This window comes from Sphingorhabdus sp. (genome assembly GCF_023910635.1).
Taxonomy (GTDB): Bacteria; Pseudomonadota; Alphaproteobacteria; order Sphingomonadales; family Sphingomonadaceae; genus Sphingorhabdus_B.
This window is the reverse complement of sequence record NZ_JAAVVZ010000008.1, coordinates 1-57,671: the sequence shown is the minus strand read 5'-3', so window position 1 is coordinate 57,671 and position 57,671 is coordinate 1. Positions and strand designations below refer to the sequence as shown.

Below are 57,671 nucleotides of genomic sequence, written 5' to 3'. Positions count from 1 at the left end.
CATGTCGCAGGTGCGGCCTCGTCATTTCAGACCTTCGTGCGCACGGCGCTTGCGGCATCGCTTGGTGCATTTATCGGGCAGCAGTTTGACGGCACGGTATATCCGGTGGCGCTAGGTTTCCTGTGCTGCGGGCTGGTCGCACTTGGCCTTGTGTTGTGGTGTGAAAAGGGGAAGCTGTTTACCCGGCCTGGAACCACATTGCCCCTGCCCGTCACCCCGCGCAATTAAGGCAAAGAAAAGGGGCACCGAAGCGCCCCTGTCCTATTGTTATTTGGCAACCCATTTACGAAATTGGCGGTACCGAAGTGGGCGGCAAATCGCTGTCCAGTTCATGGACTTCAAACAACCCTTGGCCGACATGGCTCCGGCGGCGGCTGTATAGGAAATAAACGACCAGCCCAATCAACGTCCATCCAAGGAACATAAGCTCCGTATATCCCGAAAGTTGGAAAAACAGGAATACGCAACCTGCTGCGGCCAATGGGCACACCAAAAAGTATACGGGTGTACGAAACGGCCGTTTGCGATCAGGGTTTGTGCGGCGCAAAATCATGACACCCACCGCAACGGTGAAGAATGCGAACAAGGTGCCAGAGTTTGAAATGTCGGCCAACTTGCCCACAGGGAAAAGCGCCGCAAACAATGCCACGAATACACCCGTGCACATAGTTACGACATGCGGCGTTCCGAACTTGGGATGAAGTTTGGAAAAAACGTCCGGCAGCAAGCCGTCACGCGCCATCACAAAAAAGATGCGGGTTTGGCCAAACATCATCATCAAGATAACCGAGGGCAATGCAATGGCGGCTGAAATAGCGACGAGCTTTCCTGCCCAGCCGTGACCAATTTCGTTGAGCACGAAGGCCAAAGCTTCTTTCGATTGTGACAGCTCACCACCCGGTTGCGCCCCAACAGCGCCCGTAGCACCAGCTGCAACCAGCATGTAGATGATGGTGCAAATCGCCAGCGAACCGATCAAGCCGATCGGGATATTCCGCTGCGGATTGATTGTTTCTTCTGCTGCTGTCGAAACGGCGTCGAAACCAACATAGGCGAAGAAAATAGAGGCTGCCGCAGCCGCAACGCCGACTGTGACCATGTTATTCGTAATCGGATCGACCACTTCCTTCGCAAAAAAACCGTTCGGGCTAAATGGCTGGAAGTTTTCTGCGTTCATTGCGGGCAGTGCCAACACCAAAAAGAGTATGAGGGCCGCTACCTTGATGGCTACCAAGATCGCGTTAAAGCGCGCACTTTCTTTGGTTCCAATCAACAATAACGCCATGCACAATAAAGCGATGAGCATAGCGGGAACATTGATAATGCCAGGGTTCGCGTCGAATGGCCCAGCAACAAAGTTATTGCCGACCTCTATCGCAAAGATGTTTTCGACCAGCCCAACCATATATCCGGACCAGCCAACCGACACAGCAGAAGCTGCGATGGCATATTCAAGTACAAGCGCCCAGCCGACAATCCATGCAATGATTTCGCCAAAAGTAGCGTAGCTATACGTATATGCAGACCCCGAAACCGGCACCATCGATGCCAATTCGGAATAGCACAACGCTGCAAGTCCGCAAACCACTGCGGCAATGACAAAACTGACCATCATAGCCGGGCCAGCTTTATTTGCAGCCTCAGCCGTTAAAACAAAAATGCCGGTGCCAATGATGGCACCGATGCCTAGCATGGTAAGCTGAAAAGCCCCCAGCGTTCGCGTGAGCGATTTCTTCTCAGCCGTAGCCAAGATCGCATCAAGCGGCTTTACGCGCCCGAATATCATATTCGTCTCCCCAAAAAAAACTCTAACGTTGACCTAAACACTCCGTGCGTCAGCGCAACATAATTTCACCGCATAAGCATGGGTCCGAGCGGTTTTCCACCAAAAATATGGACATGCAGGTGCGGAACTTCCTGATGCGCGTCCATTCCGATGTTGGCGAGCAAGCGATATCCGGGTTCCAACAGCCCCAATTCGCGCGAAAGTTGGCCGACGGCGCGGACAAATCCGGCTATTTCCGCGTCGCTGGCTTTGGCGCTGAAATCGTCCCAACTGACATAGCGACCTTTGGGAATCACCAGCACATGGACGGGTGCTTGCGGGTTGATGTCGTCAAAGGCCAGGGCCCATTCATCCTCAAACACCTTGCGGCACGGTATCTCGCCACGCAGGATTTTCGCGAAGATATTCTGGTCGTCATATTCCAAAGTCGGATCAATCGGCATGTCTCACTCCTTAGGGTCAGGACCACTTAAATCCACCTTCGCGGTTTGAGGCCATACTGTTCAGTGCAAGGCGGCAAGCGCAGGGCTTAGTGGTTCTAAGTCCAAGCTTGCCAACGCGGCAATGGACAATATGGGTCAATCCGAAGGACGTCTTGACGCCGCGAAGGTGCATTTAAGTGGTCCTGACCCTAGCTTATGTCCGCGCTGCTTTCTCGACCAAGCCGGACACGCCTTCCCTGCGGTCCAGTTCAGCGAGAACATCGTCCAGCGATACGCCCACATCACGCAGCAAAATCATTAAGTGAAAAATAAGGTCCGCCGCTTCCGCCGTCACATGCTGTGCATCGCCCGACAGCGCTGCGATAATTGTCTCAGTCGCTTCTTCGCCCACCTTTTGCGCGATTTTGCCGCGGCCTTTGGCGAATAAAGATGCGACATAGCTGCTGTCAGGGGCGGCGTCCGCGCGCTGGGCAATGGTGTGTTCGAGCCGTATGAGTGTATCGCGCATCAAATATCTTTCTGTAAGGCGACGACCATGGCCTTGTCCTCAGCAGGGATCAAGCCTTCGAGGACGCGCCAAAAGCCTGTGACGGATTCCTGACCCGCCGCAGCATAAGCGGACGCCAGGCTGTTACGCAACGCATCAAACAATTGCGCTTCGAACTGAATGCCCTCGGGCGTGAGTCGCAAGAGTTTCTGACGCCGGTCGACATTCCCCACACGCGTTTCCACAAGCCCCCTGTCCCCCAAATCGGTAAGGACGCGGCCAAGCGATTGTTTAGTGATAGCGAGGATTTTAAGTAACGCGCTGATCGGCAGGTCGGGCTGGCGCGCAATGAAATATAGCGCCCGATGGTGCGCGCGGCCAAGGCCATGTTCCGCCAGCCCTTCGTCAATTGCGCGGGTAAGCCGCGTATATCCAAAGAACAAAAGCTCAACCCCGCGCCGCACTTCATTTTCACGAAGGAACAAAGGTGACGCGGTCGGGGTGACAGACATAGAAGATGGGACAGCCATATTGACGTATCTTGGCCTAGCCCATAGGACAGTGCAAGACCCTAATGAATGAGAGCATCGATGAACGCTGGCGCATTTCCTTTTGAGGCAAACCCGAATCCTGTTGATCCTACCGAACGCGCGGCTCGGCTGGTCGACCCCGCTTTTGGCCGGGTGTTCACCGACCATATGGTGACGATTCGGTATTCGGACGACAAGGGCTGGCATGACGCAAAGGTCGGGCCACGCGGTCCGCTGACGCTCGACCCTGCGACAGCCGTTTTACATTATGCGCAAGAGATTTTTGAAGGGCTTAAGGCCTATCGCCTTGCCGACGGCGGGATGGCCTTGTTCCGCCCCGAACAAAATGCCCGCCGTTTTCAACGCTCGGCAAAGCGCTTGGCCATGCCTGAATTGCCCGAAGAGATGTTCCTGCAAGCATGCAAGCAATTGGTTGATGTCGATAAGGACTGGTTTCCACCTGTTGACGGCGGCTCCATTTATCTGCGCCCATTCATGATCGCGAGCGAAGTGTTTCTGGGCGTGAAGCCATCCGCAGAATATCTGTTCATGGTCATTGCGTCTGCGGCAGGCAATTATTTCAAAAGCGGCGCGCCCGCAATTTCGATCTGGGTATCCGAACAATATACGCGCGCGGCACCCGGCGGCACGGGCGCGGCAAAATGCGGGGGCAATTATGCCGCCAGCCTCGTCGCACAATCCGAAGCCATTAAGCAAGGTTGCGACCAAGTCGTGTTTCTCGACGCAGCCGAACATCGCTGGGTGGAGGAACTGGGCGGCATGAACCTGTTTTTCCTGTTCGATGACGGGTCGATAATCACACCGCCAGCCGACGGTACAATATTGGAAGGCATCACCCGCGATTCCGTGATGACTTTGGCGCGCGCGCAAGGGTTGAACGTGCGTGAGGAACGCTACGCCATCGACCAATGGCGGGCCGATGCGGAATCGGGGCGCTTGGTCGAAACCTTCGCCTGCGGAACGGCTGCGGTCGTCACGCCAGTTGGAAAAGTGCAGTCCGCAAAGGGCAGTTTTACCATCGGCGCAGGCGGTGCGGGGCAGATGACCCAGCAAATCCGGTCAAAACTTGTGGATATCCAACGCGGAATTGCCGCAGATGCCCATGGCTGGGTGCAGCGCATTGATTAAGAAGTTGCGCAATAAGATTCCCGCGATATAAGCCGCCCGACTTGGCCAGATTACTGGCTTGCTGGGGCGTCGCCAAGCGGTAAGGCAGCGGCTTTTGATGCCGCCATTCGCAGGTTCGATCCCTGCCGCCCCAGCCATTTATGCACATACTGCGCATCTAGGGTCAGGACCTATTAAATCCACCTTCGCGGCGTCAAAATGGCAAAGATATCGAAGGAAAATGTCCGCCGCAGGCAGTCATTCTGCCTGCAAGGGCATTTTGTTTCGAGATCGAAGCCATTTTGGCGTCCTTCGGATTTGACCCATACTGTCCATTGCCACGTTGACAAAGCTAGACTTAGACCCACTAAGTCCTGCGCTTGCCGCCTCGCACTGAACAGTATGGCCTCAAACCGCGAAGGTGGATTTAATAGGTCCTGACCCTAACACTTCCAGAATTTTTGTAAAATTGTGTAAATTTTTGTAAAACTTTTTACACTATCTAGTAACTTAGTAATATATCGTTAGATACATCCCATCGCCGTGATACCGGCGGGCTACTGAGGGGTGGTGCTGGGATGAAAGTGTTTATTGCCGACTATGGCGTGGATGTTGTCGATTATCTTAAACAGATAGTCGAAGACTTAGGATATGTTGCCGTCGGTTGCACCGACAAGAATAGTTTTACGGAGATTTTGTCGCGGGAAGTATTTGACCTCGTCATCTTGGATTGGAATGTTCGCGCCGGGGACAATATGTCCCTGCTTGCTTGGATGAATAAGTCTTTGTCCACACGACCTCCGGTTATCATGATGGCGAAACGGTCTGCCAAGCGCGATATTACAGAAGCCTTACATGCCGGCGCTGAGGATTACATCACTAAGCCAGAAAGCCGTAATGTTATTGCTGCACGGATCAACGCTTTGCTGCGCGGCAATGCGGCAGGGGGCGCATTTGATACTGAAGTCATATACGGCGCCTACAAAATGGACCGGCTCGAGCAGAGCGTTACAATCCATGGACAGACCGTCGTTTTGACCGCCAAGGAATTTGAATTGGCGGAAATGTTTTTCAAAAACACAGACCGGACCTTGTCGCGGCATTATATTATGCAAACCATTTGGCGGACGACGGCATCGCTCGCGACACGCACGTTAGACATGCACATTTCGAGGGTGCGGGCGAAGTTGGCTTTGCGTCCCGAAAACGGCTTCCGGATTTCCACGGTTTTCGGGTACGGATACCGTCTTGAATCTGCGCATTAAGAAGTAAGCAGTAAAACGGGAGCGTTACAAAAAGGCCGCTTTAGGCGGCCTTTTTCGCGCGCTCCGCCATTTCCTGATTCAGCATTTCGGCCAAAAGAAACGCCAGTTCAAGCGACTGCGCCGCGTTCAGGCGTGGGTCGCAATGTGTGTGATACCGATCTGCCAGACCTTCATCAGTCACGGCAACTGCCCCGCCAGTACACTCGGTGACATTCTGCCCCGTCATTTCGATATGGATACCGCCGCCAAAGCTTCCCTCGGCGCGGTGCACAGCAAAGAAGCCGCGCACTTCAGCTAAGATACGTTCAAACGGGCGCGTTTTATATCCGCTAGCTGATTTGACGACGTTGCCATGCATCGGGTCACAGGACCAGATGACGGGATGTCCTTCACGTTGCACGGCGCGCACCAAATTCGGGAGCCCAGTTTCTACCTTGTCATAGCCGTAACGCGAGATCAAAGTGATCCGCCCTGCCTCACGCGCTGGGTTCAGCGTATCGAGCATCCGCAACAATGCATCGGGTTCAAGGCTTGGGCCACATTTCACGCCAATGGGGTTGCCGATACCGCGCAAAAATTCGACATGGGCCGACCCCTCGAACCGCGTCCGATCACCAATCCACAAGAAATGCGCTGACGTATCATACCAGCCGCCGGTCAGGCTGTCCTGACGAGTCATCGCTTGCTCATAAGGCAGCAACAAGGCTTCATGGCTGGTGTAAAAGCTCGTTCCCTTAATTTGCGGCACTGTCTCGGGCGTAATGCCGCACGCTTCCATAAAGGCCAGCGCCTCGCTGATACGATCTGCGGTTTCTTTATATTTCTGTGCCCATGGCGAACGGCCCATATAATCATGCGTCCAGGCGTTGACCTGCTGCAGATTGGCGTAACCACCGCTGGAAAAGGCGCGCAGCAGGTTCAATGTTGATGCCGCCTGGCTATAGGCGCGGATCATACGCGCCGGGTCTGGCTCACGTCCCTCGGCAACAAATTCAATATCATTGATGATGTCCCCGAAATAGCTTGGCAGCTCAACGCCGTTTATTGTTTCGGTTGGTGTCGAGCGCGGCTTGGCAAATTGTCCCGCCATGCGCCCAAGTTTGACCACAGGTAACTTGCCCGCGAAGGTCAGCACGACCGCCATTTGCAAGATCACGCGGAAAGTATCGCGGATGTTATTCGGATGAAATTCGGCAAAGCTTTCGGCGCAGTCGCCGCCTTGAAGCAGAAACGCCTTACCTTCCGCTACTTTCGCAAGATCGGTAGTAAGGTTTCGCGCTTCGCCTGCAAAAACCAGCGGCGGATAATTACGCAGCGTGTTTTCGGTGGCCGACAACGCGGCAGCATCCTTGTAAACAGGCATGTGAATGCCCGTTGCGTCTCTCCAGCTTTCAGGCGTCCAATTCGTCGCCATGGGTCATACTCCAACAATAATCGAATAAAATTTGCGCCCTTTAGGCGTAACATGTTGTCGGTAGCAAGTGTTAGCGCCTAATTTCCGCTGGTTTCGCAAAATGCAACCAAGCTGGCGTCGTTTGCTACATTGGTACCCAAATTGCCTGTTGGCAATTGATTGGAAAGACGTCTATGTGGCCGCTGAATCGCCCCTGCCGTGCGCCATTTTGGTGGACGCGGCCGGAGTGAAAAGATTTCGTCGGTATTGCGGGGTCCAGTTCCGCGACGCAAAAAGGGCAGATTATGTCGACAGTCAAAAAAACAAATGGCACCGGGGAAAAACCGGTAAAAGCGCCAAAAACCGCCGTTGCAGCCGCTTTGAATGCGGATAGTACGACGTCGGGCAATATTCCTGCGGAAGACCTGCGCGATGACAACAACGATCAGGCGCCAGGCGTTCGCCGCCGCGACTTCATCCACATCGCAACCGTTAGCTTCGCTGGCGTAGGCGCTGCCGCCGTTGCAATGCCGATCATATCGCAGATGAGCGCAAGCGCTGACGTGCGGGCCTTGGCCTCTATCGATTACGACACCTCTGAAATTGACCCCGGCATGGCGGTCAAGATCAGCTGGCGCAAACAGCCTGTATTTATCCGCAACCTCACGCCTGCTGAAATCGAAGCGGCTAACAAGGTCGATGTCGGTGCATTGCGCGATCCGCAGACGCTTGCCGACCGTACGAAACCGGGCAAGGAAAACTGGCTCATCACGCTTGGCGTTTGCACCCATTTGGGCTGCGTGCCTTTGGGTGCCGCCGCTGGCGAAGTTAAAGGTGAATATGGCGGCTATTTCTGCCCTTGCCATGGTTCGCATTATGACACCGCCGCACGTATCCGGAAGGGCCCAGCCCCGACAAACCTCGTCGTTCCGGAATTCGCATTCATTTCTGACACAGTCGTTAAAATCGGTTGAGGAGCTAGAACGTAATGAGCTTCCCTTGGGCACAAGAGTATAAGCCGCAAGGCACAGTAAGTAAGTGGGTCGATGAACGCCTGCCCTTGCCGCGTCTGGTTTATAACGCAGTCGGCGCAGGTTATCCCGTGCCACGTAACCTGAATTATTTCTGGAACTTCGGTGTCCTTGCGGGCGTCGCTTTGGTTATCCAGATTGTAACCGGCATCGTCCTTGCCATGCATTATTATGCAAGCATCGACGGCGCATTCAACAGCGTTGAGCACATCATGCGCGACGTAAACGCCGGCTGGTTCTTGCGTTATGCGCATATGAACGGCGCCAGCTTCTTCTTCATCGTCGTCTACATTCACATTTTCCGGGGACTTTTCTACGGATCGTATAAAGCGCCGCGTGAAATGATCTGGCTGCTGGGCGTCACTATCTTCCTTTTGATGATGGCTACTGCGTTCATGGGCTATGTGCTTCCATGGGGCCAAATGAGCTTCTGGGGGGCGCAGGTTATCACTGGCTTCTTCTCGGCGATTCCGTTGGTAGGTGAACCATTGCGTCAATGGCTCCTCGGCGGCTTTGCGCCAGACCAAGCGGCTCTGAACCGCTTCTTCTCGCTGCACTATCTGATGCCATTCGTTATTGCTGGCGTCATCATCCTGCACATTTGGGCATTGCACATTCCAGGATCATCGAACCCGACGGGTGTTAGCATCAAGGGCGAACAGGACACAGTCCCGTTCCACCCCTATTACACCGCAAAGGACGGCTTCGGGCTTGGCATCTTCTTGATCTTCTTTGTTGCAGTGACATTCTTTGCACCAAATATGTTGGGTCACCCAGATAACTATATTCCGGCTAACCCGCTTTCGACGCCAGCGCACATCGTGCCTGAATGGTATTTCTTACCCTTCTACGCGATTTTGAAGGCGTTCACCGTCGATTTTGGTATTCCGTTCACAGGTATCATCATCGTTCCGGCCAAGCTGATGGGCGTTTTGGCGATGTTTGGTTCGATCTTGCTGTTGTTCTTCCTGCCTTGGCTGGACACATCACCAGTACGTTCGGGTCACTATCGCCCGTTGTTCCGTAAGTTCTTCTGGTTTGGCTTGATCCCGAGCTTGATTGTCCTGACCTATTGCGGTGGTAAGCCTCCGTACACACAGTGGGTCGTGCTCAGCCAGATTGCAGCGGCATATTATTTCGCCCACTTCTTGATCATCTTGCCGATAGTCTCACGCATTGAACGGCCGCTCCCGCTGCCTAATTCAATCACCGAAGCCGTCACCGGCAAACCGCTTGAAACAGCGGCTGCGTAAAACAGGGAAAGCAGTATCATGGTTCGTTTAGTTGCTTTTTTAGTAGGCCTGTTTTTCAGCGGCATGCTTTTGATTGGCCTTGGGGATACGGTTATCAAGGCCATTCAGGAACCTGCACAGCCCTCGGCTGAGTATGAGTTTCACGAAACGCCACTTGCCGTCAGCTTTGCGCATGACGGTCCGTTCGGCAAGTATGACCGTGGCCAGCTACAGCGTGGATTGAAGGTATATTCCGAAGTATGCGCGGCGTGCCACAGCCTAAAACTTGTCGCCTTCCGTGATTTCGCGGCATTGGGTTACAATGAAGACCAGGTGAAGGCACTTGCCAAGGCTTGGAAAACCGAAGTGCCGAGCATCAACCCTGAAACGGGTGAGCCGGCCTCGCGCCCTGCCATTCCTGCCGATAAAATTCCTTCGCCATTTGCGAACGAAACTGCCGCACGTGCGGCCAACAATAATGCGCTTCCGCCCGATCTTTCGCTGATCACCAAGGCGCGCGCCGATGGCACGGCCTATGTATATTCATTGTTGATGGGCTACCGCGATCAAGCGGGTTATAAGAATACAGAAGGCAAAGAGCTGCTGAAGGAATTCCCTGACGCGGCAACACCTCCTGGCCTGCACTTCAACCCATGGTTTGCAAATCTGAACATCGCTATGGCCAGCCCGATTGTGGGTGATGATCAGGTTACCTATGATGATGGCACGAAGGCCACCAAAGAGCAGATGGCGAGAGACGTTTCTGCATTCTTGGCATGGACAGCAGAGCCAAAGATGGAAAACCGCAAGAGCGCAGGTTGGGCGGCGCTCGGCTTCCTGATCATCTTCACCGTGCTTGCGTGGATGTCCTACAAAACTATCTGGGCAGACAAAAAGCATTGATAGGGTGAAACCGATTTTGGAAGGGGCCGCTTTTGCGGCCCTTTCTTTTTCAATGAGGACGTTGACGCTGTGGCCGGATAATGGCAATAGCGGCGCTCCAAACGGCCAATTGGTCCGTCGCGGGTATAGCATAGTGGTAATGCACTAGCCTTCCAAGCTAGCTAGAGGGGTTCGATTCCCCTTACCCGCTCCAATTTTCTTGCCTTACAAGCTCATTATGCCGATACGCACGGTTGCCTGTGCCATATGTTGCGCGCTAATCGGACCCTATAAGTTTTCAGCGGGGAAGTTCGTTATGCGCATTGCGCTGTATCAGCCGGATATGGCCGGAAATGTCGGAGCGGTTTTGCGCACGTCGGCCTGCTTTGGCGTCATATGCGATATCATCGAGCCTTGCGGCTTTGCCTTTTCAGAACGCGCATTGAAACGTTCAGGCATGGATTATATGGAACATGTCCAGCTTCAACGTCATGCCGACTGGTCGGCCTTTCTCGAAACTTTGGACGGCGCGCGGATCGTCTTGATGTCCAGCAAGGCGTCTACCCCGCTTCCACAATTCGCATTTCGTCCCGATGACATCATTCTCATGGGGTCGGAAAGCAAGGGGGCGCCAGCGCATGTGCATGCACGTGCCGACACGCGCGTGTACATTCCGATGGCCGCAGGATTTCGATCCTTGAACATTTCGGTATCGGCTGGCATCGCTTTGGCAGAAGGTCTTAGGCAGACCCATTCATTCCCGAAAGGCGAGAGATGACCCTGATATTAGATCAACGCCAACAGGCCGCGCGGACATGGTTCGAATCGCTTCGCGACAGCATTTGCGCGTCATTTGAAGCGATTGAGCGTGAGGCAGGGTCCGACGCGTCGTTTGAATATACCCCATGGGACCGCAACGACCATGATGGCTCCCCCGGTGGCGGCGGTGTCCGCGGGGTGATGAAGGGCAAGGTTTTCGAGAAAGTCGGCGTGAATGTGTCGACCGTCGGCGGCAGCTTCAACCCCGAATTTGCCAAAACCATTCATGGTGCTGCCGAAGACCCCAGTTTTTTCGCGACGGGTATCAGCCTCGTCGCGCACATGGCAAACCCGCATGTGCCAGCGGTGCATATGAATACGCGTTACCTGGTTACAACGAAAAGCTGGTTTGGTGGCGGTGCCGATCTTAACCCGCCTATTCCCTATGCGGAAGACACGGACGACTTCCACGCGCACCTCCGTGCGGCCTGCGCGCCTTTTGGCCCCGATGTGTATGAACGTTATCACAAATGGGCGGACGAATATTTCTGGATTCCGCACCGCAACGTCCATCGCGGCGTCGGCGGGATATTTTACGATCATCTCGAAAACACGAGCGACGCATTGTTTGAACAGAATTTCGCGTTCACCCGCGATGTCGGCAATGCCTTTCTCGACATCTTTCCAAAGCTCGTCCGCCGCCGCATGAACCAACCTTTCAGTGCCGAAGAAAAGCAGACGCAATTGCGCTGGCGTGGCCTCTATGCCGAGTTTAACTTGGTATATGACCGTGGCACGGCCTTTGGATTGAAGACCGGTGGCAATGTCGACGCGATATTGATGAGCCTGCCACCCGAAGTTGTATGGACCTGAACCCACATGGTATTTAGCCCGATTGCCCATGGCGAACTTGGCGCCATTGTAACATCGTTGGAAATGACGCGCCGTCCGCTGTTGCGGCCGCTGCCAGCGTCGGAGCTGCGGTTAGAACGATGGCAAGCGCCAACGGCAGATAGGTACCGCACGCTGTATCGCCGAATTGGCGAACCATGGCTTTGGTTCTCCCGGCTTGAGCTTAACGACACCGACCTGTTGCACATCATCCACGACCCTGCGGTGCGCATCTGGGCCGTTCTAGACCGACGCGGAATTGAGGTCGGGATATTGGAGCTTGATTTCCGGCAGGCCGGACAATGCGAGATTGCCTTTTTCGGCCTTGTGCCAGAACTGGCTGGCAAGGGTCATGGCAAATGGCTGATGGCGATGGCGCTACAGATGGGCTGGGCGGAGGCCGACGTTCAGCGGATGTGGGTGCACACATGCACGCTTGATGGTCCCCATGCGCTGGCCTTTTACCAGAGGTCCGGTTTCACCGCCTATCAACGGCAGTTGGAAACCTTCCCCGATCCACGCCTTAATGGCCTCATACCGCGCGATGCTGCGCCGCATATCCCGCTTATAGGTTAGGTGTCTGCGCGGAAAGCTGGCGGTTGACGGCGACTAACATCAATATGAAGGCCACAGCCTCCAAAGCAACAAACAGCGCCTTGACGGCGGACTCGACAATCGGGATACCATCTTCGCCAGCGATCGACTGGCAAATGGCGACGATCGCGGCATCGGCCACACCGGCGAAAATGCGCACTATGACGGCAACGAAAAGCATCAAGAACAGGATCGCCCAACCGCAATTACTTGTAACGCGCCAAGTCCGGATAACGGATTTGTTTATACCATCGCCAGCATCCTGCGTGACGACGGCGGGCAATATTGCAAAGCGGCCAGAAAGATAGAGGCCGGGTATTATCAGCAGAAAAAATCCAGCCAAGGTGGCCCAGCTAACGAGCAAGCTAGCCAGCAAATAAGGGAGGAATAATGCTGCTGCGATTCCAAAGGCATCACCCACTTTTTCCAAGCGACGACCCGACATCAGTACGTACAGCGACAGGCTGCCATATGTGTTTACCAACATCGTCGGGACAAGGACGCGCCAGTTGGCTTCGAAATAGCGGCTGATTTCCACGACAGCCTGATTCGAATTGTCCAGATTTTCAAAGATCAGCGGCGGCACGAGAAATGCCGAAATCCATGCCGACATGAAAATGAAGAAGCCTGCGATTGCCGCAATCGCCTCTTTATGCGCCGCAAGCAAAGCCCGCGCGTCAGTCCAGACAGCGCGATAATCAAGCTTCTTTGGCATAACTTCTCCTTAGGGTGTGAGGCGTAGAGGCAGACATATGCGGTGGCAAGCCGCTTGCATCATGCTAAAGGGCACATCATGATTTTGGATCACAATATCGACTGGGACATATCAACAGGCCTAATACCCTATCCAGACGCGCTAAAGCGGATGGAGGCGTTGCAGGGGGCCATCCGTGATGACAACGCAAGAGAGCTTATCTGGCTGCTGGAACACCCGCCCTTATACACCAGTGGCACCAGTGCGGACCCCGCAGAACTACTCAGCCAGCAATTTCCAGTCTATGACACGGGGCGCGGCGGGCGATACACCTACCATGGGCCAGGCCAGCGCGTTGGCTATGTCCTATTGGACCTTGCCCGCCACGGCAAGGATGTGCGCTGCTACGTCCATGCGTTGGAAGGATGGGTGATAAATGCGCTTGGCCATTTTGGTATCGAAGCCCGACGCGCCGAAGGGCGCATTGGCATTTGGTGCGACACGCAAGACGGCCAAGAGGCGAAAATCGGCGCGATTGGCGTACGCATTCGCAAATGGGTCACGATGCATGGCTTTGCTGTAAACATTGCCCCTGATCTCAAACATTTTTCCGGCATCGTGCCCTGCGGGATTTCGGAATATCCGGTGACCAGCCTCGCCGCGTTAGGTATCAACGCCTCCCTATCAGATTTTGACGCCGCTTTGCTGTCCACTTTCCCCGATTTTCTCAATAGTCTTGCGAAAGCAGATGAAAATTGTACGGTCGCGCCGACTTAGACCGACGAGGATATTATGCGCTTTTGCAATTTTACGCCTGCCCTTGCCATGATGCTGCTTTTGTCCGCATGCGGCGGTTCGAAGGAAGATAATCAGGCCACCGAAACGCGCATGGATAATCTTGACAGCCTAGAAGGCACGATCAGCGACGACATGATCAACACGGATGAAGCCATTGACGACGCGCCGGTTCAGTCTGGCACAGATGTTTCGGCGCCTGTCGCAAGCGGGGATGCTGCCCCAGCCAAAACTGATGCAGCAGACACGGCAAAAGTCGAAGCGTCCGGCGAGTCCAAGTGAGGCTAAGCAACACGCTGACGCTGCCTTGCGGGGCCGTGCTTAACAACCGCATCGCAAAGGCCGCAATGACCGAGGGACTTGCCGACCCATTGGGTCGTCCGACACCTGAATTGCAACGCCTATATGGCATTTGGTCCGATGGCGGCGCTGGCCTGCATATTTCGGGCAATATTCATATTGATGCGGACCATCTTGAGCGCCCTGGCAACGTCTTTTTTGACGGACATCCCGACGCCGAGATGATGACAGCCCTCCAATTCTGGACAAAGGCTGCGACCCGCAACGACAATCATTTCTGGGCACAGATCAGCCATGCCGGACGGCAGACGATGCGCGCGGTCAACCCGCGTCCCAAGGCACCTTCTGCGGTCAAGCTGGGGTTACCCGGTGGACAATTTGGTACACCTGTCGCCTTAACCGAGGACGAAATCCTTAACCTCATTGGCCGCTTTGGTCAGGCCGCATTGCATTGCAAAAATGGCGGATTTACTGGCGTTCAGATCCATGCCGCGCATGGCTATCTGATTTCGCAGTTCTTAAGCCCACGGTCGAACCAACGGTCGGATCGTTGGGGCGGAAGCCTTGTGAACCGCGCCCGTTTCCTGATGTTCACGATAAACACTGTGCGCACGTTGGTCGGACCCCAATTCCCCATTTCCGTCAAATTGAACAGCGCCGATTTCCAGCGCGGCGGCTTTGCCTTTGAGGACAGCCTGCAAGTGGCCCGATGGTTGCAGGATGCGGGTGTGGACCTCATCGAGATTTCGGGCGGCACCTATGAGCAACCCAAGCTGCTTGGCATTCAAGGCATGGAGGCGGAAGAATCCCAGAATGTCGCAGAAACCACGCTCTCCCGCGAAGCTTATTTTGTTGATTTCGCCCAAGCGATGAAGGCCGAGTTGAAAATACCCTTGATGGTTACAGGCGGTTTCCGCAGCGCATCGGCAATGGATCAAGCATTGCGCAACGGCGGTGCCGACGTCATCGGCCTTGCCCGGCCATTATGCGTGATGCCCGACGCGCCAAAGAGGCTGCTCGGTGGTATGGCGATGTTACCCAAGATCGAGAACCAATTGAAGCTGCTGCCTGAATGGCTTTCAAGCTTACGCAAGATCAAAATATTGCGCAGCATGGAGGGATTTGCCACGCAATATTGGTTTTACAGCCAAATCTACGCCCTCGGCCGCACGGGCCGCACAGCACCAGACGTGACGGTTTTTGCCGCGTTACGTGAAGTGGAAGCCTATCAGAAAGACTGGTTAAAGGCGTCCCGCGCCGCGAGAGCTTAATCGCCCTCGCCGGGGTCGGGGCTGAAATATTTGTCGAACTTGCCTTCTACGCCCTTAAATTCATCTGCATCGGCAGGCGGTTCACGACTTGAGGTGATGTTCGGCCATTCCGCGCTATAGGTCGTGTTCAATTCAAGCCATTGCTCAAGACCGTTTTCGGTGTCTGGCAAGATCGCTTCTGCTGGGCATTCAGGTTCGCAGACGCCGCAATCGATGCATTCATTGGGGTTGATGACGAGCATATTGTCGCCTTCATAAAAGCAATCCACCGGACACACTTCAACGCAGTCCATATATTTGCAGCGGATGCAGGCATCGGTAACGACATAAGTCACTTGCGGAAATCTCCCAAAGGCGGCGACGGCGTAGCCGTTGTAGTTTTCTGCCTATTGCGAGGCGTAGGCGGAAGTCAACGGCGGAATGCAACTGCCCATCATATTTTAGGGTCAGGACCACTTAAATCCACCTTCGCGGTTTGAGGCCATACTGTTCAGTGCAAGGCGGCAAAGCGCAGGCTTAGTGGTTCTAAGTCGAGCTTTGCCAACGCGGCAATGGACAGCATGGGTCAAATCCGAAGGACGTCTTGACGCCGCGAAGGTGGATTTAAGTGGTCCTGACCCTAGGCCATAAGCTGATAGCAAAGCTTTACTTCATTCGCGGGACCACGCCGTATTGGCATGGATAGAAGTTTGAACGATACAACAGCATCGCCAATGGGCAGCGTGATGACATCGCCGATGGCGATGGGCAGGCTACCCTTTTCCACCCGGCGACCGTTGACCCGGATATGCCCGGTCTCCGCCCAATTTTGGGCAAGCGTCCGGCTCTTGGCAAATCGCAGAAAGAACAGAAGTTTATCGATCCGCAAATTCGCCCCGACCCTACAGCTTAAGCCCCTTTAGCGCCGCCAATTGCAACGCAAGGGATGATGGTTGGGCAGTTTGCTTTGCGGCAACGGGTGCGCGCTCGGGTTTGGCTTGTTGTTTGACCTGTGGTTGACCCGTTGCGCGGGATGCCTGGTGTTGCGGCTTGGCGCGTGGCTGACGCTGTTCGGGCGGGCGCGGCTTTGGAAGGCCAACCCAGCGCCAATGCGTCAGGGTAATGGCCTCCGGCTCCGCTGCTGGCGGCGCGGCGGCCTCTGGGGCGCTCGCTTCGGGTTCCGCGGGAACCGCCGCCTCTAGTTTTTCAGGTTCGGACGTCCGCGCGACATCTTCTGCAACAACCTCAATTGCCTCAACCACATTATCAGCAACAGTCTCAGGCACAACTTGCGGCTCGATCGCCTTCTCCGCCGGGCGGAAGCCAGCATCACGCATCAGGGCCTTTAATCCGGCTTCGCTGATGCCCAGCGACGTGGCGAACGCCATGTCCATGCCAAACAGATTACCCTGCCCGCGTGCTTCATGTGCTTTTTTGATAACCCGTTCGGCCAGGTCAATGCGGACATATTCGTCGCCAATCCGGCGATAGCCTGCATTGCGCGCTTCGGAGGCATTGGCAAAATTCCACGCCTTCAAATGCACCGCGCTTTCGGGCGGAAGTTCGGGCATCGTGCGGTTGTCGCGCGCCGCAAATAATGCTGCACGCCATTTGGCCGCCGCTGGCTTCAGCGCGGCATGGTGATAAATATCGAGCGCGCCAAAGACGATGCCGCCCTTACGCGCTGCGCCGCGTGCTTCCTTAGGCAATGCCGCAATCGCATCGGCCAAATAATGCCGACCGGCTATGCCGCCTTCGTCTGCCAATCGCACGGCAAGCGCGCGGACATTGCCGTCGACATCTGCTTGCTGGGCGAGTTCCAATAGCCCGACTATGCCGCCCATGGCCTTCGCCAATTGCGCTGCAATCCAGCCTTCGGCCCGCGTGGTAATCTCGCGCAACGCGTCGCCTTCAAGGCCAGCAACCGCCTTCACCGGCGTAAATGCAGGTTGAAGCAGTGTCCGCCCCTTGGTCAGCGCACCCAATATTTCGCCCTGCCAGAAAATTGCGGGCTTGCCTTCTCCATCGGCTGCGAGCGAGAATTCGCTATCCTCTGCCATGCTTACGTCCTTTGCCTTTTGTCTCAAATATGCTGCCAAATGTCGTTCGGCGGCGGCCAATAACAGCTTACGGTCACTTGCTTTGGCCGCCGGGTCAACCCGAAAGGCGAAACCCTGTAAAGTTCCAATGTCCTCCCCATCGACCAGAACACGGTTGTCGGCTTGAATGTCCACAGGCAATAAACCGACGTCTTTCGCGCTTTTCCGCAGCAGCATGGATGTGCGTTTATCGACAAATCGCTGGCGCAATGCATCGTGCAACGCGTCGGACAGTTTTTCCTCCAACGCGCGTGCGCGTTCCGCCATGGCGGGCGGATTGGTCAACCAATCGCTCCGATGGGCGATATAAGTCCATGTCCGCACCGCCGCGATTCGCGCCGAAAGCGTATCGACATCGCCTTGGATATTGTCGAGCCGCGCGAGTTCGCTGGCATAGACGCCTTGTGGAATGACACGGTCATTTTGTCCCAGATATTGCCATAAAGACGCAACGAATCGGCTGTGATGCTCCTCGCCCATTTGCCGGAAGTCAGGCAAGCACGCGACCTCCCAAAGACGGGCAACGTCCACCTGATGGCGGATGAGCGCTTTCACATCGGGCATTTCCGCCAAGCGTTTCAGCACCAACAGGTCGATGACCTTCGGCGCAGGCAATAGCCCCGGACGATGTGGCTTCTTCTCCAAATCCGCTATCAGCGTCGCGATATCGTTAAAACGCGGATTGGCTTCGCGCCAATACAACCAATCCAGACGCGGAAAACTGTGCCCCTCAATCGCCAACACTTCTTCCGGCGTGAATTCGCTGCCCTCGCCAGCCAATGTCCCGAAACTACCATCGCGCTGGTGCCTGCCAGCACGTCCAGCAATCTGCGCCATTTCGGCGACGGTCAAGCGGCGGCGGCGCGAACCGTCGAATTTGGACAGGCTGACGAATGCGACATGCGCGACATCAAGGTTCAACCCCATGCCAATGGCGTCGGTCGCAACGAGATAGTCCACCTCGCCCGATTGGAACATCGCGACTTGGGCATTTCGGGTACGCGGTGACAACGCCCCCATAACGACCGCCGCGCCACCGCGCATACGGCGCAATGTTTCGGCGACCGCATAGACCTGTTCTATCGAGAAAGCGACAATCGCTGACCTTTTGGGCAAACGCGACAGCTTCTTCGCCCCAGCATAGCTCAATGTCGAAAAACGCGGACGGGAGATGATTTCAGCATCGGGCAGCAACGAACGGATAATCGGGCGGAGACTTTCCGAGCCCAGGATCATCGTTTCCTCCCGGCCGCGCGCATGCAATATCCGGTCGGTAAAAATATGCCCGCGTTCGGGGTCGGCACCCAATTGCGCTTCGTCGATGGCGACGAAGGCAAATTCCTTCTGAATGGGCATGCTTTCAACGGTGCAGCAATACCAGCGGGCTTGCGGCGGTTCGATCCGCTCTTCACCCGTGATTAAAGCAACATTCTGCACGCCCTTCATGGCGACAACGCGGTCGTAAATTTCCCGCGCCAGCAAGCGTAAAGGAAACCCGATCATCCCGCTGGAATGCGCGCACATCCGTTCGACAGCAAGATGCGTCTTACCCGTATTGGTTGGGCCTAAAATGGCCGTGAGGGCGGAACGGACTGGGGGCAAATTTACATCAGTTGGCCATCAAAGCTGCGGCGAGTTCCTTCAATGGCACGTCGGTATCGGCCAATTGTTCAGCCGAGGGCGACAGTCCTTCGGTCACGAACAAGCGGCCTTGGACATAGTCCTTGGTCGCGTTGACGCAGTCGAGCGCAATAACTTTACCGGCCTTCAGATAGACCAAAGAGAAGCTGCGGGTGTCAGGGTCTCCGCGCAACACCGTGGAATCATAACCCGCGCTGATGCCTACCGTTTGCAGGCGCAAATCATATTGGTTGGACCAGAACCATGGCACCGCATGATATTGCGTCAACGCACCAGTCAGGCTTTTGGCCACGGCATTCGCCATATCATTGGCGTTCTGCACAGATTCAACGCGCATAACGTGGCCGCCTGCAAAATCATTGGCATGGGCCGCGCAGTCGCCAATGGCATAGATGTCAGGCAATGACGTCCGGCAATAGGCATCGACATCAACTCCGGCCCCGCCCGCCGCGCCCGCGTTCAGTAAAGGCGCGACAGCAGCAATAATACCAATACCGACAATGACCATTTGGGCGGGGATCACTTCGCCATCGGCCAAACGCACACCGGTGACAAAATCATCGCCCTGGATGCCACGTATTTCAACACCCAGGCGCACATCAACACCATGCGCGCGATGCTCGGCCTCGTAAAAGCGCGATAGGGGCTCGCCAGCAACCCGCGCCAACACGCGGTCCATCGCTTCCAGCACAGAGACTTTCTTGCCCATTTTACAGAGCACAGCCGCCGCCTCAAGTCCGATATACCCGCCACCCACAATCGCGACCTCCGCAACATCATCGAGGCCGTCCAGCATCCCGTCCACATCCGCGCGCGTGCGCACAACGTGCATCCCGGGCAGATTACCGCCCTCAACGGGCAATGGCCGCGGACTGCCGCCAGTCGCCCAAATCATGTTGCCATAGGAAATGGCCGCCCCGTCAGACAGTGTCACCTTATGGGCAGATGGATCGACCACCTCAACGCGCAATCCCAATAGCATATCGACGCCGCGCTCCGCCCAAAAAGCCGCCGGCCGGATCATGATGCGTTCAAACGCTTTATCGCCCGCGAAATAGTCTTTCGACAAAGGCGGGCGCTCATAGGGATATTCAGGCTCAGCGTTCACCACGCCGATGCTACCGTCATATTTGGCCTGCCGTAACGCAATCGCGGCCTGCGCGCCGCCGTGGCCGCCACCGACAATAAGAATATCATAATGCATCAGTGCAGATTCGCTCGCTTAACAAACATCTATTGAGCGGTAGGCAAAAGGTCGCCCACTGGCTAGTCCTATGCTTGCAGCATATGCAATTAACTGGCAAAGCAAGGCCATGACAAGCATGACATTAGACTTTGCCCTTGGCGATAATGCCGACATGATCCGCGAAACGACGAAGCGTTTTGCTACCGACAAAATCGCGCCGCTCGCGACCAAAATTGACGCGGATGACTGGTTCCCGCGCGATGAACTTTGGCCCGCCATGGGCGAACTCGGTTTACATGGAATTACCGTCGATCCGACCGATGGCGGCCTTGGTCTTGGCTATTTGGAGCATGTTGTCGCGGTCGAAGAAGTCAGCCGTGCCTCTGCCTCTATTGGCTTGTCCTACGGCGCGCATTCCAACCTGTGCGTCAATCAGATCGCACGCTGGGCCACGCCTGAGCAAAAGGCGAAATATCTGCCTAAGCTTATTTCCGGCGAACATGTCGGCAGCCTTGCCATGTCCGAAGCGGGCGCTGGCTCCGATGTTGTGTCGATGAAGCTCAAGGCTGAAGCGGTTCAAGGCGGTTATATCCTGAACGGCACCAAATTTTGGATCACCAACGCGCCTTATGCCGACACTTTGGTTGTCTATGCCAAGACCGCGCCAGAAGCGGCGTCGCGTGGTATCACCGCGTTTCTGATTGAAAAAGGCATGGAGGGTTTTTCCATTGGCCAGAAAATCGATAAAGTCGGGATGCGCGGTTCGCCCACGGCGGAACTGGTGTTCAACGATTGCTTCGTATCCGACGAACAGATGATGGGCCCGTTGCATGGCGGGGTTGGCGTATTGATGTCCGGCCTAGATTACGAACGCGTTGTGCTCGCCGGACTTCAGCTTGGCGTGATGCAGGCCTGCTTGGATGTGGTCCTGCCTTATGTGCGCGAACGCAAGCAATTCGGTAAGCCCATTGGCAGTTTCCAGCTTATGCAGGCGAAGGTCGCCGACATGTATGTGGCGCTCAATTCTGCCCGCAGCTATGTCTACAATGTCGCGCGCGCATGTGACGCGGGGCAGACCACGCGCTTTGATGCGGCGGGCGCAATCCTGCTTGCCAGTGAAAGCGCGGTGAAGGTCGCTGGCGAAGCGATTCAGGCCCTCGGCGGCGCTGGCTATACCAAGGATTGGCCAGTCGAGCGCTATTGGCGCGATGCAAAATTGCTCGACATTGGTGCGGGCACAAATGAAATTCGGCGGATGCTGATTGGCCGGGAGCTGATCGGAGCGGCTGGATGAGCGCATTGGTCGGTAGCCTTTTATGACCGCACGTCCCGTCCTGGGCGTCATCGCCTGCAATCGCATGGTCGGTAGCGAGGTCGCCCAAGCCGTCATGAACCGCTATATTTGCGCGGCCATGACCTATGCCGATGTTGCGGCGTTGATCATCCCTTCCCTGCCCGACCTGATGACCGCCGCAGACGTCGCGCCGCGCATAGACGGCATATTGCTGACGGGTAGCCCATCGAACGTCGCAACGCGGCTTTATGACGAAGATGGCGGCGACGGCCCGTTTGACGAAGGTCGCGACGAGATCGCGCTGTCGATGGTGGACCGGATGATCGATGCGCAAAAGCCGGTATTTGGCATTTGCCGTGGTTTTCAGGAAATCAACGTCGCCTTGGGCGGAAGCTTACGCCGCGACACCAGTGTTAATGATGCCCTGCTTCGCCACCATGCGCCGGATGATGTCGCCTTTGACGCGATGTTTGACCATCGCCATGCGGTCGATCTTACCGATGGCGGCATACTGGCGGGCGCTTATGCCAAAAGCGCATTGAACGTAAACTCGGTTCATTATCAAGGGATTGGTCGCTTGGCAGATGGTCTACAAGTCGAAGCCCGCGCGCCGGATGGCTTGGTGGAGGCCTATAGCGCACGGCCCAACGGCGCGCCTTTGCTCGCGGTGCAATGGCACCCCGAATGGGGCACAGAAAATGATCCGGATTCGCAAACCTATTTCCACCTTTTGGGAAAGGCGTTAAGAGGCGAACTGTGAACAAAACAGTGACCCGATATAATCGCTATCAAGCGCGGATAGGCTTTTCGCCCTGAGGGCAGATTTGGGCGCCGCCTATCGCTCCCCTCCCGCAAGCGGGAGGGGCTGGGGGTGGGCCTGCAACGGCTAAATTAAATAGCTCGCCTGCGGCTCCCACCCTCCCCTAACCCCTCCCGCTTGCGGGAGGGGAATATTCAGGAGACCTTTTCATGCCACGTAATTACGACATCGCCGAACTACGCCGTTTGGACATCGCCCACCATCTGCCCGCGCAAGCCGATTGGCAGGAAATAGAGGATCTGGGCGGCAGCCGGATCATAACCCATGCCGAAGGCTGTTATATTCATGATGGCGACGGCAACCGCATATTGGACGGCATGGCTGGCCTGTGGTGCGTCAATGTCGGCTATGGCCGTGACGAATTGGCCGAGGTCGCGCGCGAACAAATGCGTGAGCTGCCATATTATAACAGCTTCTTCAAAACCGCGAACGCGCCCGCGATCATGCTGGCGGACAAGATTGCCAGCCTAACAGGTGGCCGCCTACCGCATGTGTTTTTCAACAGCTCCGGCTCCGAAGCCAATGACACCATATTGCGGATGGTCCGCCATTATTGGCAAGTGAAGGGCGAACACAGTCGCACTATCATCATCAGCCGCCATAATGCCTATCACGGCTCCACGGTCGCGGGCGTCAGCATGGGCGGGATGAAGGCGATGCACGGCCAAGGCTTCCCCGCGCCGGGCATACTGCCGATGGCTGGAATTGAACATGTGCGTCAGCCTTATCATTATAATGAAGGCCGCGACATGACGCCGGAGGATTTCGGCACGGCATGTGCGCAAGCCATTGAAGACAAGATATTAGAGGTCGGCCCTGAAAATGTCGCAGCCTTCATTGGCGAACCTGTACAAGGCGCTGGCGGCGTCATCATCCCACCTGCCAATTACTGGCCGCAGGTCGAGGCGATTTGCCGCAAATATGGGATATTATTGGTCTGTGATGAAGTTATTTGCGGCTTTGGGCGTACCGGCAACATTTGGGGCCATGAAACCATGGGCATCCAGCCCGACATTATCGCGATGGCCAAGGGGCTATCGTCTGGTTATCTGCCCATCTCCGCTGTCGCAGTAAGCGCGGAAATCATCAAAGTGATGAAGACCGGCGGCGATTTCGTCCATGGATATACCTATTCGGGCCACCCGGTCGCGTCCGCCGTTGCCTTACGCAATATCGAGATCATGGAACGCGAAGGCCTGGTCGATAGGGTCCGCAATGAAACTGGGCCATATCTCGCCAAGGCACTGGCCCCCTTGCGTGACCACCCGCTGGTCGGCGAAGCCCGCTCCATCGGCTTGCTTGGCGCGGTCGAGATTGTGGCGGACAAGGCAACAGGCGCGCGCTTTGGCGGCGCAGAGGGCACAGCAGGCCCGATGGTCCGCGATATCTGCATCCGCAATGGCCTGATGGTGCGCGGTATCCGCGACAGCATCGTGATGTGCCCGCCGCTGATTATCAGCACTGCCCAAATTGACGAGCTTGTCGGCATCATTCACAAATCGCTCGATGAAGCAGAGCCGAAATTGCGGGCGATTGGGTAATGGCGAATAAGGAACCGCAGCCCTTTGACCTACAGCGAGAAGTTGTTCTTACACCGCTAACGTCACCCTGAACTTGTTTCAGGGTCTATCCTGCCTCGTGACCAAAGGGTTTCTGGAAAAATGGACCCTGAAACAAGTTCAGGGTGACGGCGATATTGAGGGTAACGGCGATGACGGGGGGAGTGACAAGAGTGGCGCACAAGCCCTTTCCGCATGCTGAACGCGTTTCCGCATCTGCTCGGATCCCGCTTGCAATGTAGGATTTCATTTGAGAGAATCGCCGCGCTGGCAAAAGGCTGGCATGGCTCTTTCTCAGCATGAAGAATATCCTGTAATCGCCACGCACCGCATCGTTTTAGGTGAGACTTTAGTGTGACTTTCCAAATTCGGTCACTCTGTTTGAGACGTATAAAACCCAACTGGACAAATGACGACCAGTCACTATCGAAGGCTTCTATGACATCACCAATGCTCCAACGCGCCTTCATTACGGCGGCCCTCACCCCTGCCCTGCTCTTGGCAGTTGCGCCTGCTTCAGCAGCGGCGCAGGTAGCGGCAAAGCCAAAAAATCCCGTGCTCACCTGCAGTGTCAAAACACCAGAGGGCCTGTCCTACACAGTCATCAAGCCGGGCAATGGTGATCGGCCAAATGCCGAGTCCAAGGTCACTGTGAATTATAAGGGCATGCTGACCGCAGACGGCACCGAATTTGATTCCGGCCAAGCTGCCCAATTCCCCGTTGGCGGCGTCATTCCCGGATTTGCACAGGGGCTGCAACTGATGCAGCCGGGCGGCAGCTACCGCCTCTGCATCCCTGCGGCGCTTGGCTATGGCGCAGCGGGAACTGGCCCCATCCCGGCCAATGCCGATCTGGTGTTTGAGGTTGATCTGCTCTCCTTCACCAACCCGCCACCAAAACCCGTCATTCCCGCCGCCGAACGCACTTGTTCGCAATCCACCGCGACGGGCCTCGGTTTCGAAATCGTGAAATCCGCCACGGGCAAAAAGCCAACCGATGGCGACATGGCTTTGGTCGACTTCACCATCTTCGACGCCGCGACCGGCCTAGTGCAGCAAAAACGCGAATGGGAGAAAATCCCGTTGAACCAAGCATCGCCGATCTTCAGCGAAAGCCTGAAAATGATGCAGACAGGGTCAACTTATCGTTTTTGCATGCCTAAAGCCGCAGACGGATCGCCGCAAAGCAACATCATCGTCACATTGATCGATTTGAGGCCAGCGCCAAGCGGTGACAATTGAGAACGAGGCCTCTAGCTCAACAAAACAACCGGGCTGTCGGCGCGCCAGTGCATGCTGACCTTGTCGCCCCAGGTAAAATCGTCCTGGTCATGGCGGGACAGGTTGGGGCGGCTGACGCGGATGATTTGGCCGCCTTCAAGGTGAATATCGTATAAAGTGACATCGCCAAGATAGCTCATGCCCTTAATCGTACCGCGCGCCAGATTGTGGCCGTCGGGCGCGTCTTGGGCCGCAGCGCGGACGGCTTTGCCTTCGCCGGGAACGTGCAGATAGATCTTTTCGGGCCGCAACGCGATCCAGACATTTGCTCCATGGGGGCCAGTGACACCGTGGTTCAGGTAAACCTTACCAAGGCCCGGGCAATCGACGGCAGCCTTATCGGGTTCATCCAGCGTCAGCGTGCCTTCAAATATGTTCACCGAACCCACGAAATCCGCAACAAAGCGGTTGGCGGGATATTCGTAAAGATCCGATGGTGGCGCGAGTTGCGCGACTTCGCCTTTATTGATCACGGCAACACGGCTTGCCATCGACAGCGCCTCGTCTTGGTCATGGGTGACGGTGACGAAGGTAATACCGACCTTATCCTGCAAATCCGCCAGTTCAAATTGCATTTGCGCACGCAGTTTGGCGTCAAGCGCGGAGAGTGGCTCATCAAGCAACAAGACCTTGGGCCGCATGACCAAGCTGCGTGCAAGCGCAACGCGTTGCCGCTGCCCACCTGACATTTGGTCGGGCATCCGGTCCTCAAACCCGCCAAGCTTCACCAGCTCCAGCGCTTCGGCCACGCGGTCGCGAATCTCGCCTTTCGATACGCCGGATATGCGCAGGCCATAGCCGACATTATCGGTCACATTCATATGCGGAAACACGGCGTAGCTTTGAAACACCATGTTCACGGGACGCTTATTGGGCGGAACAAGGCTCATATCCTGTCCATCGATCAGGATCTGTCCCTCAGTTGGCAATTCAAACCCGGCGATCATCCGCAACAAAGTCGTCTTGCCGCAGCCTGAAGGTCCAAGCAGAACGAAGAATTCGCCTGCGCGAATATCCAGACTGACATTATCAACCGCCGTCACCCTGCCAAAGCGTTTGGACACATTGCGGATTTGGATGATGGGCTGTTTGGTTTCGGTCATATCAGTGTTCCAACTAAGTCCGTTCGTGTCGAGTAAAGGCGCGCATCTCAATGGGCGTCCGATATGCCCTTCACACCCTGATATTTCAGCGCGACGAAGGTCAGGGCGACAGTGAGAACGATGAGGATGGTCGACGCGGCGTTAACCTCTGGCGTCACCGAGAAGCGGACCATCGAATATACCTTTACCGGGAAGGTAATGGTGTCGGGACCGCTGGTGAAAAAGGTAATGACGAAATCGTCGAGACTGAGCGTGAAGGCGAGCAACGCGCCTGCCACTAAAGATGGCTTTATATGCGGCAGCAGGACATCGCGAAACGCCTGCCACTCCGTCGCGCCAAGGTCCTTTGCCGCCTCTTCCTCTTCATTGTTAAAACTCGCCAGCCGCGCGCGCACGACCATAGCGACAAAGGGAAAGCAGAAAGTAATATGCGCAATGGTAATCGCAGACAGGTTGAGCGGCCATGGCAGATCAGTTGGCCAATCGACCTTGGCGAAAAAGATCAAAAACGCGACGCCCAGGCATATTTCGGGAACGATGATCGGCAAGGACATGGTACCTTCGACCAGCCCCTTGAATGGAAAACGAAAGCGCCAGAGCATGACCGCAGCCAGCGCGCCTATGACCAGGCTGACGATCGTCGCCAAAAACGCGATGGTAAGCGAATTGACCATCGCTTCGACCAGGCTGTCATTGTTCAGCGCCTTTTCATAATATTTAAGCGTGAAACCTTTCCACATCACGTTGCGCTTGCTGTCGTTAAAGCTGAAAATCATCAGGACGATAAGCGGCGCATAGAGGAACAGCATGGTCAACCCGACCCAACTGCGCATCCAAAGCTTGCGGGTATATTCAAGCGGGGCGATCGCGGTGCGGGTAAACATCAGCGCACCTCCTTCACTTTGTTCGACCGCATCGATTGCAGCGCAATCAAAATGAACATTGCGTAGATGAGCAAGAAGGACAAAGCCGCGCCAAACGGCCAGTCATTGGCGCGCTTGAACTGCCGTTCGATAACATTAGCAATCATCTGGCTATCGGTGCCGCCCATAAGGTCGGGCGTCAGATATGCCCCCAATGCCGGGATGAGCGTTATCATAACGCCGGCAACAATACCGGGAGCCGCGAGCGGCACCACGACTTGCATGAAGGTTTTGAAATGGCCTGCGCCCAAATCAAGGCTGGCCTCAATCAGGCTTTTATCCAGCCGGTCGAGCGCCGAATATAACGGCAATACCATGAAGGGCAGGTGCACATAGACCAGCCCCAATACGACCGCGAAATTATTGTAGAGCAACTGCACAGGCGTCCAAGCCTCAAGCGGTTGCATGCCCACCAATGTGCGCAACCAGCTTGCGCCCTCCCACAGCCCACCCAGCCCCTTGTTCATATAGCCGTTGGTGCCCATCAACGCCATCAGGGCATATGTGCGGATCAACAGATTGGTCCAAAACGGCAGCATGATGCCGAGCAGCAGCCAAGGCCGCCATTTCGGCGCAACAAAGGTAATGGCCATTGCCACGGGAAATCCAATGATGAGGCAAATCAACGTCGTGAGCGCCGCCACCGCAAGGCTTTTCAGGAAGATCGAAAGATACAGCCACTCGGTCGCGCGTTTGTAATTGTCGAGCGTGCCGGAAATATCAATGTCGGCTGGACCAGCATTCTGCCCAAAGCTGTAGAGCCAGACGATGGTCATGGGCGCGATGAAGAACAGGGCAAGCCAGAACACCGGTGCCGAGGCAACGGCGGCAAAAGGTTTCTTCTGGCTTTTCCAGTCCTGCAACGGCCCTGACATTAATTAAGCCGCCCGAACGCGGGTGAACGCCTCCTCATATTTCGGCTGCAACTCTGGATTGAATTTGGCATATTCGCATTTCGCCAGAACCGCCGCAGGCGGGAAAATGACCTGATTATTTTTATAATCATCGGGCATCAACGCCTTTGCTGCGTCATTGGGTGTTGGATAGAGGATTGTCTCGGTTATCTTCTTACCCGCTTCGGCTTCCAGCAAATAGTTAATGAAAGCATGGGCATTTTTCGGATGCGGCGCACCCTTTGGAATGCACAGATTGTCGGAATTTAGCTGGCTGCCTTCCTTGGGAATGACAAAGCCAATGTCGGGGTCTTCAACCATCGCCTGCGCAATGTCGCCATTATATTCAAGGACAAGATCGACCTCGCCCTTCAGCAACAGATCCTGCCCATTGTCTTCATGGAACGATTTAATGTTCGGCTTTTGCTTGATCATCATCGCTTCAATCATTTTCAGATCAGCGTCGGTCAAGCCATTGACCGATTTACCCAGATATTTGCCATAAAGCCGGAACATGTCGCCAGCCTCGGACAGCACGGCAATGCGGCCCTTATATTGGTCACTGTCAAACAGGACTTTCCAGCTATCCGGCACCGACTTCACCTTGGACTTGCGATAACCAATGCCAAGCGCCAGCCATGTGTAAGGCATAGAAAATTTGCGCGCAGGATCATAAGGCACATCCTGATAATCAGGGGCAATATTCTTGAAATTGGGGATCTGCGCCTTGTCGAGTTCAACCAGCATATCCGCAGCGGCCATGCGCTCAACAAAGTCATTCGACGGTACGATGACGTCATAGCCTTGGTTACCAGCGCGCAGCTTGGCGAACAATTCGTCGTTACTGGCGAACAAAGTCATGTTCACGTCAACGCCGGCGCTGTCCTTGTAATCTTCCAACGTGGTCTCACCAATATAGGTGTCCCAGTTATAAAAGTTCAGCTTGGCCTCTTCGCCATTGGCAAGCTTTGCCGCCTCTTTCTCGCCACATCCAGCAAGCGCACCAGTCAGCGAGAAGCCAACCGCCGCAACGCCCATGCCTTTCAGCATAAAGCGTCGATTGCTACCTGCGTGCAAAAAGGTCTTAAAATCCATGGCCAATCTCCCTCTGAGTCCCCGTCTGTGAGGCGTTTATGCTGGACTAATATCCAGACTTAGAAAAGCCCCTTTTTTCCATATTTTGCGGCGCAATTTAATTGTTTTACACCGCAACAAAACTATTTCGCGCGCGGCGTTACCTCTGCATCAACCGCCGCTTGAACAGCCTTGTAAAAGGCTTCCCGCTGCGCACCCACCGTGTTGGGGTCAGTTGCCTTGGGCCAGTTACTGTTCGATGCGATCACAAGGTTACGCTTTGGGTCAATGAAGATGCCCTGCCCGAAAATGCCTTGGGCGGCGTAACTGCCGTCGTCATAAGTCCAATATTGATAGCCATAGCCCTTACCGGGCATACCGATGTCGGCTTGCTTGCTCGTCGCTGGCGCGATCCAGTTGTCGGGCAAGATGCTTGCGCCCTTGACCTTTGCTCCGCCCAGCATGAACACGCCAAAACGTGCATAATCGCGCGTCGATGCCTGAATGCAGCAACCGCTGATCTCGTGCCCGGTCGCACCCAACAGCCAGCTTGCGTCCTGTTCCATGCCAAATGGCGCCCATTGCTTCTCGGACAAATAAGCGGACAAGGTCTTCTTTGTGGCGGAGCTGACCAACACGCCAATCAAATTGGTTTCGCCGGTTTTATAGACCCATTTTGTACCAGCAGGCGCCTCACGCCGCAATTTGCGCATGTAGCTGACGGTCACGTCCATGCCGTTTTCGGCCTTATGTGTGTTAAACAAAGCGACGTCGGACTTGGGGTCCCCATAATCCTCATTCCATTTGACGCCAGACGTCATCGTGAGCAATTGTTCGATGGTTACGTCATCATACGCCGAGCCTTTCAGATCAGGTATATAGGCCGAAACCTTGTCATCGATGCTTCTGATATAGCCGTCTTTTATCGCCGCACCGACCAAAGTGGAGGTGAATGATTTCGCGACAGAGAAGCTCGTCCATTTACCCTCTGCGCCAAAACCGAGACCATATTTTTCCATCCGCACTTTGCCATCCTGAATGATGACCAACCCCGCGGTGCGTTGCGCCTTCATATAGGCGTCGACATCCGTTGCGATCGTCAGCGGCGCGCCCTTGGGCAAAGGATATACCTCGTCGCCTTTCGCAATGACATTGGCTTTAGCAAGGATGGGGATCCGATCAATCATACGAAACGCGGCGTCGCGTTGCTCTACGCTCCAGAACAGCACGTTAGCATCCGTCGGCAGGCTGGACAGGAGCGCTTTCATATCCTTGTCCGCGCTGACCCAGAAACCGCCCGCTGCCGATGACATGACCAGCAAAAACCCGAATATCCATTTTTTCATCCTGCTCCCCCCAATTTACCTTATGCCTAAAGTGACCTTTGCGACATTACCTTTGCAACATTACCTTCGCAACATTGATGCCGCGCCGCTCGGATCCACTTCTGCAATACATCAGATAATAACGCCAAAGCGAAGTAAATTTATCGCTAAAGCCGGTTGGTAAATTCATCGTGCGAACAACAGCAGTCATTGCGAAAGACCATAGCGCGCCTTATGTACATAATACACGCCCCTTAAGGGCTGGATTTCTAGGCATTATGCCAAGTGGAGGAGTTCGTTAGATGCGTATAACCTTTTTGAAATTTCTTCTGGTGCCCGTTGCTGCGGCGTCCTTAGCCGGATGCGGTATCAACAGCGTTCCGACGGCTGAAGAAAATGCCAAGGCGAAGTGGGCCGATGTGCAAGCCGCGTTTCAAGAGCGCGCTAACCTTATTCCCAACCTAGCCAATATCGTTAAGGGCGCAGCAGCGCAGGAAAACAAGACGCTCACTGAAGTCATACAGGCGCGTGCGCAAGCCACCGCGCCCAACATCCAGGTCAACCCTGACGACTTAAGCAATCCTGCAAAGATGGCCGCGTTTCAGGCCGCACAAAATCAATTGTCGGGCAGCCTGTCGCGCTTGCTCGTTTCGGTCGAGCAATATCCGCAGTTGAAAAGCCAGGAAGGCTATTTGAAATTGCAGGACCAGTTGGAAGGTCAGGAAAACCGCGTGCGTATTACGCTGCGCGATTATAATGAAGCGGTGCGCGGCTATAACACCACCATTCGCACATTCCCCGATATCATTGGCGCAAAAATCATCCACGGCGCAAAGCCGATGGTTCCCTATCAAGCCACAACACAAGGTGCCGAGACCGCACCAACGCTAGATATGGCGCCCGCGGCCTAAGGCTAATTTAGGGAATTGAACATGAATAAGGCCCTTGGCCTCATGATTGCGCTGCTGCTGGCCCTTACCGGCCAAGCAGCAGTTGCGCAGGATTTTCCCAAACTGACTGGCCGTGTGGTGGATCAGGCGAACCTGCTTGACCCACAGCAAGAGGCCGCGCTCACTGCCAAGTTGGCGGGGCTGGAAACCCGCACCAAGCGTCAGTTGGTAGTAACAACGCTGAACAGCCTCGAAGGCTATGAGATTTCCGATTATGGCTACCGGCTTGGCCGCGCATGGGCACTGGGTCAGGATGGCAAAGGCGAAACTGAGAAGGACAATGGCGCAATCCTGATCATTGCGCCTAATGAACGCAAAATGCGGATTGAGGTGGGCTATGGGCTGGAGCCAGTTCTAACCGACGGTCTGTCCTCCAGTATCATCCGCAACGACATCACGCCGCGTTTTAAAGACGGTGATTATGTCGGTGGCATCAATGCGGGCGTTGACCGCATCGTCACACAGTTGGAGCTACCCGCCGATGAAGCCGCCAAGATAGCCAACGCAGCGCAGGAATCGCGCGGGCGCGATGAGGGCGTTCCTTTTGGAGCGATCATATTCGTTCTGTTCCTGATCTTCTTCGTATTCCTACCGATGTTCCGTTCCATGAATGGTGGCGGGCGCAAGCACCGGCGCGGCGGCATGGGTCCTGTGATCATCTGGGGAGGCGGTGGCGGCTTCGGCGGTGGCGGCGGCGGCTTTGGAGGTGGCGGCTTTGGCGGCGGAGGCGGCAGCTTCGGCGGCGGCGGTGCGTCGGGTGGCTGGTAGGAACGTTTGATATGAACATACATAAAATCAGCCAAATGAGCGCAGCCGACCATGTGCTGGTAACAGCAGCGGTCGCCGATGCCGAACAACACACTAGCGGCGAAATCGTTACGATTGTGACGGACCTTTCGGACCATTATGACGATATTGCAATGGCTTGGGCAAGCGCGGTCGCGTTCCTTGCGCTGGTGATCTACGCGACCTTTCCTGAATTTTACATCGGTCTAATTACCCGTCTTTCGGGTGGCTGGGGTCATGAATATACAACGGGTGAATATGTCGCACTGCTGGTGACCGCAGTTGCGTTGAAATGGGTCGGAACTTGGTTGATCCTGAAATGGACACCCTTGCGCATGGCGCTCACGCCAAAAGCCACGAAACTGGCCCGCGTGCGCAACCGTGCGATCAGTCTTTTTAAGGTTGGAACGGAGTCAAAGACACAGGCCCGAACCGGCGTTTTATTGTATCTTTCGATGAAAGAGCATCGCGCGGAAATCGTCGCGGACGAAGCCATTGCTTCCAAAGTTGCGCCAGAGGTTTGGGGTGACGCAATGGTCGCCTTGCTGGATCAGGTGAAGGCCGGGAATCCAGGCGCTGGTGTCGCGGCAGCGGTGGCGCAAATGGGCGTGGTTTTGGCCGAACATTTCCCCAAGGGCAGCAATAATCCTAACGAACTACCCGACAGGCTCATCGAATTATGATGAAACAAGACGAGGAAGAAACCGTGATGTGGCAAGGGCGCTTCATCACGGCGAAGACGCGCGGAAAATGGGAATATGTCAGCCGTGCGCGCGGCATCAAGGCAGCGGTGATTCTCGCGATGGAAGATGATCATGTCCTGCTCGTCGAACAATATCGCGTTCCGCTTGGCGCGAGCTGCATTGAACTACCCGCTGGCCTGATTGGTGACCATGATGAGGGCGAAGACACATTGGTGTCTGCTGCCCGAGAGCTTGAGGAAGAAACCGGCTATCGCGCCGACCACTTGGAGATCGTTGGCACGTTTTTCTCGTCACCAGGCATGGTCAGCGAAAGCTTTTCACTCGTCCGCGCGCGTGGCTTGACGAAAGTAAGTGAAGGCGGCGGTGTTGACGGCGAAAATATCATCGTCCACCGCGTTGCCTTGGACGACTTGCCGCATTTTGTTCAGGAAAAGCGTGCCGAAGGCTGCGTCATGGACGTCAAGCTGCTGATGCTGCCCGGAATGATCGCTTAACGGAAATTATCCGCATAAGCCTGAAGCTTCAGCGTTTTCGGCGGCGTTGGGATGAAGGTCGCGACAATGCCCTTTTTCTCCGCATAAGCGCGCGCCGCATCCATGCTTGGGAAGGTCAATTGCACCTGCGCTTGCGTATCGCCTGAGCCTGCCCAACCCATCAGCGGGTCGGCTTTGCGTGGTTCTGCCGGCACATATTCCAGCACCCATTCGCGGCGTCCACTGCCCGATTGCATGGCATTTTTAGGGCGTTGAAAGATACGGGCGGACATATTGTATTTCCTGACGGTTATTTCGCCACCGCCTTGCCCGAACAGCATCTGAGTCGTCAAGCGTTCCGGGGCGTATCGCGCGCTTGTGCTTTTTTGGTCTTGAGACTGGCGATGCTTTCCCACGGCGCGTCTGGCCAATTATGCTTTGGATAACGCCCCCGCATTTCTTTGGCGACATCTCGCCAGCTTCCGCGCCAGAATTCGGGAAGGTTTCGCGTTGTCTGAATAGGACGACCTGCAGGCGAGGTTAGGCTGAGAACAAGTGGTATGCGGTCAACGCCCACCAACGGGTGCGTATCAAGGCCGAACAAAGCCTGCACGCGTAATTCGACGGTTGGGCCGGCTTCGGCGGCATAATCGATATTGTGCTCGGTTCCGGCAGGGCTTTTGAACGACGCAGGCGCGATTTGGTCAATGCGGGTCCGCACGTCCCAACCAAGCATATTGTCCAGCGCCTGCACCAAACCCGATGGCGCGACATCACGCAAGCGGCTCACCTTGCCAAGCAAGGGCAGAAGCCACTGTTCCGCGCTGTGCGCCAAAGCGTCGTCGCTGAGCGCCGCAATGCCGGCAAACACCGCACGTTCCCGAAGCGCACGAGCCGAAACTGACCAAGGCAGCACGTCGATCCCGATATCTCGCACAGCGGCTAACAAAGCGTTGGCAACGACTTGCGGGTCGGGTTTTTCAACGCGTCCCTCGCTCAGCACAATCGCGCCAAGCCGCCGCTGCATGCGTGCCTCCACACGGTCTGCGCTTTTGTCGTAAGACAATATTTCCTGACTGACGATTCTATGCGCAAATCGACCCATGATTTCCGGCTCGGTCAGCGCCGCCGCCGACAATATACGCGCGCCCGATGCCGCGCCTTGCACATCGGCCACAGCAAGCCATTCCGCGCGTGCGAGAGGTGATGCTGGGTCAAGCTGAAGCCCGCGACCCATTGCGCTGATCCATTTCTCGCCCCTGGAGTCGCGACGCTTCGTTATGCGCTCAGGAAATGCTGTGGCGATCAGGCCGCCGATGCTCAAGGGCTCGACCCCGCCATTACCGCTACACAGCCGCGCAATACGCTGCGCCAACTTGCGTGCGGCTTCTGCCTTTGGCCCGCGTTCTCGCACGAAGCGTTCATAGCGTGCGTCAATGTCCTCACTTTGCCCGCCCAGACCGCGCTCTTGCATCAGGACTGCCAATATCGCTGCGTCCTCCGCTTGCCCGCTATGGGCGGCGGTCACGACCATATGCGCAAGGTTCGGCGGTAAAGGCAGGTTGGCAAGCGTCGTTCCGTGCGCCGTAATCCGTCCCTGCGCGTCCAATGCGTCCACCGACATCAACAGCTTACGCGCTTGCTGAACGGCGGCAGCAGGTGGCCGATCAAGCCAACGGAGTTTCGCAGGATCATTTTCGCCCCAGCGCGCACAATCGAGCAACACAGGCGCAAGGTCGCTTTCAAGAATCTCGGGCGGGTCGAATGGCGGCAGACCTCCATTGCCCGCCTCCTCCCACAGCCGATAGGCAACCCCGGCCTGTTGGCGCGCGGCACGCCCGGCGCGCTGTGTTGCGGCGGACAGGCTTGCACGCTCGGTGACTAACCGCGTGACGCCAGCCGCTTGGTCAAAGCGCGCGCGTCGTGCAAGGCCGCTGTCTACCACCACACGCACCCCATCAATGGTCAGGCTGGTCTCAGCAATGTTTGTGGCGAAAATGACCTTGCGGCGGCCTTGCGCGTCACGGCGGACCGCAAGCCGCTGGGCCACTGGATCAATCTGCCCATGCAGCCTGTGCACAACGATATCAGATCCGCAATCGCCCAAAGTGTCAAAGGCACGGTCAATCTCGCGCACGCCGGGCAGGAATGCCAATATGTCGCCCTGCTGTTCCGACAGCGCTTGGCGCACTATGCGCACAATATCGGTTTCAATCGGCAGTTCGGTCCTGCGGCCGATATAAAGATATTCCAAAGGCCATCTTTTGCCCTCGCTTTCCAGTACAGGCGCGTTGTCCATCAATATTGAGAAACGGGCACCATCCAAAGTCGCCGACATTGCCAGCAAGCGCAGATCAGGCCGGAAAGCGGCCTGCGCCTCCAACGCCAGCGCGAGGCCGAAGTCGCTATCAATGCTGCGTTCGTGGACCTCGTCAAACAGCACAATAGAAACGCCCGATAATTCGGGGTCGCCAATGATCCGGTTGCGAAAAATGCCCTCTGTCATCACCAATATGCGTGTGCTGGGGCCAACTTTGCTATCGAGCCGTGTCGCGTATCCAACCCGTCCGCCGACCGTTTCGCCCAAATTTTCGGCTATACGTTCCGCCGCCATGCGCGCGGCCAAGCGGCGCGGTGACAGCAACAGGATTTGCCCGTCGCAATATGGCTCATCCAACAAGGCGGGCGCGACCATACTAGTCTTACCCGCGCCAGGCGGGGCGATAAGAACGGCGTTGGGGGCCGCGCGCAACGATGCCAGCAAATCGGGCATCACCGCCATGACAGGCAATGCTTCGGTCATGTTAAGCGCGGACGGCACCGCTTCATCCGTCAATATGCGCGGGCTATTGCGAACTTCACTGCCTCAGTCAGCGCAAATTTGGCTTCGCCTGCGGGGAAATGCGCAATCGCATCTATTGCACGCTGACCATAATGCCGCGCCCGATCCAATGTGTCGTCAATGGCACGATGTGCACGCAACAATGCCCGAGCATGGGCCAAATCGGCGTCACTCACCCGGTTGCCAAGCATCGCGTCGCGCCAGAATTTCTGCTCTTCGGCGTTGCCACGGCAATGCGCGAGAATAACGGGCAGCGTAACCTTGCCATCGCGGAAATCGTCGCCGCTGTCCTTGCCCATGGTCGCGCCGTCGGAGACATAGTCGATGGCATCGTCAACAAGCTGGAACGCAATGCCAAGATTGCGGCCAAAGGCATCCAGCGCCATTTCCTGCGCCTCCCCGCTTTCGGCAACAACCGCAGATATCCGGCACGCCGCCGCAAACAAAGCCGCCGTTTTTGAACCAATGATGTCGAGATATTTTTCCTCAGTCGTCGAAATTTGCCGCTGTGCGGTCAACTGGTGGACTTCGCCCTCTGCAATAACCGCCGACGCATTTGAAAGGATTTTAAGAACCTTGAGCGAACCATCCTCGACCATCAGCTCAAACGACCGGCTGAACAGAAAGTCGCCGACAAGCACAGCCGCTGGGTTCCCGAAAATCAGGTTCGCAGCAGTCTTGCCCCGTCGCATGTCGCTGCCGTCGACAACATCATCATGCAGCAAGGTAGCGGTGTGAATAAACTCTACGGCTGCGGCCAGCTTATGATGACGATCACCAGGATAATCCAGCAACTGCGCGCAGGCCAAGGTAAGCATTGGCCGCATTCGTTTGCCGCCGCCGGCAATTAAATGGCCAGCCAGTTCGGGAATAAGCGGGATTTCGGACTGCATACGGTCAAGAATAACCGCATTGACCTTATTCATACCCAAAGCGACCAATTTCAAGATTGGGTCAAGCGATGGCGCCTGATGTCCGCCGATTTTATGGATAGTTGCCGTCATAACCTGATCGCTGTGACGCGCGCCGCATGGATAGGCAAGTGCAAATGGCGCATTTCCTCTTGTCCGTTGCGGTCAATATCGGCACAGATGGCATCAATGAACGACGCAGACACCCTCGCCCGATTTCGCGACAGCATTGATAATATTGATGCTGCGCTGGTTTTCATGCTCGCCGAGCGGTTCAAGATAACGCAGGCGGTGGGGGAGTTTAAGGCGCAGTCATCGCTGCCACCCGCCGACCCCGCACGTGAAGAGCGGCAGATACAGCGGCTTCGGCAATTGGCACGTGACGCCAAGCTTGATCCTGATTTCACCGAGAAATTCTTGCGCTTCATCATTGACGAAGTCATCCGCCATCATCAGCAAATCCGCGACGGAAGTTAGGGTCAGGACCACTTAAATCCACCTTGGCGGCGTCAAGACGTCCTTCGGATTTGGCCCATACTGTCCATTGCCGCGTTGGCAAGCTTGGACTTAGAACCGCTAAGTCCTGCGCTTGCCGCCTTGCACTGAACAGTATGGCCTCAAACCGCGAAGGTGGATTTAAGTGGTCCCGACCCTAATCAACTTATCGCTTTTGGTAAACGTAGTCTGACCAAAAGTCCGCCGAGATCCTCACTTTTTTCCAACGCGACAGTCCCGCCATAAATTTCGACAACGTCGCGGACGATCGCGAGACCAAGGCCAGTACCGGGCTTGCCAGTATCCAGCCGCGCACCGCGATCAAACAGCCGTTCACGTTCGCTTTCGGGGATGCCTTGTCCGTCATCCTCAATGATCATTTCCACAAAATCGCCAGCATCCTCGACGGTCACAAACACGCTGCCGCCGCCGTATTTGGCCGCGTTTTCGATCAGGTTACCAAGCATTTCATCCAGATCCTGACGTTCCACCCGTGCGGCAATTGCCTTGTCTCCGGCCATATCGAGTCGGACATGCGCATAAAGACGGCCGACCGCGCGCTCCACCGCTTCCAAGCTGCCCCAGACTACCGCGCGGCTGTGGCTGTGGCCCCGGCGGCCAACGGCGCGGGCGCGGGCCAAATGATGGTCCACCTGACGCCGCATCGTTGTGGCTTCGCGAATGACCGTCTCCGATATATCGGGGGCTTGCGCGGTCGCGCTATTCATGATGACCGTTAATGGCGTCTTGAGCGCGTGCGCAAGGTTACCCGCATGACGGCGCGATTCCTCCGCCTGTTTCTCATTATGGTCGAGCAAGGCGTTCAGTTCATTGACCATCGGCATCACTTCGTCGGGCAAGGCATCTGTCACCCGGCTTTCCTCGCCGCTGCGCATTTGCGCGATCGCTTTACGGACGGCACGTAAGGGCCATAGTCCATAAAATGTCTGTAACGCCGCCAAAATGATGAGGCCAAGCGCCAGCAGAAAGAAGCTTGTCACCAATACCGACCGCAATTCCTGAATTTGCGCATCAAGGCTATTGCGGCTCTGCGCCACCATGAATGTCCAAGCGATATCGGAGTCCGGAAGCTTTATGGAGCGCTCTGCGATGCGCAGCGGCTCGTCAGGAAATTCATTACTGTTACGAAAATGAACCGCCTGATCTTTGTGTCCAGCGGGCGGGCTAAGTGCGCGGTCCCACAGCGAGCGAGAGGGAAATGGCATCGCGTCTTTGCCAGTAATTTGCCAGTAAAGTCCGCTGTTGGGCTCGAGAAATCGTTGGTCCCCAAGTGGGCGGTTCATTCGGATTTCGCCGTCAGGGCCGATTTCTGCCGAAGCAATCATCGCGGTTAGGACATATTCGATCTGAGTATCAAAATTCTGTTCGACCGAACTGGTCAACACGCGGTCCAGCGCAGCGCCCCCGCCGATCAGCAAAATCGTAATCCACGCAGCTGCCGTCAGGATCATCCGGCGCGTAAGCGATCCCGTGCTTTGGAATTGGCTGCGCCACGTTGGCGGCTTTGGTGAGGACATAATGGCGACTGGCGGATTCAGCTGACGGGTTCCTCAAGGCTGTAGCCAAGGCCCCTGATCGTTGAAATCACGTCCTGCCCAAGTTTCTTGCGGATGCGGGTCACGAAGACCTCAATGGTGTTAGAATCGCGGTCGAAATCCTGATCATAAATATGTTCGATGAGTTCCGTCCGCGAAACGACCTTGCCCTTGTGGTGCATCAAGTACGACAGCAGCTTATACTCCTGCGCGGTAAGTTTAACCGGCTGCCCGTCAAGCGTCACACGGCCCGAACGTGTATCCAGCCGGACATCGCCTACAGTCAACTCGCTCGACGCATTGCCAGACGCACGGCGGATAAGCGCACGCAATCGTGCAATCAATTCTTCGGTCTGGAACGGCTTGGCGAGATAATCATCGGCACCTGCATCAAGGCCAGCGACCTTGTCCGACCAGCTATCACGTGCCGTCAGCACCAAAACAGGGAATTTCCTGCCTTCCTTGCGCCAGCGGTCAAGAACGGTCAGCCCGTCAATTTCCGGCAGACCAAGGTCAAGGATGACGGCGTCATAATTTTCGGTGAAGCCCATATAATGGCCATCCTCACCATCAACCGAGAGGTCAACAGCGTAGCCAGCGCCTTCAAGCGTTGACTTGAGCTGCTTGCCCAAATTGGGCTCGTCTTCCACGATCAAGATGCGCATGCCGTTCCCTTATATTGTCAATTTTTGTATATCGATGTGGCTAGCAGATTTCTGTGCAGCCACAAAATCCTATCACCGTTGACGTATCACGTTACCTGTTCGAGCATCTACGTCGACGAAGATCACCCGGTCGCGGTTGATGAACTTAAGACGATAGACTTGGGCGACTGGATCATATTCCGGTCCCAGATACTGCATCCCGCGCATTCGTGGCACAATGATTGCCTCGATTTCGGGAAGACGCTTTATCTTCCCCGCCTTCATATCCTCCCGCGCCTCATTCTGTTCGCCCCGACGCGGGTCGGCCGTCACGGGGCTAAGCATCGCGATGCTTGCAAACATAGAGACAAGGACAAGTCGGTGTAACATCCTTGCCCCCTAAGCGTGCGGCATTGAACGCAAAGTGAATGGGGCACCCACTTTTCGCGTCGCATGATGTCCAAAACCCATTATTTTACCATTTCAAATGTGAAGGACATGCTCGCTGCAACGCTGAGTTCGCCCGGCGATATAGGGGTGGTTTTTTCCGCTGCGGCGTCCATCGAACGCACAACCATTGGCATTGGTGTAAACCCCCGTCCCTGATCATTTTCTTCGACGCGCAGCACACGGATATCATTGTAACCCGCCTTGCGTGCCAAGCTGCGCGCACGGTTCATCGCCGAAGCCCACACCTTATCCCGGGCGGCTTCCTGAAATCTGCTGTCGTCATCAATTCCGAAGCTGGGTCCATTGAAATTGGTCGCGCCATCCACCGCAAGCGCATCAAGGAACGCGCCAAGCTTGTTCAAGTCGCGCAGCTTAGCATTGACCATGTTCGATGCCTGATAGCCCTTAAAAATCTGCTGCCCGTCGCGATAGTCAAATTGCTGATTCAAATTGATTTGTGTGGTCTGGATATCACGATCAGCAATGCCAAGCGTCTTCAGCCGCGCAACAACAGATGCCATTTGCAGATTATTGGCGCGGACCGCGGCGCTTGCCGTTGGTGCCATTGTTTGAACGCCCGTTGAAAATGTGGCGATGTCCGGAGGGGTTTCGACCGTTTCTGAGATCGTTAGGTCAATGACCGGATTGGCGGTGGTAACATGCACCTCAGTCGCCATCGCGCCACTGGCCATCATTCCGCCGGTCACCAGCATCGCTGCCAAAATCAATTTACGCATGTGAAACTCCCATTTTATGCCAACCATTTATATTGCTGTTCGGCGTGCCCAATCCATATAGGCATGGCGAAGCTGAACGGTTACCGAACCGGGTTGGCCGTTGCCGATTATATGCCCGTTAATCTGCACTACGGGCATCACAAAGCCTGAGGCGGACGACACAAAGGCCTCGGCGGCTTGCTCCGCCTCGTGAACCGAAAAAGGCCGCTCTTCTATGTGTTGTGCCACAAGCGGAAGCACGGATGCACGGGTAATGCCGTGCAAGATTTCGCGGTTAAGTGGGTGTGTGACCAAAATGCCCTCATGCGTGATGATATGCGCGTTTTGCGCGCTGCCTTCGGTAATCCAGCCATTGCGTTCCATCCACGCGTCGTCCGCGCCGCGTGCCATAGCTTCGTTTTTCATCATGGACGCATACAGCAACTGCGTTGTTTTGATGTCCGCCCTGCCCCAACGCAAATCAGGCATCGTCACTACGCGAAGCCCGCGAAGCGCCACCGGGTTGTCCGCAAGCGTGCGCGATTGCGTAAAGGCAAGAACCGTGGGCGTCGTGTCGGCGGGCGGAAACACAAAATCTCGGTCTTCAGGCGTGCCGCGCGTGACCTGCCAATAGATCATGCCTTCTTCGACATGATTACGCGCAACCAGTTCGCGGCAGATGGCGAGCCAGTCGTCGGCGCCTGGTGCGCCGATGATGCCGATTTCTTTGAGCGATCGGGCGAGGCGTTGCACATGGCCGTCGAAATCAACGAGTTTGCCGTCGAGTACCGAGACGACCTCATAGACTGAGTCCGAAAACAGGAAACCACGGTCGAACACCGACACCTTGCCTTCGGTTTCGGGGATGTAGCTTCCGTTGAGATAGATAGTGCGCATGTGAGGGCTTTGCTTGAAGCATCAGCCATCGTCAACATCCACATTGTCATTTCCGCGAAAACGGGAATGACAAAATATGCTGATTAGACAATCTGGCTTGCCCCTGCTGGTACTACCCCCTATCCGCCAGCCCATATGTCGCAACCTCCTATCTTCGCCTTCGAAAATCTCGCGCTCCAGCAAGGGGGCGGCTGGCTGTTTCAGGATATGGATTTGTTCATCGGCGCGCGCGACCGGTTGGCGCTCATCGGTCGCAATGGGGCCGGAAAAACGACGTTGATGAAGCTGGTGGCGGGAACCGTCGAAGCTGACAAGGGCAACCGCGTCGTCGTGCCCGGCACCAACATCGTAATGTTGGAGCAAGACCCCGACGTCAGCGCCTTCGACCGGCTCATCGATTTTGCCATTCATGGTGAAAAAGGTCCGCCTGAATATGCGGTGCGCGCGATTGCCGACCAATTGGGCATCAATCTTGATCGCGAAGCGAAAACCGCAAGCGGCGGAGAAAAACGCCGTGCGGCAATTTGCCGCGCACTTGCAAGCGAGCCCGACTTGTTGCTTCTTGACGAGCCGACCAACCATCTTGACCTTGCCGCGATTGAATGGCTGGAGGAATGGCTCACGCGCTATCGCGGCGCATTCATGGTGATCAGCCATGACCGGACGTTTCTGACGCGCTTGACGCGACAGACATTCTGGCTGGATCGCGGGCTGCTGCGCCGCAATGAAATCGGCTTTGGCGGCTATGACGCATGGACTGAACGCGTCTTTGCCGAAGATGCGCGCAATGCAGACCGTCTGGATGCCAAGTTGAAGATTGAGGCGCATTGGTTGGAACGCGGCGTCACTGCGCGGCGCAAGCGAAATCAAGGCCGGTTGGCAAAGCTTTGGGAAATGCGTGCCGCGCGGGCCGCGATGATTGGCCCGCAAGGGACGGCCAAGCTCGCTGCTTCAAGCGACGACAGCAAAACCAAAACGGTCATCAGCGCGCAGAATGTCTGCAAAAGCTTTGGCGATCGCACGATTATTAAGGATTTCACGCTGCGCATTCAACGCGGCGACCGCATCGGCGTTGTCGGCGCAAATGGTACGGGCAAAACAACGCTGATCCGTATACTGACCGGTGAAACTGAACCCGACACGGGCAGCATCACGCTGTCACCAACGCTGACAGGCATCGTCATTGACCAGCAACGCAAATTGCTGACGCCCGAAAAACGCGTGCGCGATGTGTTGGCCGATGGCAGCGACTGGATCGATGTGCGCGGCGTTCGCAAACATGTACAGGGTTATCTCAAGGAATTCCTGTTCGACCCCGCCTTGATTGAGGCGCGGATCGGTTCCTTGTCCGGCGGCGAGCAATCGCGCATTTTGCTCGCCCGAGAATTTGCCAGGGAAGCCAATTTGCTGGTGTTGGACGAACCGACCAACGACCTTGATCTGGAAACGCTGGACCTGTTGCAAGAGGTTATCGCCGATTATGACGGCACGGTTTTGATTGTCAGCCATGACCGCGACTTTCTAGACCGGACGGTCAATTTGACGCTAGGTTTGGATGGTTCAGGCCATGTCGATATCATCGCCGGCGGATATGCTGATTGGGAAGAAAAACGCGACAAGCGGGACAAGCCCGCCGCCAAGAGGACCGAAAAAACCGTTTCGACCGAGCCCGCCTCTGCGGCCCCATCAGCACTAAAGAAAGTCAAGCTGACCTACAAAGACCAGCGCGACTATGACCTCCTGCCAAAGCGCATCACAGACATCGATGCGGAGATTGCGGCGGCGGAGAAGGAAATGAGCGACCCGGCTTTGTACACGCAAAAGCCAGCGCGCTTTGCCGAACTGACCACCAAGACCGAAAGCCTGCGCGCCGAAAAGGATGCCGCGGAGGAACGTTGGCTCGAACTCGCGATGATGGTCGAGGATTCCACATTCTAGCGTCAGGACCTAGCCAGGAATGCGGTAAAAGGCCGCCAGTCGATCTAGCGCGATTTTTAGCACGAGTTTTCCCGACCGCACAGGCCACGACATTTCACGTTCCGCAGCGGGCACACTTTCCCCAACGCAAATGACTCGCCACGCAATATCCGACAAATCGGGGCCAAGCGCGTTCAGCGCGCCGTCAAAGCGGCTTTTGGCCTGCATCATCCGTTCCGTTCGGTTCAGGCCCGATGGCGCACCGCGTTTTTGACGGCTGCGCGGGACATTCTCCCACGACATTGTCACATGCGGTCCAAGTGCGGCTGATTCATAATCCCCGCGTAATGTCTCGCCAGCCAACATTTGTCGGTTCGACAAATGGCCACGTGCGTGCAGCCACGACAGTGGCGATTCCGATAGGTTAATCGTGACGGTGCGCCGGGTGGCACGACTTTCCGCCACTGGGTTTTCGACCAACATGCGTGGATCGTGAAATTTTCGGTTCGAATGGGATTTGGCGGGCATCGATAATCTCCTTTGACTGTTCGAATCACCCTTGCCATGTGGTAAATATTGTAGGAAAGAAAAAACCTATTTGGTAACGGAGTGTTCCATGCAAAGTCGAATTCGCGATGTTCGAAGGGCCAAGGGCCTGACACTTTCCGATGTAGCCGAACGCTGCAATCCACCAACAACGGCACAAACCATAGGCCGCCTCGAAACCGGCATGCGCGTGCTGTCGCTCATCTGGATTAACCGCATTGCGGATGCTTTGGGCGTGGATTCCAGCGATCTCGTTGCCCTGCCTGACCAACAATTTCTGCCAGTCGCGGCGGTGCTGCATGAGGATGGAACTTATGCCCCAACTCAGGAGGAGCGCATCATGGTTCCCAATGTCGGCGGCAGCATGGTCGGGCTTCGGATTGCGGCGGCAATGGGCGAATATCGACGCGGCGATGAATTATGGCTTGAGCAGCTACAACCGAACGATTTTTCCTCTGCGCTGAATTTGGATGTCCTTGTGCCGCGACCGGGCGGACGGTTCATCTTTGGCCGCTTGCTTGGTCGCGATGCAAGCAAGCTCCACCTTCTGCCGCTTGAGGCCGGCGCACGTCAACAAGTCGTGACTGACCCAGCCTGGATTGCCAAAGCCGTCCGGCTCGTCCGTAAGCTATAGCCGTTAAGGCTGCGCGCCGAAGTCTGCGCCTATCCGTTCGGCCTTAGAACCCGTCACTTCGTCAGTCGGGACGAAGCTATGCGAACCAACCTTAAGCCAGATCAAAATTGGTGATGCCTGATAGATGGACGAATAGGTCCCCACGACAATACCAAATGCCATGGCCATGCTGAAACCAAAGATAACGTCCGGTCCAAACAGCACCAGCACGATCAGCGGCAGCGAAATCGATACGCTGGTCATCACCGTCCGCGACAAGGTTTCATTGACGGACAGGTTCAACAGCGAGGCCATTTCCATTTTTCGGAACTTCATCAGGTTTTCGCGGATGCGGTCATAAATTACGACGGTATCGTTCAAGGAATAGCCGATGATGGTGAGCAACGCGGCAATGATGTTCAGGTCAAACTCCCACCCCGTCAACGCAAATAACCCAAAGGTAAGCGTTACATCGTGGACCAGTGACCAGATCGCGCCGACACCAAACTGCCATTCAAAACGGAACCAGATATAGATCGAAACCCCCGCCATTGCGGCCAGAAGTGCCAATACACCCTTGCCGAACAACTCCTCCGAAACCTTGCCGGACACGGAGTCGACCCCGTCAATCCGCACATCGGGATGACCGGCCTTCAAACTGCTGGTGATTTTCTCGGCCATGGCATTGGCCAGTTCCGGGTTCTTGTCCGCGCCTTCGGGCAATTTCATGCGGATCGACACTTGGTTTTCAGCGCCGAAACGCTGAATTGTCGGGTCGCCATAACCAAGACTGCCCACCGTTTCGCGCAATTCGGTCACGGGTGCCGTGGCGCTTTGCGTAAAGGTTGCGCGGATCATCTGGCCGCCGATGAAATCGACGCCAAAGTTCAGGCCCTTGGTCGCGACCAACCCTACCGATGCCGCCATCAGAAGTAAGCTGATCGCAAAAGCCCAGACACGCCATCTGAGAAAGTCGATATTTGTGTCATCGCGAACGAGTTTGAGCAGTTTCATATCAATATCCTCAAATCGTCAATTCAGTGGGGCGCGTGCGCTTCACCCAGAGCGACACCCACATGCGGGTGATGGTCACGGCGGTGAAAACCGAGGTCACAATCCCGATCATCAAAACCACTGCAAATCCACGAATGGGTCCCGACCCGAAAATGAAGAGCAAAACCGCCGCGATGACGTTTGTGCTGTTCGCATCGAAAATCGCGCGGCTCGCTTCTTTGTACCCGAACTCAATGGCCTGCACCACACGGCGGCCACGTTTCAGTTCTTCGCGAATACGTTCGTTGATCAGCACGTTCGCGTCAACCGCCGCACCAATCGTCAGGACAAAGCCCGCAATCCCCGGCAAAGTCAGCGTGGCGTTCGCAACGCCCATAACGCCCAAGATCATCAAAATATTGATAACCAACGCAATATTGGCATACATGCCAAAGCGGCCGTAAACGAGGAACATGAGCACAAGAATGGCGGTTGTACCGATAACCGCAGCCAAAACCCCACGCCGGATGGAATCAGCGCCAAGGTCTGGCCCAACCGAACGTTCCTCAACAATCGTCAGGTCAACCGGCAACGCACCAGAGCGGAGCGAGATCGAAAGCGCATTGGCGCTCTCGGTCGTGAAGCTACCCGAAATCTGCGATACGCCGCCGAAAATCGGCTCACGAATTTGCGGCGCGGAGATGACTTGGCCATCGAGCACAATCGCGAACAATTTGTTCACATTTTGCTGAGTCATGCGAGCAAATCTTTGACCGCCCTCGGAATCAAATTGGATGGTGACAGCAGGTTCATTGGTCTGTGGGTCGAATGTCGGGTCAGCCTTGACCAACTTGTCGCCGGATATGCCGCCCAAGCGGCGCACCGCTATGTACGGCAGACCAGTGGGATTGTCGGGATAGGGCAGAACTTGGCTACCGACGCGGGCCTTGCCTTGCGCGGTTTGGTCGGGATCAGCCTGTTCATCAACCAGTTTGAATTCGAGCTTTGCGGTTTTACCAATCAATGCCTTCAACGCCTCTGGATCATCCAATCCGGGAACCTGAACGACGATGCGGTTCTCACCCTGACGAATGATCGTCGGCTCCAACGTGCCAAGCGCGTTAATCCGGCGGTCAATGACGTCCTTGGCCGTGTCCATCGCTTGGTCAAGCGCAGTTTCGTCGCCAGAGCTTGCTGGTGACAGAATGATTCGGTTGCCGTTGTTTACGCCGATATTCCAATCCCGCGTGCCCGTAGTATTGCTAATCAGCGGCAAAATCACTTCACGGGCAGCATCTACCTTGGACATGTCGGTGACGTTAAAGCTTAATTGGCCTTCACTGCGCGAGACATCAGCGATCGCAATTTGCGGATTGGCACGGCGCATAGCTGTGCGGACACTGTCCTCCAACGCTTCGAGCCGGGCCTCTGATAGTTGCGACGTGTCCGCCTCAAGCAAGATATGACTTCCGCCGGCAAGGTCGAGACCCAGATTGATAGTTGGTGTGGGCACAAATTGCGCAAGCTGCGCACGCATTTGCGATGGCAACAGGCTCGGAATAGCAAAGGCTATCCCGACAATCAGCACAATGTTGAGCATCCATATGCGCCAACGGGGAAAATCAAGCATAGGGTGTGTCCGAACGAGCTATGAAGGCAATATGTGGGGCTGGCGGCAAAGCCTTTCAACCCAAAGGGTTAATCATTCGCGGCTTTGGCATTGCGCGACTGCACATTGGCGATGGTTGACTTGACCGCCTTCACCCGCACATTTGGCGCGATTTCAACTTCGACATGATCGTCGGCAACCTTAGTCACTTTGCCCATCAGCCCGCCAGCGGTCACGACGTCGTCATTCTTCTGAACTCCAGCGATCTTGGCCTCATGCGCCTTCGCCCGCTTTTGCTGGGGACGGATGAGGAAAAGGTAGAATACAACAAAGATCAGCAGGAGCGGAAACAACTGCACGAAAAATGCAGAACCACCAGCACCACCAGCGGCAGCACCTAAGATAACAAACGCCATAAAAAACCTCGCACTAATGAAATCGAGCGCCAATGTGCAGCGCAGCCCGGAACTAATCGGGCGCGATTATCACCTGCACCCTGCTGACGCAACGTCAAAGCGTCGACAGCACACTTGCTTTTCAAAAACCAGCGCCATATACGCGCTCTTCCACTGACCTCGGCGAGGTCATTGGCGGTCGGGACGTAGCGCAGCCTGGTAGCGCATCACACTGGGGGTGTGGGGGTCGCAGGTTCGAATCCTGTCGTCCCGACCAATAAATCAATAATTTAGTAGCCTCCCGATGACCAGACAAAGGGTCAAAATGCCGCTGGTGGTGCGCTGGTGGCGCAATGCCTGCTGGGTGATGGACAGGCCGAACGCATGGCGCTTCCAATGTGCCAAGTCGATCAGCCACCAACGAACGACCCCGTGCGACGCCGGTGTCTGACCGGTTTCCAACATCTCGACGTCCGGCGTGCTTTGAGCGCTTCGGAGCTCTTAGTGCGATATGTCGGTTGCTTCCGGCAGGGCTTCGGGCTTGATCTTAAGGCGGATTTCTTCACTGCGGAAGCCCAGTGCCATAGGACGCGTAACGCCCGGCAGAAGCGCGACATCGTAAATTTCCTCGACAATACCATCAATTTCGAGCCGGTGCTCGATATCCCCGCTCAGCAGATTGACGATGCAGATCGCGCATTGCGCGCTGATACCTTCGGCATCCAGCCGCTCGTTGAGAGGCAGGCCTTCGAACGTTTTGTTATTGCGTGGGCGAGAGAGGCCAATCACAGCGTAGTCGCCCATGAAAACAAGACCACGGGCAAAGCCAGGTAGGAAGCATATGGGTTCGAAGGAACCGGTGTTTACATCAATTGTGCCAAATTCGCCGGTTCCTGCCTGTAGCATCCACAGCTTCTCGCGGTAGAGCCTCGGCGAATGCGGCATCGACAGGCCTTCTGCGATAATTTCCCCGCTAGCCACATCAAGGACCACGCCGCCGTCGCGCCGTTTGTCGCGCCAACCCTCGAAGACATTCGTGCGCGACAGGCAGGTTACATAAGCGGGTTTGCCGTCCTGCACGGCCATTCCATTCAGGTGACAGCGATCCTCCGCCGCGAGCCGGTCGATAAATGGCGGGCGCCAAATTTCGCGAAAACTTCCCCGATGGGACAAGGTTGCAAGGCAGTTGAAGCGGGTCGCGACGAATATAGGATCGCCCGCTGCATCCTCATGGATGTCGTGGATGTCGATATCGCCCGTCGTATGCCCGCTGACAGGCACATAATATGCATCATAGGCATCGTGCATCTGGCCGGGATCGAGGAAGTTTTCGAAACGCCAAAGCTGGTAGATTGAACTCATCCAAAAGCGGCCCGGACCAGTTCCAAGCCCCATCGGGCGTTCAAAAGTGCGTTCGAAGACCGAGAGTCTGCCATCGGGCTGCATCCCGATAAAAAAGACCTTGCCGGCCTGATAGGTCGTGAAGACCAGACTAACGCCGGTATTTTTGAGCCAGGTCGTAAACAACCGCGAGCCATTTAATTCAAGCGTAGGAGGTTTTTGGTCAGTCATAAAATCGCCTTTCTACGCACTGCACTTGCGATAGAGAAAGTGGTAACACTATAGCCGAGCCACGAGCCACGAGCCCCTAGCAAAGGGCCAGAGACAAGCAGTCGTCAGATGGAACATCACACCCAGCAGGTGCAGCCCGAAACTTTCGGTGCGGCACCTGCTCGGCAGATCTAAAGCACGATTAATGAAGATGGAGTGCTAGTCAAGAAGTCAGTAAGTTTAGCAGGGAGATAGCCGTCGGCCATCATAAAATTATCCGCAGCAAACCCACTTTGAGTGCCGCCGCTATTGATCTGGATAGATGAAGAGTTCGGGCCAGTCAAAAAGGCAGTAAGTTCCGCAGGGCGATAGCCTTCGACGATCACAAAATTATCAGCATCAAGCTGAATTTGCGTGTCGCCGCTACCGCTCTGGGTAAAGGTCGGGATGCTAGAAAGGCCAAAGGCGCTTAAATCAAGCGTATCACCTTTGCCAAAGTCCAATATCCTGACCGTTCCAGGGCCATCGCTTATCTTGAAGGTATCAGCGCCAGGGCCACCGGCAAGCCGATCATTGCCGCCATTGGTCGTGATGACATCATTCCCAAGTCCGCCAAAGATCACGTCATTACCAGCAGTTCCCGAAAGTGTATCATTCCCAGTAGTGCCGACCTGCGTGACGGCCCCTGTAAAATTACCGCCAAACACCACATAGCTTGCACCGGAATTGCTGTTCCCGTTCGGGTCGGCGTTCAATGCCCCCACGATCAGATCGTCAAAGCCATCTTTGTTCACATCGCCCGCACCGCTGACCGTGCGACCCGAACGGTCATCTGCCGATGCGCCGTTGATCACAAAGCCGCCACTGCCGCTTGCAATATCCGAGAGGTTAACCTGTGTCCCATTAGTCTTGCCAAACACCACATAGCTCGCGCCGGAGCTGGTCCCATTCGGGTCGGCTAAATATGCCCCAACGATCAAATCGTCAAAGCCATCGCCGTTCACATCACCCGCAGAGCTGACTAAAAAGCCCGAACGGTCACCTGCAGATGCGCCGTTGATTACAAAGCCGCCAGTGCCGCTTGCAATCGCCGAGAGGTTAACTGGTGTCCCATTGGCCTTGCCAAACACCACATAGCTCGCGCCGGAGCTGATCCCGTTCGGGTCGGCGTCAGATGCCCCCACGATCAGATCGGCAAAGCCATCATTGTTCACATCACCCGCAGAGCTGACTGAGATGCCCGAAAGGTCACCTGCCGATGCGCCGTTGATTACAAAGCCGCCAGTGCCGCTCGCAATCGCCGAGAGGTTAACCGGCGCTGTATTATTAGCCTTGCCAAACACCACATAGCTCGCGCCAGACTCGATCCCGTTCGGGTCGGCGTTAAATGCCCCCACGATCAGATCGTCAAAGCCATCGTTGTTCACATCGCCCGCAGAGCTGACTTGGAAGCCCGAACGGTCACGTGGCGATGCCCCGTTGATCACAAAGCCGCCAATGCCGCTTGCAATATCCGAGAGGTTTACTGACGCACTATTAGTCTTGCCAAACACCACATAGCTCGCGCCGGAATAGCTCCCGTTCGGGTCGGCGCCATCTGCCCCCACGATCAGATCGTCGTAGCCATCGCCGTTCACATCGCCCGCAGAGCTGACGGAGAAGCCCGAACGGTCACCTGCCAATGCGCCGTTGATCACAAAGCCGCCAGTGCCGATCGCCGAGAGGTTAACCGGTGTCCCTCCAGCCTTGCCAAACACCACATAACTCGCGCCGGAATAGCTCCCGTTCGGGTCGGCGCCTGCTGCCCCGACGATCAGATCGGCAAAACCATCGCCGTTCACATCACCCGCAGAGCTGACTGAGCGGCCCGAATTGTCACCTGCCGATGCCCCGTTGATCACAAAGCCGCCAGTGCCGTTTGCAATCGCTAAGAGGTTAACCGGCGCTGTATTATCAGCCTTGCCAAACACCACATAGCTCGCGCCGGAACGGTCCCCGTTCGGGTCGGCTAAATTTGCCCCGACGATCAGATCGTCATAGCCATCATTGTTCACATCGCCCGCAGAGCTGACTGAGCGGCCCGAATTGTCACCTGCCAATGCCCCGTTGATCACAAAGCCACCAGTGCCGTTTGCAATCGCCGAGAGTTCAACGGCGGGGATCAATACAGAAATAACCAACGCCGGCGATGCCGCACTCACATTGCCCGCAGCATCTATTGCCTTGGCAGTAATCGAGCGCGCGCCAGCGGCAAGCGTCACATCCAGACTAAATGCGCCGGTTCCACTGGCGGTTGTCGCACCAAGCGAGGTCGCGCCGTCGAACAACTCGATGCGGGCATTGGCCGCTGCCTGGCCAGTGATCGTCAAGCCTGAGCTCTGGCTCGTTATGTTATCGCTATTGCTCGACCCCGTGTCATCGGCAGCTGCCAAGTCAAGACCAGTTGGCGCAGCAGGTGGCGTGCCAACCTGCGTGACAGAACCTGTGAAATTACCGCCAAACACCACATAGCTTGCGCCGGAATTGCTGTTCCCGTTCGGGTCGGCGTTCAATGCCCCCACGATCAGATCGTCGTAGCCATCGCCATTGACATCGCCCGCACCGCTGACTGTGCGACCCGAACGGTCATCTGCCGATGCGCCGTTGATCACAAAGCCGCCACTGCCGCTTGCAATATCCGAGAGGTTAACCTGTGTCCCATTAGTCTTGCCAAACACCACATAGCTCGCGCCGGAGCTGGTCCCATTCGGGTCGGCTAAATATGCCCCAACGATCAAATCGTCAAAGCCATCGCCGTTCACATCACCCGCAGAGCTGACTAAAAAGCCCGAACGGTCACCTGCAGATGCGCCGTTGATTACAAAGCCGCCAGTGCCGCTTGCAATCGCCGAGAGGTTAACTGGTGTCCCATTGGCCTTGCCAAACACCACATAGCTCGCGCCGGAGCTGATCCCGTTCGGGTCGGCGTCAGATGCCCCCACGATCAGATCGGCAAAGCCATCATTGTTCACATCACCCGCAGAGCTGACTGAGATGCCCGAAAGGTCACCTGCCGATGCGCCGTTGATTACAAAGCCGCCAGTGCCGCTCGCAATCGCCGAGAGGTTAACCGGCGCTGTATTATTAGCCTTGCCAAACACCACATAGCTCGCGCCAGACTCGATCCCGTTCGGGTCGGCGTTAAATGCCCCCACGATCAGATCGTCAAAGCCATCGTTGTTCACATCGCCCGCAGAGCTGACTTGGAAGCCCGAACGGTCACGTGGCGATGCCCCGTTGATCACAAAGCCGCCAATGCCGCTTGCAATATCCGAGAGGTTTACTGACGCACTATTAGTCTTGCCAAACACCACATAGCTCGCGCCGGAATAGCTCCCGTTCGGGTCGGCGCCATCTGCCCCCACGATCAGATCGTCGTAGCCATCGCCGTTCACATCGCCCGCAGAGCTGACGGAGAAGCCCGAACGGTCACCTGCCAATGCGCCGTTGATCACAAAGCCGCCAGTGCCGATCGCCGAGAGGTTAACCGGTGTCCCTCCAGCCTTGCCAAACACCACATAACTCGCGCCGGAATAGCTCCCGTTCGGGTCGGCGCCTGCTGCCCCGACGATCAGATCGGCAAAACCATCGCCGTTCACATCACCCGCAGAGCTGACTGAGCGGCCCGAATTGTCACCTGCCGATGCCCCGTTGATCACAAAGCCGCCAGTGCCGTTTGCAATCGCTAAGAGGTTAACCGGCGCTGTATTATCAGCCTTGCCAAACACCACATAGCTCGCGCCGGAACGGTCCCCGTTCGGGTCGGCTAAATTTGCCCCGACGATCAGATCGTCATAGCCATCATTGTTCACATCGCCCGCAGAGCTGACTGAGCGGCCCGAATTGTCACCTGCCAATGCCCCGTTGATCACAAAGCCACCAGTGCCGTTTGCAATCGCCGAGAGTTCAACGGCGGGGATCAATACAGAAATAACCAACGCCGGCGATGCCGCACTCACATTGCCCGCAGCATCTATTGCCTTGGCAGTAATCGAGCGCGCGCCAGCGGCAAGCGTCACATCCAGACTAAATGCGCCGGTTCCACTGGCGGTTGTCGCACCAAGCGAGGTCGCGCCGTCGAACAACTCGATGCGGGCATTGGCCGCTGCCTGGCCAGTGATCGTCAAGCCTGAGCTCTGGCTGGTAACATTGTCAGCGTTGTTCGAACCGCTGTCATCGGTCGCAGCCAAGTCAAGACCAGTTGGCGCAGCAGGCGCTGTCGCGTCGACCGTTATGGCCAGTGCAGCAGACGCTGCACTCACATTGCCCGCAGCGTCGGTTGCTTTTGCCGTGATCGAGCGCGCACCAGCGGCAAGCGTCACATCCAGACTGAATGCACCGGTTGCACTGGCAGTTGTCGTACCAAGAGAGGTCGTGCCGTCGAACAACTCAACGCGTGCATTGGCTTCGGCTTGGCCAGTGATCGTCAAACCTGAGCTCTGGCTCGTTATATTATCGCTATTGCTCGAACCGCTGTCATCGGCAGCTGCCAAGTCAAGACCAGTCGGCGCAGCAGGTGGCGTGCCGACCCCTGTGAAGTTACCGCCAAACACCACATAGCTTGCGCCGGCGTCAGTTCTTCCGTTCGGGTCGGCGTTCAATGCCCCCACGATCAGATCGTCGTAGCCATCGCCATTGACATCGCCCGCACCGCTGACTGTGCGACCCGAACGGTCATCTGCCGATGCGCCGTTGATCACAAAGCCGCCACTGCCGCTTGCAATATCCGAGAGGTTAACCTGTGTCCCATTAGTCTTGCCAAACACCACATAGCTCGCGCCGGAGCTGGTCCCATTCGGGTCGGCTAAATATGCCCCAACGATCAAATCGTCAAAGCCATCGCCGTTCACATCACCCGCAGAGCTGACTAAAAAGCCCGAACGGTCACCTGCAGATGCGCCGTTGATTACAAAGCCGCCAGTGCCGCTTGCAATCGCCGAGAGGTTAACTGGTGTCCCATTGGCCTTGCCAAACACCACATAGCTCGCGCCGGAGCTGATCCCGTTCGGGTCGGCGTCAGATGCCCCCACGATCAGATCGGCAAAGCCATCATTGTTCACATCACCCGCAGAGCTGACTGAGATGCCCGAAAGGTCACCTGCCGATGCGCCGTTGATTACAAAGCCGCCAGTGCCGCTCGCAATCGCCGAGAGGTTAACCGGCGCTGTATTATTAGCCTTGCCAAACACCACATAGCTCGCGCCAGACTCGATCCCGTTCGGGTCGGCGTTAAATGCCCCCACGATCAGATCGTCAAAGCCATCGTTGTTCACATCGCCCGCAGAGCTGACTTGGAAGCCCGAACGGTCACGTGGCGATGCCCCGTTGATCACAAAGCCGCCAATGCCGCTTGCAATATCCGAGAGGTTTACTGACGCACTATTAGTCTTGCCAAACACCACATAGCTCGCGCCGGAATAGCTCCCGTTCGGGTCGGCGCCATCTGCCCCCACGATCAGATCGTCGTAGCCATCGCCGTTCACATCGCCCGCAGAGCTGACGGAGAAGCCCGAACGGTCACCTGCCAATGCGCCGTTGATCACAAAGCCGCCAGTGCCGATCGCCGAGAGGTTAACCGGTGTCCCTCCAGCCTTGCCAAACACCACATAACTCGCGCCGGAATAGCTCCCGTTCGGGTCGGCGCCTGCTGCCCCGACGATCAGATCGGCAAAACCATCGCCGTTCACATCACCCGCAGAGCTGACTGAGCGGCCCGAATTGTCACCTGCCGATGCCCCGTTGATCACAAAGCCGCCAGTGCCGTTTGCAATCGCTAAGAGGTTAACCGGCGCTGTATTATCAGCCTTGCCAAACACCACATAGCTCGCGCCGGAACGGTCCCCGTTCGGGTCGGCTAAATTTGCCCCGACGATCAGATCGTCATAGCCATCATTGTTCACATCGCCCGCAGAGCTGACTGAGCGGCCCGAATTGTCACCTGCCAATGCCCCGTTGATCACAAAGCCACCAGTGCCGTTTGCAATCGCCGAGAGTTCAACGGCGGGGATCAATACAGAAATAACCAACGCCGGCGATGCCGCACTCACATTGCCCGCAGCATCTATTGCCTTGGCAGTAATCGAGCGCGCGCCAGCGGCAAGCGTCACATCCAGACTAAATGCGCCGGTTCCACTGGCGGTTGTCGCACCAAGCGAGGTCGCGCCGTCGAACAACTCGATGCGGGCATTGGCCGCTGCCTGGCCAGTGATCGTCAAGCCTGAGCTCTGGCTGGTAACATTGTCAGCGTTGTTCGAACCGCTGTCATCGGTCGCAGCCAAGTCAAGACCAGTTGGCGCAGCAGGCGCTGTCGCGTCGACCGTTATGGCCAGTGCAGCAGACGCTGCACTCACATTGCCCGCAGCGTCGGTTGCTTTTGCCGTGATCGAGCGCGCACCAGCGGCAAGCGTCACATCCAGACTGAATGCACCGGTTGCACTGGCAGTTGTCGTACCAAGAGAGGTCGTGCCGTCGAACAACTCAACGCGTGCATTGGCTTCGGCTTGGCCAGTGATCGTCAAACCTGAGCTCTGGCTCGTTATATTATCGCTATTGCTCGAACCGCTGTCATCGGCAGCTGCCAAGTCAAGACCAGTTGGCGCAGCAGGTGGTGCAATTTTAAGCGTGACCAGACGCGAGGCGGTGGCCGATGCCGCATTTGGCAACGTGGCCTGTGCCTGAATGACCTTCACACCATCTGCACCAAGCGCGGAAATATCGGCAGCGGAAAGCTTGTAGCTCCATGAAGTACCATTCACCGTCGCAGTTGCCGTGTGGGCCCCCATTAGAACCGAAACGCCCGTAACGCCCGAAGCAATCGTACCCGAAAGAGTGAGGTTAGCCACCTCATTATGTCCGGCGATGATATTATCTGTGGCAATTGCGTTAATTGTCACCTGCGTCACAGGTGAAGACGCCGCCAAGCTATCAGAGATCAAGTTTTGCAGCGAACCTTCAACCTTGTCTTCGGCCGCAATGGCCCCGCGCATCAGCAACACTTGACCTGGGTTATCAAGCTGGCCGTTGCTGCCATCAGCATTGATTGATTGACTAAGGGACGTGATCGTCGTCTGACTGTTCCCGGCGTTTAGGCTGTCAATGCCGGACAAGGCAGCCAGGACCGCGCCGACCTTTTCGCCAGGTGTCAAAGTATCCTCAGGGTTATAGCCACCTGAGTTTGTCGCGACGACTGATACTGTCGTGATATCAATCCCCGAAAGACCAAAGGCTTGTGCAGTCGCGGTGTTGGCATTTGTTGCCGCCGCTGCATTCGCAATCGTTCCACTACCATCTGCCGCCAAACCAGCCTTGATCGCCGCGATGGTCGTTAGTGGGTTGATGTTCATCGTAACCGATGTGCCCTCCGCCACCTTTGCGGCGAGCAGAACGGCATTGAGATCTGTCGCAACCCCAGTTGCTTCGTCGAGATAATCTGCTGCGGTCGTGCTATCTACGACGCGTGCAAAAATCACATCTCCTGCCCCGATAGGCAAGTCGGCTGCGGTAAAGCTGCCATCCGCGTTTACCTTGATACCCGAAACGAGAAGTGTCCCATTTGCTAGATAGATATTGACTGACAGGCCGTTGCCGGATTGGACGGGTCCAGCCACAATCTGACCCGTCACATTAACCGCAGCGTTGACCGTTACGGACAGTGCGGCAGATGCCGCACTCACATTGCCCGAAGCATCAGTCGCCTTGGCAGTGATTGAACGCGCGCCAGCAGCTAGCGTCACATCAAGACTGAATGCGCCGGTTCCACTGGCGGTTGTGGTGCCAAGCGAGGTCGTGCCGTCGAACAACTCGATGAGGGCATTGGCTTCGGCTTGGCCACTGATCGTCAAGCCTGAGCTCTGGCTCGTTACATTATCGCTATTGCTCGACCCCGTGTCATCGGCCGCGGCTAAGTCAAGGCCAGTAGGCGCAGCA

The 57,671-nt window shown here is 56.0% G+C and carries 53 protein-coding genes and 3 tRNA genes (1 of these 56 running past the window's edge); 26 read left to right on the top strand and 30 right to left on the bottom strand.

All coding sequences use genetic code 11. The annotated features are described in order from the left end of the window. Positions 1-228 carry the end of a multidrug effflux MFS transporter gene (locus tag HEQ34_RS06680; protein WP_296198988.1) on the top strand. 1,026 nt of this gene lie to the left of the window's left edge, so 228 of the gene's 1,254 nt are visible here — the last part of the coding sequence; the start codon falls outside the window, past its left edge; the stop codon is at positions 226-228. A gap of 55 nt (positions 229-283) precedes the next feature. On the opposite strand, the gene HEQ34_RS06675 is transcribed toward HEQ34_RS06680, so the two are convergent. The 4 genes from HEQ34_RS06675 to HEQ34_RS06660 all read right to left on the bottom strand — a co-directional run bounded on the left by HEQ34_RS06675 (position 284) and on the right by HEQ34_RS06660 (position 3,246). Then, positions 284-1,786 (bottom strand): amino acid permease, encoded by a 1,503-nt coding sequence (locus HEQ34_RS06675; RefSeq protein WP_296198987.1) that lies wholly within the window; start codon positions 1,784-1,786, stop codon positions 284-286. Between the two features lie 65 nt (positions 1,787-1,851). Next, positions 1,852-2,229, bottom strand: coding sequence for a histidine triad nucleotide-binding protein (locus HEQ34_RS06670; RefSeq protein WP_296198985.1), 378 nt, complete (start codon positions 2,227-2,229; stop codon positions 1,852-1,854). Between the two features lie 193 nt (positions 2,230-2,422). Beyond that, positions 2,423-2,737 (bottom strand): phosphoribosyl-ATP diphosphatase, encoded by a 315-nt coding sequence (locus HEQ34_RS06665; protein WP_296198984.1) that lies wholly within the window; start codon positions 2,735-2,737, stop codon positions 2,423-2,425. Next, entirely contained in the window at positions 2,737-3,246 is a 510-nt protein-coding gene (locus HEQ34_RS06660) for a MarR family winged helix-turn-helix transcriptional regulator (RefSeq protein ID WP_296198982.1), read from the bottom strand. Before HEQ34_RS06660 ends, HEQ34_RS06665 begins: the two co-directional genes overlap by 1 nt. Positions 3,247-3,306: 60 nt before the next feature. Between HEQ34_RS06660 and HEQ34_RS06655 the strand changes: the two genes are divergently transcribed. The 3 genes from HEQ34_RS06655 to HEQ34_RS06645 all read left to right on the top strand — a co-directional run bounded on the left by HEQ34_RS06655 (position 3,307) and on the right by HEQ34_RS06645 (position 5,639). Continuing rightward, complete coding sequence (locus HEQ34_RS06655; protein WP_296199165.1) at positions 3,307-4,395, top strand: branched-chain amino acid aminotransferase; 1,089 nt, start codon at positions 3,307-3,309, stop codon at positions 4,393-4,395. Positions 4,396-4,457: 62 nt separating this feature from the next. Next, a tRNA-Gln gene (locus HEQ34_RS06650) sits at positions 4,458-4,532 on the top strand. Between the two features lie 420 nt (positions 4,533-4,952). Then, the gene (locus HEQ34_RS06645) at positions 4,953-5,639 is read left to right on the top strand and encodes a response regulator transcription factor (protein ID WP_296198980.1); all 687 of its coding nucleotides are present in this window, start codon (positions 4,953-4,955) and stop codon (positions 5,637-5,639) included. Between the two features lie 40 nt (positions 5,640-5,679). On the opposite strand, the gene HEQ34_RS06640 is transcribed toward HEQ34_RS06645, so the two are convergent. After that, on the bottom strand, positions 5,680-7,053 hold the full coding sequence (locus HEQ34_RS06640) for a class II 3-deoxy-7-phosphoheptulonate synthase (RefSeq protein ID WP_296198978.1): 1,374 nt from the start codon (positions 7,051-7,053) through the stop codon (positions 5,680-5,682). Positions 7,054-7,337: 284 nt separating this feature from the next. Between HEQ34_RS06640 and petA the strand changes: the two genes are divergently transcribed. The 7 genes from petA to HEQ34_RS06605 all read left to right on the top strand — a co-directional run bounded on the left by petA (position 7,338) and on the right by HEQ34_RS06605 (position 12,403). Further along, complete coding sequence (gene petA / locus HEQ34_RS06635) at positions 7,338-8,006, top strand: ubiquinol-cytochrome c reductase iron-sulfur subunit (protein WP_296198976.1); 669 nt, start codon at positions 7,338-7,340, stop codon at positions 8,004-8,006. Positions 8,007-8,020: 14 nt separating this feature from the next. Continuing rightward, positions 8,021-9,316, top strand: coding sequence for a cytochrome b/b6 (locus HEQ34_RS06630; RefSeq protein WP_296198974.1), 1,296 nt, complete (start codon positions 8,021-8,023; stop codon positions 9,314-9,316). A gap of 18 nt (positions 9,317-9,334) precedes the next feature. Next, positions 9,335-10,198 (top strand): cytochrome c1, encoded by an 864-nt coding sequence (locus HEQ34_RS06625; protein ID WP_296198972.1) that lies wholly within the window; start codon positions 9,335-9,337, stop codon positions 10,196-10,198. Positions 10,199-10,317: 119 nt separating this feature from the next. Then, positions 10,318-10,391: transfer RNA gene (locus HEQ34_RS06620), tRNA-Gly, on the top strand. 102 nt (positions 10,392-10,493) lie between these two features. Beyond that, the gene (locus HEQ34_RS06615) at positions 10,494-10,955 is read left to right on the top strand and encodes a tRNA (cytidine(34)-2'-O)-methyltransferase (RefSeq protein ID WP_296198970.1); all 462 of its coding nucleotides are present in this window, start codon (positions 10,494-10,496) and stop codon (positions 10,953-10,955) included. Beyond that, positions 10,952-11,809 carry an oxygen-dependent coproporphyrinogen oxidase gene (gene hemF, locus HEQ34_RS06610; RefSeq protein ID WP_296198968.1) on the top strand — a complete coding sequence of 286 codons (858 nt, stop codon included), beginning with the start codon at positions 10,952-10,954 and terminating at the stop codon, positions 11,807-11,809. Before HEQ34_RS06615 ends, hemF begins: the two co-directional genes overlap by 4 nt. A 6-nt stretch (positions 11,810-11,815) precedes the next feature. Continuing rightward, positions 11,816-12,403: a GNAT family N-acetyltransferase gene (locus HEQ34_RS06605; RefSeq protein WP_296198966.1), complete on the top strand. Its 588-nt coding sequence runs from the start codon at positions 11,816-11,818 to the stop codon at positions 12,401-12,403. Here the strand turns inward: HEQ34_RS06605 and HEQ34_RS06600 are convergent. After that, positions 12,393-13,136, bottom strand: a complete 744-nt coding sequence (locus HEQ34_RS06600; protein ID WP_296198964.1) for a hypothetical protein — start codon at positions 13,134-13,136, stop codon at positions 12,393-12,395. The two genes, HEQ34_RS06605 and HEQ34_RS06600, sit on opposite strands and share 11 nt — an antisense overlap. A gap of 78 nt (positions 13,137-13,214) precedes the next feature. Here HEQ34_RS06600 and lipB point away from each other — a divergent pair, with 78 nt between their 5' ends. Genes lipB through HEQ34_RS06585 form a run of 3 tightly spaced genes read left to right on the top strand, consistent with a single transcriptional unit; the run spans position 13,215 to position 15,481 of the window. Beyond that, entirely contained in the window at positions 13,215-13,892 is a 678-nt protein-coding gene (lipB, locus tag HEQ34_RS06595) for a lipoyl(octanoyl) transferase LipB (protein WP_296198962.1), read from the top strand. Positions 13,893-13,907: 15 nt separating this feature from the next. Beyond that, positions 13,908-14,192: a hypothetical protein gene (locus tag HEQ34_RS06590; protein ID WP_296198960.1), complete on the top strand. Its 285-nt coding sequence runs from the start codon at positions 13,908-13,910 to the stop codon at positions 14,190-14,192. Then, positions 14,189-15,481: an NADH:flavin oxidoreductase/NADH oxidase family protein gene (locus HEQ34_RS06585; RefSeq protein WP_296198957.1), complete on the top strand. Its 1,293-nt coding sequence runs from the start codon at positions 14,189-14,191 to the stop codon at positions 15,479-15,481. The genes HEQ34_RS06590 and HEQ34_RS06585 overlap by 4 nt, the downstream gene beginning before the upstream one ends. Here HEQ34_RS06585 and fdxA read toward each other — a convergent pair. The 4 genes from fdxA to HEQ34_RS06565 all read right to left on the bottom strand — a co-directional run bounded on the left by fdxA (position 15,478) and on the right by HEQ34_RS06565 (position 20,404). Continuing rightward, entirely contained in the window at positions 15,478-15,816 is a 339-nt protein-coding gene (gene fdxA, locus HEQ34_RS06580) for a ferredoxin FdxA (RefSeq protein WP_296198955.1), read from the bottom strand. The genes HEQ34_RS06585 and fdxA overlap by 4 nt on opposite strands. Before the next feature lie 284 nt (positions 15,817-16,100). After that, entirely contained in the window at positions 16,101-16,349 is a 249-nt protein-coding gene (locus tag HEQ34_RS06575) for a S4 domain-containing protein (RefSeq protein WP_296198953.1), read from the bottom strand. A 13-nt stretch (positions 16,350-16,362) separates the two neighbouring features. Further along, positions 16,363-19,062, bottom strand: coding sequence for a helicase-related protein (locus HEQ34_RS06570; RefSeq protein ID WP_296198951.1), 2,700 nt, complete (start codon positions 19,060-19,062; stop codon positions 16,363-16,365). A 106-nt stretch (positions 19,063-19,168) separates the two neighbouring features. Then, positions 19,169-20,404, bottom strand: coding sequence for an FAD-dependent oxidoreductase (locus HEQ34_RS06565; protein ID WP_296198949.1), 1,236 nt, complete (start codon positions 20,402-20,404; stop codon positions 19,169-19,171). 109 nt (positions 20,405-20,513) lie between these two features. On the opposite strand from HEQ34_RS06565, the gene HEQ34_RS06560 reads away from it, so the two are divergent. From HEQ34_RS06560 to HEQ34_RS06545, 4 genes are all read left to right on the top strand, one after another. Next, a complete protein-coding gene (locus tag HEQ34_RS06560) occupies positions 20,514-21,680 on the top strand; it encodes an isovaleryl-CoA dehydrogenase (RefSeq protein ID WP_296198947.1) in 1,167 nt (388 codons plus the stop codon). A gap of 22 nt (positions 21,681-21,702) precedes the next feature. After that, complete coding sequence (locus HEQ34_RS06555; RefSeq protein ID WP_296198945.1) at positions 21,703-22,440, top strand: gamma-glutamyl-gamma-aminobutyrate hydrolase family protein; 738 nt, start codon at positions 21,703-21,705, stop codon at positions 22,438-22,440. A 209-nt stretch (positions 22,441-22,649) separates the two neighbouring features. Then, positions 22,650-24,041 carry an aspartate aminotransferase family protein gene (locus HEQ34_RS06550; RefSeq protein ID WP_296198943.1) on the top strand — a complete coding sequence of 464 codons (1,392 nt, stop codon included), beginning with the start codon at positions 22,650-22,652 and terminating at the stop codon, positions 24,039-24,041. Between the two features lie 456 nt (positions 24,042-24,497). Continuing rightward, positions 24,498-25,301 (top strand): FKBP-type peptidyl-prolyl cis-trans isomerase, encoded by an 804-nt coding sequence (locus HEQ34_RS06545; protein ID WP_296198941.1) that lies wholly within the window; start codon positions 24,498-24,500, stop codon positions 25,299-25,301. An 11-nt stretch (positions 25,302-25,312) separates the two neighbouring features. Here the strand turns inward: HEQ34_RS06545 and HEQ34_RS06540 are convergent, their stop codons facing one another. The 5 genes from HEQ34_RS06540 to HEQ34_RS06520 form a co-directional block, all read right to left on the bottom strand. Further along, positions 25,313-26,443, bottom strand: coding sequence for an ABC transporter ATP-binding protein (locus tag HEQ34_RS06540; protein ID WP_296198938.1), 1,131 nt, complete (start codon positions 26,441-26,443; stop codon positions 25,313-25,315). A 47-nt stretch (positions 26,444-26,490) separates the two neighbouring features. Then, complete coding sequence (locus HEQ34_RS06535) at positions 26,491-27,327, bottom strand: ABC transporter permease (protein ID WP_296198936.1); 837 nt, start codon at positions 27,325-27,327, stop codon at positions 26,491-26,493. Continuing rightward, entirely contained in the window at positions 27,327-28,241 is a 915-nt protein-coding gene (locus HEQ34_RS06530; protein ID WP_296198932.1) for an ABC transporter permease, read from the bottom strand. Before HEQ34_RS06530 ends, HEQ34_RS06535 begins: the two co-directional genes overlap by 1 nt. A gap of 3 nt (positions 28,242-28,244) precedes the next feature. Further along, positions 28,245-29,354 carry a spermidine/putrescine ABC transporter substrate-binding protein gene (locus HEQ34_RS06525; protein ID WP_296198931.1) on the bottom strand — a complete coding sequence of 370 codons (1,110 nt, stop codon included), beginning with the start codon at positions 29,352-29,354 and terminating at the stop codon, positions 28,245-28,247. Between the two features lie 122 nt (positions 29,355-29,476). After that, positions 29,477-30,679 (bottom strand): serine hydrolase, encoded by a 1,203-nt coding sequence (locus HEQ34_RS06520; RefSeq protein WP_296198928.1) that lies wholly within the window; start codon positions 30,677-30,679, stop codon positions 29,477-29,479. Between the two features lie 281 nt (positions 30,680-30,960). Between HEQ34_RS06520 and HEQ34_RS06515 the strand changes: the two genes are divergently transcribed. Genes HEQ34_RS06515 through HEQ34_RS06500 form a run of 4 tightly spaced genes read left to right on the top strand, consistent with a single transcriptional unit; the run spans position 30,961 to position 33,592 of the window. Continuing rightward, positions 30,961-31,569, top strand: a complete 609-nt coding sequence (locus HEQ34_RS06515; RefSeq protein WP_296198926.1) for a LemA family protein — start codon at positions 30,961-30,963, stop codon at positions 31,567-31,569. Positions 31,570-31,590: 21 nt separating this feature from the next. Continuing rightward, a complete protein-coding gene (locus HEQ34_RS06510) occupies positions 31,591-32,376 on the top strand; it encodes a TPM domain-containing protein (RefSeq protein WP_296198924.1) in 786 nt (261 codons plus the stop codon). A gap of 11 nt (positions 32,377-32,387) precedes the next feature. Continuing rightward, a complete protein-coding gene (locus tag HEQ34_RS06505) occupies positions 32,388-33,077 on the top strand; it encodes a hypothetical protein (RefSeq protein ID WP_296198921.1) in 690 nt (229 codons plus the stop codon). Beyond that, positions 33,074-33,592: an NUDIX hydrolase gene (locus HEQ34_RS06500; protein ID WP_296198919.1), complete on the top strand. Its 519-nt coding sequence runs from the start codon at positions 33,074-33,076 to the stop codon at positions 33,590-33,592. The genes HEQ34_RS06505 and HEQ34_RS06500 overlap by 4 nt, the downstream gene beginning before the upstream one ends. Here HEQ34_RS06500 and HEQ34_RS06495 read toward each other — a convergent pair. The 3 genes from HEQ34_RS06495 to HEQ34_RS06485 are packed head-to-tail and all read right to left on the bottom strand — an operon-like array spanning position 33,589 to position 37,417. Next, positions 33,589-33,864: an ETC complex I subunit gene (locus HEQ34_RS06495; RefSeq protein ID WP_296198917.1), complete on the bottom strand. Its 276-nt coding sequence runs from the start codon at positions 33,862-33,864 to the stop codon at positions 33,589-33,591. The genes HEQ34_RS06500 and HEQ34_RS06495 overlap by 4 nt on opposite strands. Before the next feature lie 56 nt (positions 33,865-33,920). Beyond that, positions 33,921-36,374, bottom strand: a complete 2,454-nt coding sequence (gene hrpB / locus HEQ34_RS06490) for an ATP-dependent helicase HrpB (RefSeq protein ID WP_296198915.1) — start codon at positions 36,372-36,374, stop codon at positions 33,921-33,923. Positions 36,375-36,403: 29 nt separating this feature from the next. After that, positions 36,404-37,417 carry a polyprenyl synthetase family protein gene (locus HEQ34_RS06485; protein ID WP_296198913.1) on the bottom strand — a complete coding sequence of 338 codons (1,014 nt, stop codon included), beginning with the start codon at positions 37,415-37,417 and terminating at the stop codon, positions 36,404-36,406. 96 nt (positions 37,418-37,513) lie between these two features. Between HEQ34_RS06485 and HEQ34_RS06480 the strand changes: the two genes are divergently transcribed. Further along, complete coding sequence (locus tag HEQ34_RS06480; protein WP_296198911.1) at positions 37,514-37,801, top strand: chorismate mutase; 288 nt, start codon at positions 37,514-37,516, stop codon at positions 37,799-37,801. Between the two features lie 179 nt (positions 37,802-37,980). Here HEQ34_RS06480 and HEQ34_RS06475 read toward each other — a convergent pair whose 3' ends face one another. The 5 genes from HEQ34_RS06475 to HEQ34_RS06455 form a co-directional block, all read right to left on the bottom strand. Next, positions 37,981-39,291: a HAMP domain-containing sensor histidine kinase gene (locus HEQ34_RS06475; protein WP_366934845.1), complete on the bottom strand. Its 1,311-nt coding sequence runs from the start codon at positions 39,289-39,291 to the stop codon at positions 37,981-37,983. A gap of 83 nt (positions 39,292-39,374) precedes the next feature. Beyond that, a complete protein-coding gene (locus HEQ34_RS06470; RefSeq protein ID WP_296198906.1) occupies positions 39,375-40,040 on the bottom strand; it encodes a response regulator transcription factor in 666 nt (221 codons plus the stop codon). Between the two features lie 72 nt (positions 40,041-40,112). After that, positions 40,113-40,409 carry a PepSY domain-containing protein gene (locus HEQ34_RS06465; RefSeq protein ID WP_296198904.1) on the bottom strand — a complete coding sequence of 99 codons (297 nt, stop codon included), beginning with the start codon at positions 40,407-40,409 and terminating at the stop codon, positions 40,113-40,115. Between the two features lie 80 nt (positions 40,410-40,489). Then, entirely contained in the window at positions 40,490-41,206 is a 717-nt protein-coding gene (locus HEQ34_RS06460; protein ID WP_296198902.1) for an SIMPL domain-containing protein, read from the bottom strand. A 27-nt stretch (positions 41,207-41,233) separates the two neighbouring features. Further along, positions 41,234-42,082 carry a D-amino-acid transaminase gene (locus tag HEQ34_RS06455; RefSeq protein ID WP_296198899.1) on the bottom strand — a complete coding sequence of 283 codons (849 nt, stop codon included), beginning with the start codon at positions 42,080-42,082 and terminating at the stop codon, positions 41,234-41,236. Positions 42,083-42,217: 135 nt separating this feature from the next. On the opposite strand from HEQ34_RS06455, the gene HEQ34_RS06450 reads away from it, so the two are divergent. Beyond that, complete coding sequence (locus HEQ34_RS06450; RefSeq protein WP_296198897.1) at positions 42,218-44,020, top strand: ATP-binding cassette domain-containing protein; 1,803 nt, start codon at positions 42,218-42,220, stop codon at positions 44,018-44,020. A gap of 9 nt (positions 44,021-44,029) precedes the next feature. Here HEQ34_RS06450 and HEQ34_RS06445 read toward each other — a convergent pair whose 3' ends face one another. Beyond that, a complete protein-coding gene (locus tag HEQ34_RS06445; protein WP_296198895.1) occupies positions 44,030-44,527 on the bottom strand; it encodes a DUF6456 domain-containing protein in 498 nt (165 codons plus the stop codon). An 88-nt stretch (positions 44,528-44,615) separates the two neighbouring features. Here HEQ34_RS06445 and HEQ34_RS06440 point away from each other — a divergent pair, with 88 nt between their 5' ends. Continuing rightward, positions 44,616-45,179: a helix-turn-helix transcriptional regulator gene (locus HEQ34_RS06440; protein ID WP_296198893.1), complete on the top strand. Its 564-nt coding sequence runs from the start codon at positions 44,616-44,618 to the stop codon at positions 45,177-45,179. Between the two features lie 3 nt (positions 45,180-45,182). Here HEQ34_RS06440 and secF read toward each other — a convergent pair whose 3' ends face one another. The 3 genes from secF to yajC form a co-directional block, all read right to left on the bottom strand. Beyond that, positions 45,183-46,172, bottom strand: coding sequence for a protein translocase subunit SecF (secF, locus tag HEQ34_RS06435; RefSeq protein WP_296198892.1), 990 nt, complete (start codon positions 46,170-46,172; stop codon positions 45,183-45,185). 10 nt (positions 46,173-46,182) lie between these two features. Beyond that, complete coding sequence (gene secD, locus HEQ34_RS06430) at positions 46,183-47,781, bottom strand: protein translocase subunit SecD (RefSeq protein ID WP_296198890.1); 1,599 nt, start codon at positions 47,779-47,781, stop codon at positions 46,183-46,185. A gap of 68 nt (positions 47,782-47,849) precedes the next feature. Continuing rightward, positions 47,850-48,176, bottom strand: coding sequence for a preprotein translocase subunit YajC (gene yajC, locus HEQ34_RS06425; RefSeq protein WP_296198888.1), 327 nt, complete (start codon positions 48,174-48,176; stop codon positions 47,850-47,852). 179 nt (positions 48,177-48,355) lie between these two features. On the opposite strand from yajC, the gene HEQ34_RS06420 reads away from it, so the two are divergent. Then, positions 48,356-48,432 (top strand) — tRNA-Pro (locus HEQ34_RS06420). Between the two features lie 5 nt (positions 48,433-48,437). Here the strand turns inward: HEQ34_RS06420 and HEQ34_RS06415 are convergent. The 3 genes from HEQ34_RS06415 to HEQ34_RS06405 all read right to left on the bottom strand — a co-directional run. Beyond that, a complete protein-coding gene (locus tag HEQ34_RS06415) occupies positions 48,438-48,620 on the bottom strand; it encodes a hypothetical protein (protein ID WP_296198886.1) in 183 nt (60 codons plus the stop codon). Positions 48,621-48,656: 36 nt separating this feature from the next. Further along, entirely contained in the window at positions 48,657-49,727 is a 1,071-nt protein-coding gene (locus tag HEQ34_RS06410) for a TIGR03032 family protein (RefSeq protein WP_296198884.1), read from the bottom strand. A 170-nt stretch (positions 49,728-49,897) separates the two neighbouring features. Further along, the coding region (locus tag HEQ34_RS06405; protein WP_296198881.1) for an Ig-like domain-containing protein at positions 49,898-57,671 on the bottom strand (7,774 nt) is incomplete at its 5' end.

Coding starts and splice junctions, on each gene's coding strand:
- HEQ34_RS06560 (WP_296198947.1), top strand. CDS start 20,514: ATGACAAGCATGACATTAGACTTTGCCCTTGGCGATAATGCCGACATG.
- HEQ34_RS06670 (WP_296198985.1), bottom strand. CDS start 2,229: ATGCCGATTGATCCGACTTTGGAATATGACGACCAGAATATCTTCGCG.
- HEQ34_RS06605 (WP_296198966.1), top strand. CDS start 11,816: ATGGTATTTAGCCCGATTGCCCATGGCGAACTTGGCGCCATTGTAACA.
- HEQ34_RS06515 (WP_296198926.1), top strand. CDS start 30,961: ATGCGTATAACCTTTTTGAAATTTCTTCTGGTGCCCGTTGCTGCGGCG.
- HEQ34_RS06630 (WP_296198974.1), top strand. CDS start 8,021: ATGAGCTTCCCTTGGGCACAAGAGTATAAGCCGCAAGGCACAGTAAGT.
- HEQ34_RS06470 (WP_296198906.1), bottom strand. CDS start 40,040: ATGCGCATCTTGATCGTGGAAGACGAGCCCAATTTGGGCAAGCAGCTC.
- HEQ34_RS06675 (WP_296198987.1), bottom strand. CDS start 1,786: ATGATATTCGGGCGCGTAAAGCCGCTTGATGCGATCTTGGCTACGGCT.
- HEQ34_RS06460 (WP_296198902.1), bottom strand. CDS start 41,206: ATGCGTAAATTGATTTTGGCAGCGATGCTGGTGACCGGCGGAATGATG.
- secF (WP_296198892.1), bottom strand. CDS start 46,172: ATGAAACTGCTCAAACTCGTTCGCGATGACACAAATATCGACTTTCTC.
- HEQ34_RS06615 (WP_296198970.1), top strand. CDS start 10,494: ATGCGCATTGCGCTGTATCAGCCGGATATGGCCGGAAATGTCGGAGCG.
- HEQ34_RS06590 (WP_296198960.1), top strand. CDS start 13,908: ATGCGCTTTTGCAATTTTACGCCTGCCCTTGCCATGATGCTGCTTTTG.
- HEQ34_RS06495 (WP_296198917.1), bottom strand. CDS start 33,864: ATGTCCGCCCGTATCTTTCAACGCCCTAAAAATGCCATGCAATCGGGC.
- HEQ34_RS06465 (WP_296198904.1), bottom strand. CDS start 40,409: ATGTTACACCGACTTGTCCTTGTCTCTATGTTTGCAAGCATCGCGATG.
- HEQ34_RS06480 (WP_296198911.1), top strand. CDS start 37,514: ATGAACGACGCAGACACCCTCGCCCGATTTCGCGACAGCATTGATAAT.
- HEQ34_RS06520 (WP_296198928.1), bottom strand. CDS start 30,679: ATGAAAAAATGGATATTCGGGTTTTTGCTGGTCATGTCATCGGCAGCG.
- HEQ34_RS06410 (WP_296198884.1), bottom strand. CDS start 49,727: ATGACTGACCAAAAACCTCCTACGCTTGAATTAAATGGCTCGCGGTTG.
- HEQ34_RS06655 (WP_296199165.1), top strand. CDS start 3,307: ATGAACGCTGGCGCATTTCCTTTTGAGGCAAACCCGAATCCTGTTGAT.
- HEQ34_RS06455 (WP_296198899.1), bottom strand. CDS start 42,082: ATGCGCACTATCTATCTCAACGGAAGCTACATCCCCGAAACCGAAGGC.
- petA (WP_296198976.1), top strand. CDS start 7,338: ATGTCGACAGTCAAAAAAACAAATGGCACCGGGGAAAAACCGGTAAAA.
- HEQ34_RS06510 (WP_296198924.1), top strand. CDS start 31,591: ATGAATAAGGCCCTTGGCCTCATGATTGCGCTGCTGCTGGCCCTTACC.
- yajC (WP_296198888.1), bottom strand. CDS start 48,176: ATGGCGTTTGTTATCTTAGGTGCTGCCGCTGGTGGTGCTGGTGGTTCT.
- HEQ34_RS06475 (WP_366934845.1), bottom strand. CDS start 39,291: ATGATCCTGACGGCAGCTGCGTGGATTACGATTTTGCTGATCGGCGGG.
- HEQ34_RS06545 (WP_296198941.1), top strand. CDS start 24,498: ATGACATCACCAATGCTCCAACGCGCCTTCATTACGGCGGCCCTCACC.
- HEQ34_RS06625 (WP_296198972.1), top strand. CDS start 9,335: ATGGTTCGTTTAGTTGCTTTTTTAGTAGGCCTGTTTTTCAGCGGCATG.
- HEQ34_RS06530 (WP_296198932.1), bottom strand. CDS start 28,241: ATGTCAGGGCCGTTGCAGGACTGGAAAAGCCAGAAGAAACCTTTTGCC.
- HEQ34_RS06525 (WP_296198931.1), bottom strand. CDS start 29,354: ATGGATTTTAAGACCTTTTTGCACGCAGGTAGCAATCGACGCTTTATG.
- HEQ34_RS06415 (WP_296198886.1), bottom strand. CDS start 48,620: ATGTTGGAAACCGGTCAGACACCGGCGTCGCACGGGGTCGTTCGTTGG.
- HEQ34_RS06645 (WP_296198980.1), top strand. CDS start 4,953: ATGAAAGTGTTTATTGCCGACTATGGCGTGGATGTTGTCGATTATCTT.
- HEQ34_RS06540 (WP_296198938.1), bottom strand. CDS start 26,443: ATGACCGAAACCAAACAGCCCATCATCCAAATCCGCAATGTGTCCAAA.
- HEQ34_RS06485 (WP_296198913.1), bottom strand. CDS start 37,417: ATGACGGCAACTATCCATAAAATCGGCGGACATCAGGCGCCATCGCTT.
- HEQ34_RS06535 (WP_296198936.1), bottom strand. CDS start 27,327: ATGTTTACCCGCACCGCGATCGCCCCGCTTGAATATACCCGCAAGCTT.
- hemF (WP_296198968.1), top strand. CDS start 10,952: ATGACCCTGATATTAGATCAACGCCAACAGGCCGCGCGGACATGGTTC.
- HEQ34_RS06600 (WP_296198964.1), bottom strand. CDS start 13,136: ATGCCAAAGAAGCTTGATTATCGCGCTGTCTGGACTGACGCGCGGGCT.
- HEQ34_RS06440 (WP_296198893.1), top strand. CDS start 44,616: ATGCAAAGTCGAATTCGCGATGTTCGAAGGGCCAAGGGCCTGACACTT.
- HEQ34_RS06445 (WP_296198895.1), bottom strand. CDS start 44,527: ATGCCCGCCAAATCCCATTCGAACCGAAAATTTCACGATCCACGCATG.
- HEQ34_RS06450 (WP_296198897.1), top strand. CDS start 42,218: ATGTCGCAACCTCCTATCTTCGCCTTCGAAAATCTCGCGCTCCAGCAA.
- HEQ34_RS06565 (WP_296198949.1), bottom strand. CDS start 20,404: ATGCATTATGATATTCTTATTGTCGGTGGCGGCCACGGCGGCGCGCAG.
- HEQ34_RS06570 (WP_296198951.1), bottom strand. CDS start 19,062: ATGATCGGGTTTCCTTTACGCTTGCTGGCGCGGGAAATTTACGACCGC.
- HEQ34_RS06660 (WP_296198982.1), bottom strand. CDS start 3,246: ATGGCTGTCCCATCTTCTATGTCTGTCACCCCGACCGCGTCACCTTTG.
- HEQ34_RS06500 (WP_296198919.1), top strand. CDS start 33,074: ATGATGAAACAAGACGAGGAAGAAACCGTGATGTGGCAAGGGCGCTTC.
- HEQ34_RS06550 (WP_296198943.1), top strand. CDS start 22,650: ATGCCACGTAATTACGACATCGCCGAACTACGCCGTTTGGACATCGCC.
- hrpB (WP_296198915.1), bottom strand. CDS start 36,374: ATGACCGAAGCATTGCCTGTCATGGCGGTGATGCCCGATTTGCTGGCA.
- HEQ34_RS06505 (WP_296198921.1), top strand. CDS start 32,388: ATGAACATACATAAAATCAGCCAAATGAGCGCAGCCGACCATGTGCTG.
- lipB (WP_296198962.1), top strand. CDS start 13,215: ATGATTTTGGATCACAATATCGACTGGGACATATCAACAGGCCTAATA.
- HEQ34_RS06555 (WP_296198945.1), top strand. CDS start 21,703: ATGACCGCACGTCCCGTCCTGGGCGTCATCGCCTGCAATCGCATGGTC.
- secD (WP_296198890.1), bottom strand. CDS start 47,781: ATGCTTGATTTTCCCCGTTGGCGCATATGGATGCTCAACATTGTGCTG.
- HEQ34_RS06640 (WP_296198978.1), bottom strand. CDS start 7,053: ATGGCGACGAATTGGACGCCTGAAAGCTGGAGAGACGCAACGGGCATT.
- HEQ34_RS06665 (WP_296198984.1), bottom strand. CDS start 2,737: ATGCGCGATACACTCATACGGCTCGAACACACCATTGCCCAGCGCGCG.